The organism is uncultured Shewanella sp. (genome assembly GCF_947495455.1).
Lineage (GTDB): Bacteria > Pseudomonadota > Gammaproteobacteria > Enterobacterales > Shewanellaceae > Shewanella.
On record NZ_CANLZC010000009.1, the window covers coordinates 1 to 57671 of the forward strand.

51 protein-coding genes (1 of these 51 running past the window's edge) are annotated in these 57671 nt (G+C 39.8%); 37 read left to right on the forward strand and 14 right to left on the reverse strand.

From position 1 onward, the window contains the following. Positions 1-164: 164 nt before the first annotated feature. Positions 165-635, reverse strand: coding sequence for a hypothetical protein (locus tag Q0791_RS04220; protein ID WP_299003100.1), 471 nt, complete (start codon positions 633-635; stop codon positions 165-167). A gap of 218 nt (positions 636-853) precedes the next feature. Here Q0791_RS04220 and Q0791_RS04225 point away from each other — a divergent pair, with 218 nt between their 5' ends. Continuing rightward, entirely contained in the window at positions 854-2095 is a 1242-nt protein-coding gene (locus Q0791_RS04225; protein WP_299003103.1) for a dicarboxylate/amino acid:cation symporter, read from the forward strand. A 145-nt stretch (positions 2096-2240) separates the two neighbouring features. After that, positions 2241-2708, forward strand: a complete 468-nt coding sequence (locus Q0791_RS04230) for an S-ribosylhomocysteine lyase (protein WP_299003106.1) — start codon at positions 2241-2243, stop codon at positions 2706-2708. Positions 2709-2710: 2 nt separating this feature from the next. Here the strand turns inward: Q0791_RS04230 and Q0791_RS04235 are convergent, their stop codons facing one another. The 6 genes from Q0791_RS04235 to Q0791_RS04260 form a co-directional block, all read right to left on the reverse strand. Then, positions 2711-5173: a helicase-related protein gene (locus Q0791_RS04235; RefSeq protein ID WP_299003108.1), complete on the reverse strand. Its 2463-nt coding sequence runs from the start codon at positions 5171-5173 to the stop codon at positions 2711-2713. 179 nt (positions 5174-5352) lie between these two features. Continuing rightward, positions 5353-7182, reverse strand: a complete 1830-nt coding sequence (locus tag Q0791_RS04240) for a monovalent cation:proton antiporter-2 (CPA2) family protein (protein WP_299003111.1) — start codon at positions 7180-7182, stop codon at positions 5353-5355. A gap of 260 nt (positions 7183-7442) precedes the next feature. Further along, a complete protein-coding gene (locus Q0791_RS04245; RefSeq protein ID WP_299003114.1) occupies positions 7443-7778 on the reverse strand; it encodes a hypothetical protein in 336 nt (111 codons plus the stop codon). A gap of 96 nt (positions 7779-7874) precedes the next feature. Next, entirely contained in the window at positions 7875-8240 is a 366-nt protein-coding gene (locus tag Q0791_RS04250; RefSeq protein WP_299003116.1) for a hypothetical protein, read from the reverse strand. 239 nt (positions 8241-8479) lie between these two features. Beyond that, positions 8480-8839 carry a hypothetical protein gene (locus Q0791_RS04255; protein WP_299003119.1) on the reverse strand — a complete coding sequence of 120 codons (360 nt, stop codon included), beginning with the start codon at positions 8837-8839 and terminating at the stop codon, positions 8480-8482. A gap of 380 nt (positions 8840-9219) precedes the next feature. After that, on the reverse strand, positions 9220-9555 hold the full coding sequence (locus Q0791_RS04260; RefSeq protein WP_299003121.1) for a hypothetical protein: 336 nt from the start codon (positions 9553-9555) through the stop codon (positions 9220-9222). 242 nt (positions 9556-9797) lie between these two features. Here Q0791_RS04260 and ubiG point away from each other — a divergent pair, with 242 nt between their 5' ends. From ubiG to Q0791_RS04435, 35 genes are all read left to right on the forward strand, one after another. After that, on the forward strand, positions 9798-10574 hold the full coding sequence (gene ubiG, locus Q0791_RS04265) for a bifunctional 2-polyprenyl-6-hydroxyphenol methylase/3-demethylubiquinol 3-O-methyltransferase UbiG (RefSeq protein WP_299003124.1): 777 nt from the start codon (positions 9798-9800) through the stop codon (positions 10572-10574). A 61-nt stretch (positions 10575-10635) separates the two neighbouring features. Continuing rightward, on the forward strand, positions 10636-11076 hold the full coding sequence (gene mioC, locus Q0791_RS04270; protein ID WP_299003127.1) for an FMN-binding protein MioC: 441 nt from the start codon (positions 10636-10638) through the stop codon (positions 11074-11076). A gap of 445 nt (positions 11077-11521) precedes the next feature. Further along, positions 11522-13411, forward strand: coding sequence for a tRNA uridine-5-carboxymethylaminomethyl(34) synthesis enzyme MnmG (gene mnmG / locus Q0791_RS04275; protein ID WP_299003130.1), 1890 nt, complete (start codon positions 11522-11524; stop codon positions 13409-13411). 124 nt (positions 13412-13535) lie between these two features. Further along, complete coding sequence (gene rsmG / locus Q0791_RS04280) at positions 13536-14171, forward strand: 16S rRNA (guanine(527)-N(7))-methyltransferase RsmG (protein ID WP_299003133.1); 636 nt, start codon at positions 13536-13538, stop codon at positions 14169-14171. A gap of 140 nt (positions 14172-14311) precedes the next feature. Next, entirely contained in the window at positions 14312-15100 is a 789-nt protein-coding gene (locus Q0791_RS04285) for a ParA family protein (protein WP_299003136.1), read from the forward strand. Between the two features lie 9 nt (positions 15101-15109). Next, complete coding sequence (locus tag Q0791_RS04290; RefSeq protein WP_299003138.1) at positions 15110-16018, forward strand: ParB/RepB/Spo0J family partition protein; 909 nt, start codon at positions 15110-15112, stop codon at positions 16016-16018. Positions 16019-16242: 224 nt separating this feature from the next. Then, positions 16243-16626 carry an ATP synthase subunit I gene (locus tag Q0791_RS04295; RefSeq protein ID WP_299003140.1) on the forward strand — a complete coding sequence of 128 codons (384 nt, stop codon included), beginning with the start codon at positions 16243-16245 and terminating at the stop codon, positions 16624-16626. A gap of 12 nt (positions 16627-16638) precedes the next feature. Next, a complete protein-coding gene (atpB, locus tag Q0791_RS04300; RefSeq protein WP_299003143.1) occupies positions 16639-17436 on the forward strand; it encodes a F0F1 ATP synthase subunit A in 798 nt (265 codons plus the stop codon). 68 nt (positions 17437-17504) lie between these two features. Further along, the gene (gene atpE, locus Q0791_RS04305) at positions 17505-17756 is read left to right on the forward strand and encodes a F0F1 ATP synthase subunit C (protein ID WP_028773422.1); all 252 of its coding nucleotides are present in this window, start codon (positions 17505-17507) and stop codon (positions 17754-17756) included. Between the two features lie 37 nt (positions 17757-17793). Beyond that, entirely contained in the window at positions 17794-18264 is a 471-nt protein-coding gene (gene atpF / locus Q0791_RS04310) for a F0F1 ATP synthase subunit B (protein ID WP_299003146.1), read from the forward strand. Positions 18265-18279: 15 nt separating this feature from the next. Next, the gene (gene atpH, locus Q0791_RS04315; protein WP_299003148.1) at positions 18280-18813 is read left to right on the forward strand and encodes a F0F1 ATP synthase subunit delta; all 534 of its coding nucleotides are present in this window, start codon (positions 18280-18282) and stop codon (positions 18811-18813) included. A gap of 14 nt (positions 18814-18827) precedes the next feature. Continuing rightward, positions 18828-20369 carry a F0F1 ATP synthase subunit alpha gene (atpA, locus tag Q0791_RS04320; RefSeq protein WP_299003150.1) on the forward strand — a complete coding sequence of 514 codons (1542 nt, stop codon included), beginning with the start codon at positions 18828-18830 and terminating at the stop codon, positions 20367-20369. Between the two features lie 49 nt (positions 20370-20418). Next, the gene (gene atpG, locus Q0791_RS04325) at positions 20419-21279 is read left to right on the forward strand and encodes a F0F1 ATP synthase subunit gamma (RefSeq protein WP_299003152.1); all 861 of its coding nucleotides are present in this window, start codon (positions 20419-20421) and stop codon (positions 21277-21279) included. Between the two features lie 35 nt (positions 21280-21314). Then, positions 21315-22703: a F0F1 ATP synthase subunit beta gene (gene atpD, locus Q0791_RS04330; RefSeq protein ID WP_299003154.1), complete on the forward strand. Its 1389-nt coding sequence runs from the start codon at positions 21315-21317 to the stop codon at positions 22701-22703. A gap of 39 nt (positions 22704-22742) precedes the next feature. Beyond that, complete coding sequence (locus tag Q0791_RS04335; RefSeq protein WP_299003156.1) at positions 22743-23162, forward strand: F0F1 ATP synthase subunit epsilon; 420 nt, start codon at positions 22743-22745, stop codon at positions 23160-23162. Between the two features lie 159 nt (positions 23163-23321). Next, a complete protein-coding gene (locus Q0791_RS04340; RefSeq protein WP_299003159.1) occupies positions 23322-25535 on the forward strand; it encodes a winged helix-turn-helix domain-containing protein in 2214 nt (737 codons plus the stop codon). A 140-nt stretch (positions 25536-25675) separates the two neighbouring features. Beyond that, entirely contained in the window at positions 25676-26902 is a 1227-nt protein-coding gene (locus tag Q0791_RS04345; protein WP_299003161.1) for an efflux RND transporter periplasmic adaptor subunit, read from the forward strand. A gap of 46 nt (positions 26903-26948) precedes the next feature. Then, a complete protein-coding gene (locus Q0791_RS04350) occupies positions 26949-27692 on the forward strand; it encodes an ABC transporter ATP-binding protein (RefSeq protein WP_299003164.1) in 744 nt (247 codons plus the stop codon). Then, the gene (locus tag Q0791_RS04355) at positions 27686-30079 is read left to right on the forward strand and encodes an ABC transporter permease (protein ID WP_299003166.1); all 2394 of its coding nucleotides are present in this window, start codon (positions 27686-27688) and stop codon (positions 30077-30079) included. Before Q0791_RS04350 ends, Q0791_RS04355 begins: the two co-directional genes overlap by 7 nt. 76 nt (positions 30080-30155) lie before the next feature. Then, positions 30156-30698 (forward strand): hypothetical protein, encoded by a 543-nt coding sequence (locus Q0791_RS04360; protein ID WP_299003170.1) that lies wholly within the window; start codon positions 30156-30158, stop codon positions 30696-30698. After that, positions 30695-30868, forward strand: coding sequence for a hypothetical protein (locus Q0791_RS04365; RefSeq protein ID WP_299003172.1), 174 nt, complete (start codon positions 30695-30697; stop codon positions 30866-30868). Before Q0791_RS04360 ends, Q0791_RS04365 begins: the two co-directional genes overlap by 4 nt. An 888-nt stretch (positions 30869-31756) precedes the next feature. Next, positions 31757-32827: a DUF1611 domain-containing protein gene (locus Q0791_RS04370; protein ID WP_299003175.1), complete on the forward strand. Its 1071-nt coding sequence runs from the start codon at positions 31757-31759 to the stop codon at positions 32825-32827. 51 nt (positions 32828-32878) lie between these two features. Continuing rightward, a complete protein-coding gene (gene aroA / locus Q0791_RS04375) occupies positions 32879-34228 on the forward strand; it encodes a 3-phosphoshikimate 1-carboxyvinyltransferase (RefSeq protein WP_299003176.1) in 1350 nt (449 codons plus the stop codon). 17 nt (positions 34229-34245) lie between these two features. After that, positions 34246-35034, forward strand: a complete 789-nt coding sequence (locus tag Q0791_RS04380; RefSeq protein ID WP_299003179.1) for an SDR family oxidoreductase — start codon at positions 34246-34248, stop codon at positions 35032-35034. A 20-nt stretch (positions 35035-35054) separates the two neighbouring features. Next, entirely contained in the window at positions 35055-35915 is an 861-nt protein-coding gene (locus Q0791_RS04385; RefSeq protein ID WP_299003182.1) for a phytanoyl-CoA dioxygenase family protein, read from the forward strand. An 11-nt stretch (positions 35916-35926) separates the two neighbouring features. Continuing rightward, positions 35927-37036, forward strand: coding sequence for an aminotransferase class I/II-fold pyridoxal phosphate-dependent enzyme (locus Q0791_RS04390; protein WP_299003185.1), 1110 nt, complete (start codon positions 35927-35929; stop codon positions 37034-37036). Next, positions 37033-38295 (forward strand): ATP-grasp domain-containing protein, encoded by a 1263-nt coding sequence (locus tag Q0791_RS04395; protein WP_299003188.1) that lies wholly within the window; start codon positions 37033-37035, stop codon positions 38293-38295. Before Q0791_RS04390 ends, Q0791_RS04395 begins: the two co-directional genes overlap by 4 nt. Further along, the gene (locus tag Q0791_RS04400; protein ID WP_299003190.1) at positions 38285-39604 is read left to right on the forward strand and encodes an ATP-grasp domain-containing protein; all 1320 of its coding nucleotides are present in this window, start codon (positions 38285-38287) and stop codon (positions 39602-39604) included. The genes Q0791_RS04395 and Q0791_RS04400 overlap by 11 nt, the downstream gene beginning before the upstream one ends. Positions 39605-39636: 32 nt before the next feature. Beyond that, positions 39637-40380: an iron-containing redox enzyme family protein gene (locus Q0791_RS04405; RefSeq protein ID WP_299003192.1), complete on the forward strand. Its 744-nt coding sequence runs from the start codon at positions 39637-39639 to the stop codon at positions 40378-40380. A gap of 53 nt (positions 40381-40433) precedes the next feature. Further along, positions 40434-40715, forward strand: a complete 282-nt coding sequence (locus Q0791_RS04410) for a 2Fe-2S iron-sulfur cluster-binding protein (protein ID WP_299003194.1) — start codon at positions 40434-40436, stop codon at positions 40713-40715. Between the two features lie 11 nt (positions 40716-40726). Next, the gene (locus Q0791_RS04415) at positions 40727-43804 is read left to right on the forward strand and encodes an efflux RND transporter permease subunit (RefSeq protein ID WP_299003197.1); all 3078 of its coding nucleotides are present in this window, start codon (positions 40727-40729) and stop codon (positions 43802-43804) included. Continuing rightward, positions 43797-44819 (forward strand): efflux RND transporter periplasmic adaptor subunit, encoded by a 1023-nt coding sequence (locus Q0791_RS04420; RefSeq protein WP_299003200.1) that lies wholly within the window; start codon positions 43797-43799, stop codon positions 44817-44819. The genes Q0791_RS04415 and Q0791_RS04420 overlap by 8 nt, the downstream gene beginning before the upstream one ends. Positions 44820-44859: 40 nt before the next feature. After that, positions 44860-45951 (forward strand): LLM class flavin-dependent oxidoreductase, encoded by a 1092-nt coding sequence (locus tag Q0791_RS04425; protein WP_299003203.1) that lies wholly within the window; start codon positions 44860-44862, stop codon positions 45949-45951. A gap of 11 nt (positions 45952-45962) precedes the next feature. Continuing rightward, a complete protein-coding gene (locus Q0791_RS04430; protein ID WP_299003206.1) occupies positions 45963-47177 on the forward strand; it encodes an MFS transporter in 1215 nt (404 codons plus the stop codon). Positions 47178-47191: 14 nt separating this feature from the next. Beyond that, positions 47192-47962 (forward strand): methyltransferase, encoded by a 771-nt coding sequence (locus Q0791_RS04435; protein ID WP_299003209.1) that lies wholly within the window; start codon positions 47192-47194, stop codon positions 47960-47962. Positions 47963-48066: 104 nt separating this feature from the next. On the opposite strand, the gene Q0791_RS04440 is transcribed toward Q0791_RS04435, so the two are convergent. The 7 genes in view from Q0791_RS04440 to Q0791_RS04470 are tightly spaced (at most 10 nt apart) and all read right to left on the reverse strand, a layout consistent with a single transcriptional unit that may run on beyond the window. Further along, entirely contained in the window at positions 48067-50331 is a 2265-nt protein-coding gene (locus Q0791_RS04440) for a prolyl oligopeptidase family serine peptidase (protein WP_299003211.1), read from the reverse strand. Continuing rightward, positions 50324-52720, reverse strand: a complete 2397-nt coding sequence (locus tag Q0791_RS04445) for an ABC transporter permease (RefSeq protein ID WP_299003214.1) — start codon at positions 52718-52720, stop codon at positions 50324-50326. The genes Q0791_RS04440 and Q0791_RS04445 overlap by 8 nt, the downstream gene beginning before the upstream one ends. Next, a complete protein-coding gene (locus Q0791_RS04450; RefSeq protein WP_299003216.1) occupies positions 52717-53415 on the reverse strand; it encodes an ABC transporter ATP-binding protein in 699 nt (232 codons plus the stop codon). The genes Q0791_RS04445 and Q0791_RS04450 overlap by 4 nt, the downstream gene beginning before the upstream one ends. 10 nt (positions 53416-53425) lie before the next feature. Further along, positions 53426-54655: an HlyD family efflux transporter periplasmic adaptor subunit gene (locus Q0791_RS04455; RefSeq protein WP_299003218.1), complete on the reverse strand. Its 1230-nt coding sequence runs from the start codon at positions 54653-54655 to the stop codon at positions 53426-53428. Positions 54656-54664: 9 nt separating this feature from the next. Next, a complete protein-coding gene (locus Q0791_RS04460) occupies positions 54665-56767 on the reverse strand; it encodes a peptidase domain-containing ABC transporter (RefSeq protein WP_299003221.1) in 2103 nt (700 codons plus the stop codon). After that, a complete protein-coding gene (locus tag Q0791_RS04465) occupies positions 56754-57458 on the reverse strand; it encodes a hypothetical protein (RefSeq protein WP_299003223.1) in 705 nt (234 codons plus the stop codon). Before Q0791_RS04465 ends, Q0791_RS04460 begins: the two co-directional genes overlap by 14 nt. A 4-nt stretch (positions 57459-57462) precedes the next feature. Next, a protein-coding gene (locus Q0791_RS04470) for a radical SAM protein (RefSeq protein WP_299003226.1) crosses the window boundary here: on the reverse strand, positions 57463-57671 show its 3' end. The gene runs 838 nt beyond the window's last position; the window shows 209 of its 1047 coding nt (coding positions 839-1047); the start codon falls outside the window, past its right edge; its stop codon occupies positions 57463-57465.

The window sequence follows — 57671 nt, forward strand, 5'->3', positions numbered from 1 at the left end:
TATATCTACTAACTTATCCATATGCCCTCTGCGTGATTGATTAATCTTGGTCGAAAGATCTGATCACAAAGAGGGCTATTAGTTCAATTTCTTATCCCGAGTTCAGGTTAAATAAAAACCCCATGAAATAGGAGGGGGGATTTCCACCTCCTAATTGAATAAAATTAGAATAAACTCAAATCAAGTGTATAATTTTCGCTGTTATTATTATCCCAATACGTCTGTCCATTAACCTCGTAAAAAACAGCAAATTCAATGCTTGTATGAGTGCCACCAGAGCGATATTGTTGAGTCACATAATTATACCAACTACCAATATAATAACTCGTTAATCGCCCTAAAGGCGCAAAATCTAGACCCCAGCGCTCATAACCATTTTGATAAGCCTGCTCAAACGTCAGTAAACTATCTTGATAAGTATTCCAATTATCATCCGTCCAGCGAACCCCCACCTTTTTATCAAACGCTAAATTTTTAACAAGAACATCAATCCATATAGCCTTATCTTGCCACAAACTTGGCGTCATTCCTGTTTCATATACCCATTGGCCTGCAGCATCAAACTTCACTTCATCACTTCCATTAGCGATTCCAATGTACATCAATCCAACTAATAATATTATAATTTTATTCATTATCTCTTTCCTTTTAAATAAATCGCATCCCATCAATGCACATTAAAAATAGCAGAATTATCAATACTCAAAATAGCATTAAGGAAAAATAAAAAATCACTATAATATCCTGCAAGCAAGCCTCATAATACAACGCTATTTAAGCTTGTTATCATTGTATTGACGCCTCAAAATAGCGACCTTACGCCATAAAGAATTTAAGCATACTAGGAGTTATTATGCTGAAAAAGCTAACTTTCACACTCCCTGGCCAATTGGTCATTGCCGCTTTATTAGCCGCATTACTTGGATATTGGGTACCAATCACTTGGATCAATACACATGCTAACGTGCTTGAGTTTATTGGTTTAGGTAAGCTTATTTATATTGGGTTATTGAAAATGTTAGTGGGAATAGTAGTGTTATTCTCTCTTTTACAAGGTATCACTCATATAGGTTCAATTGTTAGTTTAAAGTCTCTTGGAGGCAAAACTATAGCAATATATGCTCTCACCACAATACTTGCCATTAGTTTAGGCTTAGGTGCCGCTCTATTGATGCCAAGTTGGCCTGCATTAATGTTCACCCCCGATGCCAGCAATGTTGAGCTCATCTCCCAGGACGCAGCAACAGGCGGTAGCATCAGTACCAAATTACTCACAATGGCTCTGACGAATCCCTTTAATGCCCTCGCCAATGGTAATCTACTCGCCATAGTATTATTCGCCATCATGTTTGGTATTGCCTTACTGGTGAGCCTTCCCGCTAAACATGCTGTATTTCAAGTCATAGAAGCCATTAATACGGGTTTAACAAAGTTAATTTCAGCCATCATCAAGTTAGCCCCAATCGCCGTCTTTAGCATTATTTTTGAATACACAAGCCAAGGAAATACGCAATTATTTGGAGAACTGGCCAGCTTTGCCTTATTAGTCTTTATACTCACTCTGATACACGGTGGAGTCACCTTACCTCTGCTTGCTAAAATCTTTACTGGCCGAAAATTACTGCCCATGTTTAAAGCCATTTCCACCCCAATGGCAATGGCCTTTGCAACATCATCAAGTGCCGCAACATTACCGCTATCCATGCGAGTCGCTGAAGAAGAATTGGGCGTATCTCAATCGACCAGTAGTATGGTATTACCCCTAGGCTCAATCATGAACATGGACGGTACAGCATTATTTGAAGGTGTTGCGGCTATTTTTCTCGCACAACTCTACGGCATAGATTTAGGCACATCTGGACTCGTTGTTATCTTTCTCATGGCAATGGTATCTTCAATAGGTGCTCCAGGAATGCCCTCAGGCTCAATGTCTGGCATGCAATTGGTCTTACTTGCAGCAGGTATACCGCTAGAGGCCATTGCAATTTTATTAATTATAGAAAGACCGCTGGATACCTTTAGAACTGCAGTCAATGTGGAAGGAGATTTAGTCGCCTCCGTTATCGTTGATAAATGGCAACAAGTAAAAAGTTAATCACATTATCTAATCGATATCGCCCTTATCTTATCTAAGGGCGCCACTCTATTTTCGCTCAAAAATATATCACCAATTTGACGATTCTACACAGGCGTTTCATACTCATATGATTCTCGAAAAGTTCATAAACAGTAAACAACCTATGCCTTTACTAGACAACGTCAAAGTTCGCCATACCAATAAAGAGCCTCCTAATGTTCGACTTGAATTTGCATTAGATACCCCTAAAGGAGATAAGATCACTGTTTTTGGTCTAAGATTTCATGTGCTTAATAAAGGTATCTTGAGTGAACAAGGCATACATACATTAGAAAGTCTACTCGTAGGGTTAATGCGTAATTACATAGACAATAGCAATATTAAAATCATTACTCTATCCCAAATGGGCAATCGAATCGGTTTTTTCCTCAACGTTATCGGTAGCCCCTCAATTAAGCATGTTGCTAATGCCTGGCTAGCCGCATTAAAAGATATCATTAACTTACCAAAAGAAGCCGATATTCCCACACTCGATGAACATCAAGGAGAACCCAAAGAGCTGCATTCACTGCCAGAGGCTCAGGAAATAGCCTATCAAATCATTAAGGCTGGCATCAATATTAAAAAATAAACTTATTTTATTTCAATAACTCGACTTGCTTTTTGATACTTTATACGCCAACCAGACCAACGAGGTAACTCCCAGCGTTTGGGTCCTTGTTTACGTGAGCCTCTAACATAACTCAATATCACCCATTTATTTTGAACGCTATATTCCACTGCTAACATCAATTCAGGTAACACTATTTCTTGTGGATACGAACGATCAAATTCCACCCGCTCCCACTCAGGAATACCATGAAAAACCAAGTCACTGGCATTAATTAGTTCAAGGTCATCAGCACTCTCAACCCCCAGCTCCCTGAGCTTATGTGTTAAATAGCTTCTTATACATATTGGCTCTTGCATTGCAGAAAAGTTATCCACAGGCGATTTATACTGACTTTTTTGCAATTGCAACCAAATATTCCATGCACAGATATCTCGTTCGATCGTCTTTGCCAAATTTGGAAAAACAGCCCCGAATATAATCGATCCCACAATAGATTCAAGCAGCTGATCCCCTCTTACCTCAGCGATCCGCGATCCAATCACTCTTCCTGCATATTGCCTAACCAATAAGGTTTGATCTGGCTGATTTGGATTTAAAACATCACTCACTGTTTCAATACCTAGCTGAGCCTCAACTAAAGTCTCAAATGAAATAGGGGCCATACAGTTAGCAAAATTAACTGTTTGCTTGACCCCTTTACCCGCAACAGAAAATTGATCAAAAACAACTGCAGCTAATGGGCTAGCTTTCCCCTCCTCAGAGATTAACTCAGCTATAAATCGACTGGATCTGCCAATTTGTATTTCACTGTAACCATTGCCTAAAGCTTGATAACGCTTTTCTCTTCGAACAAAAGCTAATTCAGGCGCAACCTTAATAACATTTAACAACCAACTCTCTCTAGTAACCTCATCAATGACTGCTTTGTCATGGGATAAATTTAAAAGCGAATGGATCTGATTGGCTAACTGTTTTGCTTCATTCAATAAAATAAGATCAACAGACAAACAGTCAGGAATAGGTTCTCTCATTATTTTTATCAATAACATGGCATCACAATTTAACGGCTCCCATTGTGCTATTGCTTTCCTGTCTTGCATCGATGAGGGCAGAGTAATCAGTTTTTGACCAACACTTAATGCCGCAACAAGATCTATCATTAACCCTTGATTGATCGCATTATCCATCCCACTGATCAAGTGCGAAAATAATGTATCTATCGGCAAAGGAAAAAGCTTTTTACCATGTAATGTTATTTTACCATTTTGTTCAATAGCCGCCATATTCATCAAAGTTTCACTGGCTTTTGACAGTGCTTTGCTGGGCAACATATCAATCAAATCTAATCTTGAAAGCTCATAACCTATTGCAGCCGCTGCAAGCATTGGTTCCACAAGGTCATTTCGCATTAATTCTGGTTGAGAATTCACATCTAAAACAGCATAACGTCCCCACAATCGAATACAGACACCAGATTGTGTTCTCCCAGCTCGCCCTTTACGTTGTTCGCAGCTTACATGAGAAATGCGAGATAATGCTAAAACAGTGCGCCCATTTCTTTGTAATGTTCTCCGCTCAAGCCCTGAATCAATAACAGCAGTAACACCAGGGATAGTTAAAGATGTCTCAGCAACATTAGTGGAGAAAATAACTCTGCGATTCGACGCTTGGACCAATACCGTTTTTTGCCTATCATGGTTAATACCACCATGTAAAACAGCCGAAGAAAAACCCGCCTCATGAAGTAAAGCTCGACACGCTTGTTCACACTTATTGATTTCACGTTTGCCAGGTAAAAAAACAAGAATATCTCCTGTCAAATATTCAATATTGATAATCTGTTCAATCGCTTTTTTAACTTTTATTTCAATATTATTAAGTTCAGGTAATGCATCATTTGTCGATGATTGGTAAAAAGTCTTAACTGGAAATTGGCGTCCACTAACCTTTAAATGTTTAACTGCAACATCTTTATCCCTTTGTAAGTACAATGTTAAGTCAGCTGTATTCATGGTAGCAGACGTCACTACCAGTTTATGTTTTCCTTGCTGTTTTAGTATTGCTAACAAAAGCTCCATATCCCAACGCCGCTCATGAAACTCATCAAAAATAACAAGATCAAAATCAGCTAAACCATTTTCATTTAACCAGCGCAGTGCGACACCTGGCGTCACAAAAGCCACTTGTGTAGCTGGTACCACAGTAGAATCAAACCGAATGGAATAACCCACATTAATGGCAGTATCAAGCTCCAAATTCGCTTGTGCATTTTCTGTACTCACAAATTCAGACAAAGCTAAGCATGCGACTCTTCGAGGTTCAATAACCAAAACCCGCGCTTCTTTGCCCGCAATCATTAATTGAGATGCCCAAAGTGGTAATCGAGTCGATTTACCTGAGCCTGTCTCAGACTCAACAACTAAGTGATGAGTGCAAAGCAAATGCATAAATTCTTCACGAAGAGCATCAATCGGTAAATACAAAAACTAACCCCTTAAAAAATCACTTATACTGATATAAAAACTGATATAAAAAATTTTTGTTTCATTACACAATAGGATTAACACACAGCAAGATGCGACCCTTCTCGATAGCAATTGAATTTAACAGTACAGAATAAACTGCACTGTTTTGTCCTCTTAAAAGAGACTAAAGTTTCATCCTATACACAATCTTCCCCCTTGCAAGCATTTAACTTATCCTGTTGTTTTTTATCTTCTTCTAAGACTTGTGCTAAATCTTCCAACCGCTGTTTAATAGCCACACCATAACTTTGATCGTCACCCCAAAGGTGGGACAAACTCTCCAAAGATGCTTCATCATGTTGCCTAAATAACTCACCAGCTCGCTGTGATGCTGTATCACTATGACCTAATAATTTTAATGCATCTATGCCCAAGCTTGTTGCTGAATCAAATGTTTCACGCCTAAAACACTTGATCCCTAAACGCATTAATTCATATGCATGACGCCTATCTATTGCTCTGGCAACTAACTTCAGGTTAGGAAAATATTTCTGACATAATTCAATGATAACCAGAGTCTTGACTGGATCATCAATGGCAATCACTAACAATTTGGCCTCAGCAGCTCCCGATGCCGCTAACAAATCGAATCGAGCCGCATCACCATAATAAACTTTAGATCCAAAACGACGAACCATTTCAATCTGTGAAGGGCTATGATCTAATATAGATAATTGATAACCTTGAGCTTTAAGTAGCCTTCCAACAACTTGTCCAAAACGTCCATAGCCAGCAATAATAACATTCCCCGTTGCCTCTATCTCATCAGGACTATCAAATTCATCTGTAACTAACTGCTTCCGCTTCTCAAAAAATTCATACCCAAGTAATAAAATCGGCGCCAACAACATAGAAATGGCAACAACAAGTGTTGTTAAATGAACTTGCATAGAAGATAAAATAGATAAACTGCCAGTTAAAGACAATAATACAAAAGCAAACTCACCTCCTTGGGCTAAAGCAAGCGTAAACAGTAACTTCTGATTACCTTGTAATTTGAAAATATTGCCTAAAACGAATAACACAGTCGCTTTAACAATAATCAATGCAATCACACACGTAAAAACCAATAAGAAATATTCAAGTAACAATGAAAAATCAATAGAAGCACCGACCGTAATAAAAAATAATCCCAACAATAAACCTTTAAAAGGCTCAATATCAGCTTCTAGTTCATGCCTAAATTCACTTTCAGCTAATACAACACCAGCAAGAAAAGTCCCCAGTGCTGGGGATAGACCGATTTTTTGCATCAACAAAGCAATGGCTATAACTAAAAACAATGCAAATACTGTAAAAATTTCTCTTAATCGTGTTTCTGCGATATAACGAAATACAGGGCCCGCAATAAATTTACCAAAAAAGACTATTGACGCTATCACCATAACAGAAAAAATAACCTGAAAAATTAATGGAAAACCATCAATAAGACTTTCAGTATTGTTTATCACATTTGAATCACCAAGAGCGAGTAAAGGTAACAGAGCAAGAATAGGGATCACAGCGATGTCTTGAAAAAGTAAAACTGAAAAGCTATTTTGACCCGCTTCTTGCTTTATCCAACCTTTTTCCGTCAATGTTTGTAAAACAATAGCTGTAGAAGATAGGGCTAACATTAATCCTAATGCTAGCGATGCTTGCCAAGATAAAAGAAAAATATAAAAACAGACAACAAAAATAACTAACGTTGTTAAACCTAACTGCAACCCGCCTAACCCTATGATTGAACGGCGCAACTTCCACAATCGGCTAGGTTGTAATTCTAATCCAACTAAAAAAAGCATCATAACAACGCCAAACTCAGCAAAATGCATGACTTCGGTTTGATCACCCACTAAACTTAAGAAAAAGGGACCAATCAAAATCCCCGCTAATAAATACCCAAGCACTGAACCTAAACCTAAACGTTTAGCTATTGGTACTGCAATAATCGCAGCAGCTAAATAAACAACTGATAATTCAAACATTTAATCCCCAAGTCATTATCATTTAATTCAAAATAAGATACCTCTTTCAGTTTACACTGAATTTGAACATGACTCGTGAATTTAATGACGATAAATAAAATCAATCCTAAAGGGGGTTCAGAAATAATAAAAAGGACATAAAACCAATGACTAGATTACATAAAAATGAAGGGCATTAGTGAACAAAACAGAGACAAAAAAGTCTCAACAAAGTCGATAATATCCATAGGTTAAACAACAAACTATTCTCATTAACAGCCTTATCCTTGAATCGATTGAGACTGCAAAAAGTGATACAACTCCTCCAGATTATCACTTTCAAAAATGATCTCACTGTCTTCAGAATGAAATACATCAGGATATTCTTCCACATACCCATCATCACTCAAAGGGAGTTCACCAAGATGACTCACACTTAATACAGTGTAATAGGGAGACCCCCACTCATCGTTAACCTCAAAATCCACTTGTAATGTCAAATAAGCATTTTCGGTACAAAAGGTATATTGAGAAAAAATGTTCTCATCTAAAATGAAAGGAAATGATAAACTAGAGCCTATTGTTTTCTGCCCATAGTCACTTTGAATCTCAAGCATAGTTATCCCTCCTAGCAATATATTAATAGAGAATTCTCAATATTTTATTTCCATATTTACATTAAAATCAATCAAATAGATTATAATGCTATATTATCAGCTATTAGGCTTCATGTTTTCCAACACCTGAAAAGGCACTAAAAAACGATATAAACCTTCAACTGATTCACTTTCAAATACAATTTTAGTTGTTTCATCATGAACTATTTCAGGTAAATTCTCTGTACCAATATTTCTAGCCGTTCTGACTAAATAACGAGGAAAATCGTTTAAACGGGCTTCCTTCTGAGCAGGATTAACCCATAGAACTAAATATTCTCCTGATTTTGTTTGGGTATCGCAATGAAATAAAAAACTAGGACTATCATCATCACTCCAACTCTTATCATGTAAGAAAGGAAAATCTGATAACTCAAATCCTAAGTCAAAATCTCTTCCGAATTCATCCTGAAATTGATACATAGAAAACCTCAACTCTGAATGTTTAGAAAACCCACTTATCCATAACATTCCTTATGGCACCAAAATAGAATAAAAGGCCTAAACATGATTCTACTCTCCATTGTCATGTATTACGCCTACTCTCTTAGATCAATTCGTTTTCCCCAAATAACCTCAGGTTATGTACCAGCTTTTACCTTCCATACTCAAATGCCGATAAAAATATAAAATAAATTTAAAAACATCACTTTGAATATAACTTAACCCACTTTTAAAGTGTCTAACATTTGAAAAGGGGCTAAAAAACGATAAAGTGCATTAACATCTTCACTAGAAAATAAAATCTTACTATTCTCATCATGAGCAATTTCAGGAACTTCTTGAGAACCAAAATTAGTCGCCGTTAAAATAGAATAACGTGGAAAATTACAATTTCTCCTTGAAACATCTTTATGCTCAACCCATAACAGAAGATATTCTTTCTCATTTGGCTCTAAAGCATGAAAAACAAAACTAGGACACTCATCTAAATGAAAGCTCAAATCCTCTAAAAAAGGAAAAGCAGCAATGTCAAAACCCAAATCAAAATCCGAGCCGAATTCTTGTTGATATATATGCATAACACCCCCACTCAAACCGCCAACCTAATCTCCTTATTTGCAATATGACGATCAGAATTAAAAACGCAATAATAAAATAATTTGTTACAAATCTATACTACTACGCATCTGATTAAAATTCGCTCTGTTTTTAGAGTTTTTAAGAATATAAATGGTTTTTATATTTTAAAGTGGAATATTAAAACAGTTCAAAAATATACTTTAATATTAAATTTCAGATAATTACATACAGATAATGAGAGCACTAATTGAAGCAGATAAAATACAATCAGCATACTTATTTTTAGACATTTTATGATTTAGAAACTATTTTTAAAGGTTTAAGAATAAATAATGAAGCGTTTTTCTATAAAAGTCGATGAGAAAAAGTCAAATACACTCTATTGAAACTCCATCAGATAACGGCATACCTCATTACTTGATTCACTTTCAAATAGTAACGGGCTTGCCTCATCAAGCTCAAAATCTGCACCGACTAAATCTGTCACTCTTGCCTTTAATACTGTATAGCGAGCATTAGATTGTGAGCGCAATTCAACATTAAAATAGTCGACCCACAATATTTGATAAGACCACTGTCCCGAAGGATCTAGATGGCCAAAGATAAAACTTGGGCATCGATCTTGTTGTCTACTTTTATCAAATAAAAAAGGAAAAATAGCCAAATCAAAACCTAAGTCAAAATCAAGCCCAAATGCTTTCTGATATCGATACATAACCTATCTCAAAATTAACATCGAATATATCACTCACATTTTACGCCGACCTAATAAAGGGAAAAAGCCATATTTCAAAAATGAATTAGACAAAATCGGAACCAATATATCATTTTTATAAAAATCAGATATAACACTTAACCAAGCCACACACTTTTCCCCTCCTATTCCTCATTAAGATGACAGCGTTAATGACGAGATAATATACTAATACCTATCTTTCTTTAATCAGTAATATAAAAATGATTGAAAAAAATAGGCTATCCCCACCCATAACCTCTGAAAGTGAAATTCAAAAATTTAATCAACTCGCAAAAGAATGGCGCGATCCAAATGGAAAATTCAAACATGTACATAAGTTCAATCAAGCAAGATTAACCAATATAAGATCGTCAATATCAACACATTTTGATCGCGATCTTAGTCGAGATCTTCCTTTTGAGGGGATCAGCATACTTGATATTGGTTGTGGTGCCGGATTACTGGCAGAACCATTAGCAACTTCAGGTGCAACAATGACAGGGATCGATGCAAGTGCAATGAATATTGCCATTGCTAAACAAGATGCAGAAATAAAAAATGTTTCAATAAACTATGTACACTGTTTAGCTGAAGACCTCATCCATTCTGATGAAAATAGCGTCATTGAGAATAGTTATGATGTCATTCTAAATACAGAAGTCATTGAACATGTAAATGATAAAAATAGGCTTATTGATACTTGCTGTCAATTACTGCGCCCAGGGGGATTATTGATCATGGCCACATTGAATCGAACAATAATCTCATATTTTATTGCCATTTTAGGGGCAGAATATATCATGCGCTATCTTCCTATCGGTACACATCAATGGAAACATTTCGTAAAACCAGCTGAAATAATACAGCGATTACAAGTTCATCAACTCACACCTCTTTATACACAAGGGATGAGTTTCAACCCACTCACTCAGCAATGGTATACCCATAAAAATACCAAAGTAAACTATCTTCTCTATGCAACTAAAGCTAAACCATAGATTGATGACTGCATATAACTTATCATCCTTATAAATTAGTCATATTAAGACAGGAAAGACAGTGTCAAAAATAGATATTCTCGTCGGTACAACATTAGGAAGTGCTGAATATGTCGCCGATGAAATAGCATCCAAACTTACCGCTTTAGGCCATGAGATCCAAGTCCATTTAACACCAAATAGAGCAGAATTAATGCCTGATTCGATCTGGTTTATCGTCTCTTCCACTCATGGCGCTGGCGATCTTCCGAATAATATCCAACCTTTTTATGATGAGATCGAGCAAAACAAACCCGATCTTAGCAATCAAATGTTCATTATTTGCGCCATTGGTGATTCGAGTTATGATACTTTCTGCCATGGGCCAATCAAGCTAAACACCTTACTAGAGCAGTACTCAGCTAAAACTTATGTGGATAAGATCAAAATAGATATTCAACAGGATCCCATCCCTGAAGAGGCTGCCTTATCTTGGTTGAACCTATGGTGCGATCAACTTTAAGATCGAAATAAGCCGATCGCTTTTTGATCAACTCACAGGTTAGATCCACCTTATCCACACTTTATATGTTTTTTGTATATATGTGTGGATAAGGTATTATTTTATTCTATTATAACTCTGTATTATTCAATACATGATCATCAATAAGATCATGGCTGTGGATAAGTAATCGATCTATCCCCAAGTTATATTCAATTTGATCCCGATCTGATCACAGGATCGCTTTGTCACTACCAATTGAATATAAAGGCAAAATAAGATTATCCACAGAATTGTGCGATCTTAATAATAAATATAATAAGAGATCTATATAAAGATCTTAAGATCTATTAAGCGATCGCATGAGATCAAAACAAGTGAAATAGATCGTTCACCTTCTGATGATCCAATGCTAAAATACCCCGCTCGAAATCAATTCAGTCTTTTACCAATTGAAGGTTATTTAATGCTTTTTCATGAACGCTTTGATGTGATCGTTATAGGTGGTGGTCATGCTGGCACAGAAGCCGCTTTAGCTTCTGCTAGAATAGGATCAAAAACCCTACTGCTCACACATAATATTGATACATTAGGACAAATGTCCTGTAATCCAGCCATTGGTGGAATTGGTAAAGGGCATTTAGTTAAAGAAATTGATGCGTTAGGCGGCGCAATGGCAACTGCTACAGACTTTGCTGGAATTCAATTTAGAACATTAAATTCAAGTAAAGGGCCTGCTGTACGAGCAACACGTGCGCAAGCCGATAGAAATCTTTACAGGCTAAAAATACAAAATATTTTACAAAATCAACCAAATTTACGTATTTTTCAACAAGCTGTAGACGACTTAGTCGTTGAAAATGAAAAAGTAATAGGTGTCATTACCCAAATGGGATTGGCTTTTGAAGCCCCTGCAGTCGTGTTAACCGCAGGCACTTTTCTTGGAGGAAAAATTCATATTGGACTTGAGAATTATAGTGGTGGCCGTGCCGGTGATCCGCCAGCTATTGCACTTGCCCATAGACTTCGTGAATTACCTATTCGAGTAGGTCGTTTAAAAACAGGTACACCACCTAGAATAGATGCTAATAGTATCAATTTTGAGCTCATGTCAGAGCAAAAAGGGGACAATCCTCTGCCTGTGATGTCCTTTTTAGGCAATGTAGATCAGCATCCTGAACAAGTTTCTTGCCATATTACTCATACAAATGAACAAACCCACGAGATCATTCGTGGAGGCTTAGATCGTAGCCCTATGTATTCAGGTGTCATCGAAGGTATTGGACCACGATATTGCCCTTCTATTGAAGATAAAGTGCATAGATTTGCTGATAAAAACTCTCACCAGATCTTTATTGAACCTGAAGGATTAAATACCAATGAGATCTATCCAAATGGGATCTCAACTAGCTTACCTTTCGATGTGCAATTAAATTTGGTGCGATCGATCAAAGGGATGGAGCAAGCTCAGATCATAAGACCTGGCTATGCGATCGAATATGATTATTTTGATCCGCGGGATCTTAAAAACTCTTTAGAAACAAAAACGATTAATGGTTTGTTTTTTGCGGGACAAATTAATGGCACGACAGGTTACGAAGAAGCGGGGGCCCAAGGTTTGTTAGCCGGAATGAATGCTTCACTGCAAGTACAAGGTAAAGCGCCATGGGCTCCACGTCGTGATGAAGCTTATTTAGGCGTCCTTGTTGATGACTTATCCACATTAGGCACCAAAGAACCTTATCGTATGTTTACCAGTCGTGCTGAATACCGTTTATTATTACGGGAAGATAATGCTGATTTACGTTTAACGGAAAAAGGCCGTGAGTTAGGTTTAGTTGATGATCAACGCTGGGCAATATTTAATGAGAAACAAGAAGCGATAGAAACTGAATTGCAGCGTCTTCGCAATCAGTGGGTTCATCCAAACTCTCCTTTAATTGATGTGTTAAATCCAGAACTGAAGACACCTATTGCTAGAGAAGCTTCCTTTGAAGAGTTATTAAGACGTCCTGAAATGGATTACCCGAAACTAATGTCACTTGAAGGTTTTGGGCCCGGTCTTGAAAACATGCAAGCGGCTGAACAAGTCCAAATTCAAGTTAAATACTCAGGTTATATTCAACGTCAGCAGGATGAAATCGATAAAGCCATTCGTCATGAAAAAACGGGATTACCCTTAGATTTGGATTACCAAGAGGTCCCTGGCTTATCCAATGAAGTCATTGCTAAGATGAATCAACATAAACCTGAAACCATAGGCCAAGCTTCGCGAATTTCAGGTATGACACCGGCTGCGATCTCAATTTTATTAGTGCATTTGAAAAAGCGAGGCTTGTTAAGAAAAAGTGCCTAATAAAAAGACTGAATAAGTAAATATATAGAAGGAGCTGAGTGCTCCTTCTTATATTTACAGAGCAATGGTAGTAAACTGAGTATCTTAAAATGAATTAATCTGTGTGTTCTTTGAGGGTGTTTCTGTGTTATCAACACAATTAGATAGTTATTTAGCAGCCATGGGCCTAGACGCAAAACCAGAGCAAAAACAACAGCTACTTGATTTTGTTGGTATGCTACACAAATGGAATAAAGCCTATAATTTAACGGCTATTCGCGATCCTGAGCAAATGTTAATTAGGCATATTATGGATAGCTTGGCAGTATCGACGCATTTGCAAGGCAAACGTTTTATCGATGTGGGGACTGGACCGGGCTTACCGGGGATCCCGCTGGCTATTCTTAATCCTGATAAAGAATTTGTTTTGTTGGATAGTTTAGGAAAACGTGTTCGTTTTCAAAAACAGGTTCAATTTGATTTAGGTATTCACAATATTAGCTCAGTTGAAAGTCGAGTCGAGGCTTATCAACCGGCAGAAAAATTTGATGGAGTCTTAAGCCGTGCTTTTGCTTCAATTCAAGATATGTTGCACTGGTGTGAACATTTACCGTCAAGTTCTGGTTGTTTTTATGCGCTAAAAGGTCAGCTATCTGATGAAGAAATGAATAATTTACCTAATGGCTTTGAAATCACCGATGTGATTGAATTATCTATTCCTAAATTGAATGAGCAAAGGCATTTACTTCGTGTTGTGAAGCAAAAAGGACCCGTGGCGTAATTGAGTAGTTGCAATCTTCGGCCGTATCAAGCAATTTGTACTTATAATTGAGTGAAAATCGGTCAGTTATAATGGTTACAAGAGTGAATTTGTACTTGAAGTCTTGTTGTAGGACGATGCAAAAAAGATAGGATGATATTTTGGGAAAAGTGATTGCCGTAGCCAACCAGAAAGGTGGTGTTGGAAAAACCACAACATGCGTTAATTTATCGGCGTCATTAGCGGCGACGAAACGGCGAGTGTTATTAATTGATCTCGATCCCCAAGGTAATGCGACTATGGGGAGCGGTATTAATAAATATGACGTTGAGCACACCGCTTATGATTTGTTGGTGGATGAAAAGCCATTTAGTGAAGTGGTTTGCCGAGAAACCAGCGGTCAATATGATTTAATCGCGGGAAATGGTGATGTCACAGCAGCAGAAGTTAAGCTGATGAACTTTTTTGCAAGAGAGATCAGGCTACGTAATGCGTTGGCGCCCATTAGAGATGACTATGACTTTATTTTTATTGATTGCCCACCGTCATTGAATATGTTGACAGTCAATGCCATGTCAGCTGCCGATGCTGTGATTGTTCCTATGCAATGTGAATATTATGCACTTGAAGGGATAACATCTTTAAAAGAAACCATTGATCAGCTTAGTAGTATGGTCAATCCTGGCTTACATATCGAGGGCATATTACGCACTATGTACGATCCGCGTAATCGTTTGTCTACTGATGTGTCTGATCAGTTAAAACAGCATTTTGGTGACAAAGTTTATCATACTGTTATTCCTCGCAATGTCCGTTTGGCTGAAGCGCCGAGTTTTGGCACACCCGCTATGTATTATGAAAAATCCAGTGCTGGAGCAAAAGCCTATCTTGCTCTTGCGGGAGAAATTATTCGTCGTGCCGATGAGCAAGCGAGCAATAAGCAAGCTTAAGGGAATACTATGACACAAAAGAAAAGAGGGTTAGGTAAAGGGCTTGATGCATTATTAAGTACCAGTAACGGTGCTGAGCAACAAGAAAATACCGAAGTCATGGTCAATGAGAAACATGATGATGGCAAGGCAGTTAATATATCACAAGATTGTTTGCTTGACTTAGATGTGGACTTATTATCACCGGGACAATATCAGCCCAGAAAAGACATGTCACCGGAAGCATTGGAAGAACTAGCAAAATCCATTGTTAAGCAAGGGATTATTCAGCCAGTTGTGGTTAGAAAAGTGTCTTCAACAGGTTATGAGATTATTGCAGGTGAACGACGTTGGCGTGCCGCTCAATTAGCTGAGTTATCCACGATTCCTTGTCTTGTTAAACAAGTCCCTGATGAAGCGGCAATGTCAATTGCATTAATTGAAAATATTCAGCGTGAAGATTTAAATGCTATGGAAGAAGCCATGGCATTGCATCGCTTGTTACATGAGTTTGAATTAACCCATCAACAAATTGCCGATGCTGTCGGAAAATCTCGAGCCACAGTATCAAATTTATTGAGATTAAATAGTTTAAACGATGCGGTTAAGAAAATGTTGGAGTATGGTGATATTGATATGGGCCACGCTCGCGCTTTGTTAGCCATTGAGGGGGATGAGCAAACAATTTTAGCAAGATTAGTCGTTTCTAAAGAATTGACCGTGCGGGAAACGGAACGATTAGTGAACAAAACTCTGACTCCAACTGAAAAAGCAGAAAAACCGAGTAAAGATCACGATGTTTGTCGCTTAGAAAATCAATTAATCGAGCGCTTAGGTGCGAAAGTATCAATCTCGCATAATAAAAAAGGTAAAGGTAAATTGATAATTAATTACCAAGATTTAGCCGAACTTGATGGAATTATCGAGAAAATTGGTTAAAAATGCCAAGTTAAGGCAATATTATGTAACTTTGTAACAATTGTTAATCTTATCATTTCGGACTTTTGACATGGATCACGTTAAAAGTCTCCAATTTTATTCAGTTAAACTTGCTTTGAAGTGCCGAAACGGTATACTTTCGCAAGCTTTTTGTCCATCACGTTTATACGAATGACTATCATTCGGTTTTCGATAACAAAAAGTTCTAATGCGGAGGAGGTAAGTTGAGTAAGATTTTAGCGCGTCGTGGCCGGCGATCAGCCTACAAGTTGGTGATGATGCAGGCGGCGGTAGCTGTCACTGCTTCAATTTTCTTTTTCGCTATGTGGGGAGCCCAGTTTGGTTATTCTGCGTTAGCAGGTGCTGCCATTGCTGTGCTTCCTAATTTTGTATTCGCAACCCTCGCTTTTTCCCATACGGGAGCGAGTGCGTCAGCAAAGGTCATTAAGACTTTTTACTGGGGGGAAGCGGTAAAGATGTTGTTAACAATTGTCATGTTTTCGTTGGTGTTTGTTTATATCAAGGTGGTTTTTACGCCCCTTTTTGTTTGTTATACATTAGCGTTAATTGTACATTGGGCAGCTCCTTTATATTTCAAGCAAAGTTAAGTGGGATGAATCATGTCTGCATCTGCAACCGGTGATGTAACACCGCAGGGCTATATCCAGCATCATTTGGCTAACCTAACGGTTGGTGAAGGGTTTTGGACATGGCATATTGATTCGTTGCTCTTTTCGGTGGGTCTTGGCGTTTTGTTTTTATGGATATTTCGTAGCGTTGGAAAAAAAGCGACAACAGGCGTTCCCGGTAAACTTCAATGTTTTATTGAGATGATTGTTGAATTCGTTGACAGCAGCGTGAAAGAAACTTTCCATGGTCGCAATCCTGTCATCGCACCGCTAGCGTTAACAATTTTCGTGTGGATTTTCTTAATGAATCTCATGGATATGGTACCTGTGGATTGGATACCATCTTTGGCCGCAGCTGCGGGCATTCCATACATGAAGATTGTGCCTAGCACTGACGTAAACATTACTTTCAGCTTAGGCTTAGGTGTGTTTGTGCTGGTTGTGTATTACAGCATTAAAGTCAAAGGTGTGACAGGTTTTGTAAAAGAGCTGACGTTACAGCCCTTTAACCACTGGGCAATGATACCCGTCAACTTGTTACTTGAGTCGGTTACTCTGATTGCGAAGCCAATTTCATTGGCATTGCGTTTGTTTGGTAACTTGTACGCAGGTGAGTTGATTTTCATCCTTATTGCGCTTATGTATAGCGCCAATTGGGCGATAGCTTCATTAGGTGTAGGTTTACAACTAGCGTGGTTAATCTTCCATATTTTGGTGATTACATTGCAAGCGTTTATCTTCATGATGTTGACCATAGTTTATTTAAGCATGGCGCATGAAGATCACTAAGGGTAGTTGAAGATTTTTTTAAACTAAATCAATTAACTAAATAACGATTTAGAATACTGGAGATAGAGATGGAAACTGTATTAGGCATGACAGCTATTGCTGTTGCTCTGTTGATTGGTATGGGTGCTTTAGGTACTGCTATCGGTTTCGGCCTTTTAGGTGGCAAGTTCTTAGAAGGCGCTGCGCGTCAACCAGAAATGGCGCCTATGTTACAAGTTAAAATGTTCATTGTTGCAGGTCTATTGGATGCTGTAACTATGATCGGTGTGGGTATTGCACTATACATGTTATTTACTAACCCATTGGGTGCAATGCTGTAATAAACGCTTCTGTCTTTAATCTAAATAGGAGGCTGTTGTGAATTTCAACGCTACCCTAATCGGTCAGACGGTCGCCTTTATTATCTTCGTGTGGTTCTGCATGAAGTTTGTTTGGCCACCTTTGATGAATGCCATCGAAGAGCGCCAAAAAAGGATTGCCGGCGGTTTAGCAGATGCTGAACATGCAGCAAAAGACCTAGAGTTGGCACGGGCGAAAGCCACTGCGCAACTAAAAGAAGCTAAAGTGAAAGCTAACGAAATAATTGAGCAAGCGAACAAACGTAAAGCTCAAATTGTTGACGAAGCTAAAGCTGAGGCAGACGCTGAGCGCGCTAATATTATCGCTCAGGGTAAAGCAGAAATTGAAGCTGAACGTAATCGCGTAAAAGAGGATCTGCGTAAGCAGGTTGCTTCTCTGGTTATCACAGGTACCGAGAAAATCCTTGAACGTTCGATTGATGAAGCCGCCCATAGCGACATAGTTAATAAACTTGTCGCCGAAATTTGATAAGGGAGTTGAGTTATGGCTGAATTAACCACCATTGCTCGTCCTTACGCAAAGGCTGCTTTTGATTTTGCTGTTGAGAAAAATGCGGTGGAAAGTTGGGCAGAAATGCTGAACTTTATGGCTTTGGTGAGTGAAAACGAATCAATGCATCCATTGTTGACTGGCGGTTTGTCCAGTCAAAAGCTTGCCGAACTCTTTATTGGAGTGTGTGGTGAGCAACTCAATGAGCAAAGTCAAAACCTAGTCAGGGTAATGGCTGAAAACGGTCGTTTAGAAGCGCTACCTGCTGTATATCAACAATATGTTGAATTGCGTAATGAATGGGCAAAGGAAATAGAAGCGAATATCGTTTCTGCAACTGAGCTGAGTTCGACGCAACTACAGGAGATAAGTGTTTCTTTAGAGAAACGTCTCGCACGCAAAGTTAAGCTGAATTGCAGCATAGACACCACGCTTATTGCGGGTGTGATCATTCATGCAGGAGACCTTGTCATTGATGGCTCGGTCCGCGGTAAAATATCGCGTCTGTCTGATAAGCTGCAGTCGTAATTGGGAGTTTGAGCATGCAACTGAATTCCACTGAAATCAGCGATCTGATTAAACAGCGGATCGAGCAGTTTGAAGTCGTTAGTGAAGCTCGCAACGAAGGTACTATCGTTGCAGTAAGTGACGGCATCATCCGCATCAACGGTTTAGCCGATGTGATGCAGGGTGAGATGATTGAACTGCCAGGTAACCGTTTTGCTATCGCGTTGAACCTTGAACGCGACAGTGTCGGTGCCGTCGTAATGGGCCCTTATGCATCATTGGCAGAGGGTGACAAAGTTAAAACTACTGGTCGTATTCTTGAAGTACCAGTAGGTCGTGGTCTACTGGGCCGTGTCGTTAATACTTTAGGTGAGCCTATCGATGGAAAAGGAGCGGTTGAACATGACGGCTTCTCACCTGTTGAAGTGATTGCCCCAGGTGTTATTGAGCGTAAATCAGTATCACAACCTGTTCAAACAGGATATAAAACCGTTGATTCAATGATCCCAATTGGTCGTGGACAACGTGAATTGGTCATTGGTGACCGTCAAACAGGTAAAACTGCGTTGGCCATCGATGCCATTATCAACCAGAAAGATTCTGGTATTAAATGTGTTTACGTTGCTGTTGGGCAAAAAGCCTCAACCATTGCTAACGTAGTACGTAAGTTAGAAGAGCATGGTGCACTTAACAACACTATCGTTGTTGTTGCGACTGCATCAGAAGCTGCTGCCTTGCAGTTCTTGGCACCTTATTCTGGGTGTTCAATGGGTGAATACTTCCGCGACCGCGGTGAAGATGCGTTAATCGTATATGATGATTTGTCTAAGCAAGCTGTTGCTTATCGCCAAATTTCATTGCTATTGAAGCGTCCACCTGGACGTGAAGCTTATCCTGGTGATGTTTTCTATCTCCACTCTCGTTTACTTGAGCGTGCATCACGTGTAAACGAAGATTATGTAGAGAAATTCACGGGTGGTGAAGTAAAAGGCCAAACCGGTTCACTTACCGCGCTGCCGATTATTGAAACCCAAGCAGGTGACGTTTCAGCATTCGTACCGACTAACGTAATTTCGATTACAGATGGTCAAATCTTCCTTGAAACAGATTTGTTTAACTCAGGCTTACGTCCTGCGGTTAACCCAGGTATTTCTGTTTCACGTGTGGGTGGTGCGGCGCAGAGTAAGATCATTAAGAAACTGTCTGGTGGTATTCGTACCGCACTTGCACAGTATCGAGAGCTTGCGGCCTTCTCACAATTTGCATCGGATCTTGATGATGCAACACGTGCTCAATTAGAGCATGGTGAGCGTGTTACCGAATTAATGAAGCAAAAGCAATATGCGCCTATGAGTATCGCTTGCCAGGCTGTGTCTATTTTCGCAGCTGAGAAAGGTTACCTGAAAAGCGTTGAGCTGAACAAAATCATTGATTTTGAAGCCTCTTTGCTCTCGTTCATGAACAGCGAGTATGCTGACCTTATGAAAAACATCAACGAAACTGGCAACTATAATGCCGACATCGAAGGTGAAATTAAGGCTGGCCTCGATAAGTTCGTCGAAACCCAAACCTGGTAATGACAAATGAGGTGTCTGTGGCACCTCTGGTCCAGATTGGAGAGTAAAGATGGCCGGCGCTAAAGAGATTAAAAGTAAGATCGCGAGTGTACAAAACACTCAGAAGATCACTTCCGCCATGGAAATGGTGGCAGCCAGCAAGATGCGCAAAGCGCAAGATCGAATGGCTGCGAGTCGTCCATATGCGGAAACCATGCGTAAGGTGATTGGTCACGTGGCGCAAGGCTCTCTCGAGTATAAACACCCCTATTTAGAGGTGAGAGAAGCTAAGCGGGTTGGTTACATTGTTGTATCAACTGACCGTGGTCTTTGTGGTGGTCTGAACGTTAACCTTTTCAAAAAGGTAATGGCAGACATGAAAAACTGGAAAGAGCAAGGTGTAGAATTTGATTTCTGCCCTATCGGTGCTCGTAGTGTTCAGTTTTTCAAAAGCTTTGGTGGTAATGTATTGGCCCAAGCATCGGCATTAGGTGATTCACCTAAATTGGATGACTTGATTGGTACAGTACGTGTCATGTTAGAAGCTTACAACGAAGGCAAACTGGATCGTTTGTACATAGTATTCAACAAATTTGTGAATACCATGTCGCAAACGCCTGTGATCGAACAGCTACTGCCTTTGCCTAAGTCTGAAGAAGATGAGCATGCTCATCATTGGGATTACATTTACGAGCCAGATCCAAAAGCACTTTTGGAAACATTATTGGTTCGTTATGTGGAGTCTCAAGTCTATCAAGGTGTTGTTGAAAATGTTGCGTCTGAGCAAGCTGCCCGTATGGTAGCAATGAAGGCAGCAACCGATAATGCTGGCGATATGATCAGTGATTTGCAACTGGTGTATAACAAGGCTCGACAAGCTGCGATTACGCAAGAATTGTCGGAAATTGTTTCAGGTGCAGCTGCGGTTTAGGCTAGGTAACGAATACAAGTTTTAGAGGATTAATCATGAGCACAGGTACTGTTGTCCAAGTGATTGGCGCGGTTGTGGACGTTGAGTTTCCACAAGATACCGTACCTCAAGTATACGACGCTCTAAAAATTATTGGTGAAAGCCCATGTAAAGGCTTGGTGCTGGAAGTTCAGCAGCAACTTGGTGGCGGTGTCGTCCGCGCCATTGCCATGGGTACATCCGATGGTTTGAGTCGTGGTATCGAGGTAGAAAACTCAGGTTCACCAATTTCAGTTCCGGTTGGGGATGCGACCCTAGGCCGTATCATGAACGTATTGGGTGAGCCTATCGATGAAGCGGGTCCAATTGGTGAAAAAGATCGTTATGTTATTCACCGTGATGCGCCTTCATATGAAGATCAATCAAACACCACTGAACTTTTAGAAACAGGTATCAAGGTTATTGACCTTGTTTGTCCGTTTGCTAAAGGGGGTAAAGTCGGTCTGTTTGGTGGTGCGGGTGTTGGTAAGACCGTTAACATGATGGAGCTTATTAACAACATCGCTAAAGCGCACTCAGGTTTATCCGTTTTCGCTGGTGTAGGTGAGCGTACTCGTGAGGGTAACGATTTCTACTACGAGATGGAAGATTCAGGCGTACTCGACAAAGTGGCCATGGTTTATGGTCAAATGAATGAGCCGCCAGGAAACCGTCTACGTGTTGCACTGTCTGGTTTGACCATGGCTGAGAAGTTCCGTGACGAAGGTCGTGACGTATTATTATTCGTAGATAATATTTACCGTTACACCCTTGCCGGTACAGAAGTATCAGCATTGCTAGGGCGTATGCCTTCAGCGGTAGGTTATCAGCCAACATTGGCTGAAGAGATGGGTGTGCTTCAAGAGCGTATTACTTCGACTAAAACAGGGTCAATTACCTCTGTTCAAGCCGTTTACGTTCCTGCGGATGATTTAACCGATCCATCACCTGCAACCACATTTGCTCACTTAGATGCGACTGTCGTATTGTCACGTCAAATTGCATCACTGGGTATTTACCCAGCGGTTGACCCATTGGATTCGACGTCACGTCAATTAGATCCTTTGGTTGTTGGTCAAGAGCATTATGACATTGCAAACGGTGTTCAAACCGTATTACAACGTTATAAAGAACTAAAAGACATCATCGCTATTTTGGGTATGGATGAATTATCTGATGAAGATAAGACAACCGTAGCACGTGCCCGTAAGATTGAGCGTTTCTTGTCTCAGCCATTCTTTGTTGCTGAAATCTTTACTGGTTCTCCAGGTAAGTACGTTTCACTTAAAGACACGATCCGTGGCTTTAAAGGGCTATTGGAAGGTGAATTTGATCACATTCCAGAGCAAGCGTTCTACATGGTTGGCTCTATCGACGAAGCTGTCGAAAAAGCGAATAAAAAGTAACTCGCCTTGGGCCAGTTTAACAGCAAACAGGGTGATGGCATGACAATACGACTTGATGTTGTAAGTGCAGAAAGCAGCATCTTTGGTGATCAGGTACTGAGTTTACAAGTCACTGGTGCCGAAGGTGAACTAGGTATTAAGTTAGGTCATGCTCCTTTGCTGACAAGCATTAGACCTGGCATGGTACGTATCGCTAGGCTAGATAGTAAAGAAGACGTGTTTTATCTTTCAGGCGGTTTGCTTGAAGTTCAACCGAATTCTGTTGCTATCATGGCAGATGTGGTCATGCGTGCTGATGAAATTGACGAAAAAGCCGCTGAAGAAGCCAAGCGTCATGCAGAGGCCAGTATGGCCAAAGCGGGTGCGGACTTCGATTACGCTGCGGCGGCAAAAGAGTTGGCGCAAGCCGTTGCTCAATTGCGTGTCGTTGAGACCATCAAGAAAAACCTAGCTAAATAAGGTTATTCTTCACTGACGATGTTTGAAATAGCAGTGTGATTGACCTGCTTATATAGAAAAAAGGCGCCTCACGGCGCCTTTTTTGTTTTATAACCATTGGCTTAAGTGCTGATTATTCTGTAGTATTTGTGACTGCCAGTTATCTTTGGAGGGAGCCTTGTGCAAGAGGAATGCAGTTGGGTACAGTTAGGTGATTTCAAGCTCGATATACAGCAGCAGATTTTATATTATCAAGATAGTGAGCTATCTGTTGAGCCCAAAGTGCTTCAGCTATTAATGTATCTTTATCAACAACACCAGCGATATGTCACACTTCAAGAGCTTCATGATAATGTATGGTCCGATAGAGTTGTCTCAGATACGGCGGTGCGTAGCGCAATCAAAAAGCTGCGCACATTGTTTAATGATACGGATTTAAATGCGCCTCAATATATAAAATCGGTTCCAAAGCGCGGTTATAAGCTTATTTGTTCTATTGAACTGTCTTCAGATATTCTGCAAACATCTGTGTCGGCAATTAAAAGTGAGCCTGAAATTGAATCAAAAGTTATTCACCCTATTGTGGTTAATCGAGCAGGCTTCAGACAATGGACGCCTTGGTATACTATTGCTTTAGCGGTAGTGATATTGATGATCACCTTGTCAGTTTTAAGTGCTAAGCAACTTATTTCAAAGGCAATACCGCCTGATAATATTATTGCGCTAACATCAGTATCATCTTTTCTCGGACAGAAGCTTACCCTTGAAGTCAGTAGTGATAATAGCTTAGTTGCTTTTACCGGAAAGGTGACAAGTGAGCAAGATAATCAAGTTTATTTACTTAATAAACAAAGTGGACATGTGGATCAGCTCACTTATGACGCGAAAAATGCCACTTATCTAAGTTTTGTAAAAGATAACACTCAGATTGTTTATACCGATCTTGTTGCGGGGGCGAGTTCACTTGGTAAGGTGTCAGTGAATGAGGTAAACACTGTGCCTACCTTGTTACTCAGTGATTATCATTTCATCGGCGATGTGCATATTGGGCAAACTGAAAATGAAGTCATTGTACTATTGGCACGAGAAGCCAGTGATACACCTATGTATTACCGCTTAAATATTGATTCTTTAGCATTAAATCTGCTGTTATCCACGAGTAATACTGGGGAGCATTTTTCTATGGCCAAGTTGTCTCCAGATAAACAGAAAATAGCGGCAATAAAAGCATTAAATCATAAGCAAGTTGAATTAAGTGTGGTTGATTTAGCCTCTAAAAAACAGGTTTTTAATAAGATACTTTCTCATAGTAAGCTGCCATTTGATTGGAAGAGCGATACGGAATTACTGCTTTTGTATTCTAATAAGTTGGTGTTGTTGGAGCTGGAGACGCAATCAGAAAACACACTGCTAGTGGATGTTGGTAGTCGGTTTTCTTGGCTAAGTGCGAGTAAAAATACCTTGACCTTATTACAGCAAGATTTGTCACGTAGAACACAATTTTATGTAGAAGAAAGCCTAACGGCATCAAAAAAATGTGCTTTAAATCAGTGTTATCAGCATCACTTCTTAAATATGGATAAGGAGGTGAGTTCGGTTTTCTATGCCGATGCAGAGCATAAATGGATCACCAGTACAATAGGTGAAGTCAATGAGTTGGCTTTATATAATGAGGTTACACGGACTAAGCAAGTCTTCTTTACTGGGAATGAGGCGATAGAAATCCAGCAATATTCTGCTAAGCAATCTGCTTTACTTGTTAAAATCGCCGATCGGTTAGCGCTTTTGAAATTAGAAACTCACTTGAATAATCAAGTTAATTTGGATTCAAAGAGGGCGCAGACTCGATGGACTGCAAATTTGCACTATCTAACGGCTAAGCATCAGGTCGTGAGTGATGCCGTGTTTGCAAATGCCCAGAATTTAAGATTACCACCTAAAACCCTAGGTGAAGATGAATATGTGTTTTATGGGGAGCGGATAGGTGGGCGTTGGCAAATACAACAGCTTAATTTAACCAATATGCAAGCTAAGGTACTGATACAAGATTTTCGCTCTATTCGTCTATCGGATCACGGTTATGTGTTAGCGAATGAGTCGGGTTGGCTATTTACTATGAAGGCTAATCAAAAAACCATAATGCCACTGAATAAACAAATAAACCTTACTGAGATTTCTAGATGGTATGTCAAAGGATCTATTGTGTACTGGAGTGATTTTGATTACCGTTTTAGCTATATTCATGAACTTGATTTATTGAGTAATAAATTTAAAACTCGCAAGTCTCGTCTTTATCACCTCTTTCCTCGTATCGCGTTATCCCCTATAGGTAACAGGTTTATTTATCGCTCAAATCCTATTGAACACAATGAAATTAAACAATTTATTTTTTAGTTTCTCATTCTCAATATTAAAGAATCTCTTTAGTTATAGTTTAGTTATAGCCTAAAAAATGCAATATCCTCATAGTGCAATGGCGCCGAAAGCTAACGCTTGATGCACTTTATTATTTTAAGCACTGTTAGGAATAATCGATGAGATGGATAACGCAAAAAACCGTTTTTAGTGGCTTAATATTGACGTCTGCACTGTTAATGATGAGTGGTTGGCAATTGGGCTTTTCCGGCAATAAGGATTATGTGGCTGCCAATAGTATTAATATTAGTCAGGTTCAGAGTGGTGATTTTGCTCAAGAAGTCACGGGATATGGCTCATTGCAATCCTTATATCAACGATCCATTACCGCAACGACGACAGCCGTTGTTGATAAGATACATTTAAAGCCTGGTGCCATTGTTGAGGCTGATACCTTAATTATCACTCTTAAAAACCCACAATTAGAAGTTGCGCTGCAACAAGCGTTAGGGGAACTGAAAAATAGTAAGACTCAGAAGCGTAAGCTGATTTTAGAACAGCAACGTGAAGTGCTTGCTCAGCAATCTGAATTATCTCAATACCAAGCCGATGCCGAGATGGCAAGTTTACAAGCTGAGGCAGAAGCCCCCTTAGCTGAAATTGGGATTATCTCTGTTGTGGAGGCGAAAAAAGGCCGTTTAAATGCTAAACAATTACAAGAAAAGCTTGCCTTTGAATTACAGAAGTTTGAAAAATTAAAGCAAGCACACCAAGAGTATTTATCCATTCAAGATGAAATCATTTTACAGGCCCAAGCCGATTTTAATAATGCCAAGTATCAACTGGATCAATTGGTGGTGAAAGCGGGGATCACAGGGGTATTACAGAGTTTACCAGTCACATTAGGTCAAAGTGTTAACTTGGGTGACAAGTTGGCCCATGTGGGGAGCTTATCACCACTCATTGCCGAGATAAGTGTGCCGCAGATGTTGGCTAATTTAGTGCAGTTAAATGCTGTGGCCGAAATTGATACCCGTCATGGACTTGTTGAGGGTAAAGTGGTGAGAATTGCACCTGTGGTCGAAAAGGGGGCAGTGCGAGTCGATATTGAATTACCTGAAGACTTAAGTCCTAATATTCGCCCGCTACAAATGGTGGATGCGGTGATTTTGGGTCAGTCCCGCAGTCAGGTGAATTTTATTGATACGCCTCAAGGTGTGAGCGAAAACAGTGTTAGCTCTGTTTTTAAGCTAGTGAATGAGAATACCGGAATCTTGACTCAGGTTAAATTTGGACAAATTTCAGGTAAACGTATCGAAGTTATTTCAGGGCTTAGTGCGGGAGATAAGGTCGTGGTTGCTGGGATTGAAGCATCGAATGCTACTCAAATTCAATTAACTTATTAATGCATTAATTAAACCTGAGCCTAAACAGATTAGCAGGAGTATAAAGATGAAAAAGGAAGTTTTACGCATTCAAGCTATTCAAAAAAGCTTTGACTCACAAGCGGAAACGGCACAAGTTTTAAAAGGAATAGATTTCAGTATCAGTGAAGGGGAGTATGTCGCGATTTCGGGCCCATCGGGTTGTGGTAAATCCACTTTATTAAATATTCTTGGCTTATTAGATACCCCTGATGCTGGGGAATATCATATCGATGGGTTATTAGTGTCGAGTATGAATGGCGATCAGCGCGCCGAGATCCGCAGCCGCCGCATAGGTTTCGTGTTTCAAGCCTTTAACTTACTCGATGATGAAACGGTACTGGATAATGTGGCATTGCCATTGAAATACCGTGGCGACAGTAAGATGCAAAGACAAACACGAGCAAACGAATGTCTGAAGATGGTGGGATTAGCGGATAAAGCGGGCTTGTTCCCCAATCAGCTCTCTGGCGGGCAGCAGCAAAGAGTATCGATTGCACGGGCGCTGGCGGCAGATTCAGGCATTATGTTGGTGGATGAACCCACAGGCAACTTAGACTCTAAAAATGGTGATGCCGTGATGGCGTTACTGGATAGGCTAAATAAACAAGGCACCACTATTGTTCTTGTTACCCACGATCCTCGCTATGCACAAATGGCCCACAGGCAAATTCAGCTACTTGATGGCAGAGTACAGGCCGATGTGAGAAAGAATGCGCAGAAGGCGATACAAAAGGGAGAGCAAATTGAGAAGGAGAGTTTCGCATGTTAAACACGGCATGGCGTCATCTTTTCAGAGCGAAACAATATTATGCGACTGTGGTGTTGAGCCTGACACTGACATTAACTATGGTGTTTGTCATTTTCAGTATTGTTGATACTGTATTACTTAAGCCACTTCCCTATGGGGATAGTGATAACCTATATGTATTTGAAGGGACGATGCTTTATCAGGGGCGGCATGAGTCTGCGACTAACAGTAAGGTCTTGTTAGATACAAAAGAAGTGAGTCAAGAATTTGCTGATATTGCCGTGTATTTTTCATGGTCGGACTATAAGCTATTTGAGTTACCATCTCGCCCCGATGTGCCTGTGTTTTTTGGCAGCAGTAACTTATTTGAGGTACTTAAGGTTAAACCTGTTTTGGGGCGCTTTTTTGATGAGCGTGAAAAGCTGGGTAACAAACAACCTTCGGCCATTTTGAGCTTTAATGCGTGGCAGCAGCATTTTGCGGGTGATGAGAATATTATCGGCAAGTCAGTGCAACTGAATGAGCGCCGCTTTACCGTGATTGGTGTCACGAGTGATGATTGGGTATTACCCAATAAAGATGATGTCGCAAACGCGATCTGGTTACCATTAGATATGGATGAGCAATTTAACCCTATTACATTTGGAGGTATTACTGATGGTGTAAAAGGTTTGGTTCGTCTGACAAGTGAGCAAAATGTGGAGCGAATTAAACAGCAGCTAAATGATCATATGATGGCTGCTGCCATGATTACGTTTCCTGATGTTGTGAAAGATTATGATATTGGTACTCAATTACAATCTTTTAATCAAGCCTTACGCGGTGATAGTGTTCGCTTGGTGTGGATGTTAATCGCCGGTGCCGCTTTATTAACCTTAATGGCGCTGATTAATTTGGGGAATGTGCAAGTTGCTCGCGGTATGAGCCGAGTGAAATCTTTGGCCGTCAGTTATGCCTTTGGGGCTAAGCGTAAACAGCTGTTTAAAGAAAGCCTAAAGCATAACCTTATCCTGCTCAGTATTCCCATGTTATTCGCTTTACTCCTGACTAGCTTGAGTTTTGAATTAGTGCAAAGTATCGCTAGTAATGTATTACCTAGGCTCGGCAGTTTAAGCATTAGTTTCAATATCGTGTTATTCGCCGTTCTCATGTGTGCTTGTATCGCCTTATTGTTTAGTTGGATCGAATTGAGTCTAGTGAATGAGGCCAGTTTATTATTCAGCTTGCAAAGTAGCGGTAAAGGCACAGGTAAGCAACTGAGCCGTGGTGTCAGCCATAGCTTAATTGGGCTGCAATTGCTTTTTTCTGTCATTACGTTGGTGGCGACCAGTCAAGTGTTGATGGCAACGCTTACCGAAACGCTCAGAAAGACACAGATAACGACTGAAAACTTGTGGTCACTGGAAGTGAATTATGCCCTCGTTGACAGTAAAGAAGAGCGTAAAAATCTACAGCGCAGTATTGCACAACATTTTTTTGATCACGCCGATGTGATTAAGGTGAGTCGAGCCAACCAGACTCGTGTGCCTTTTACTATGAACCAGTTAGCCTTATTTAACGAGAAAAATGTCAAAATCAGTAATGTAAGAAATAGTGATATTGATGATAAGCAATTGACGTTATTTGATATGGCTATTCAAGGTCGTGGCTTTACTCATGATGATCTCGAACTTGAGCATAGGCCAGCCATAATCAATCAAAGGCTGGCCGATAAATTTAACGAAAATCCAATAGGACAAAAAGTAAAGCTCTATAGTGAAGATACGTTTTTAACCATTGTCGGCGTTGTTAGCAATACGGATTATCCGGGCAGGTCGAGATATGAAGTGGATGAAATTTTTGTTCCAAGTCATTACACTGGTAATCGCACCGATGTCTTGTTGATGAAGTTGAGCGACGAACATGCTGGTTTTACCTTGAGTGAAGTGTATCGTCAATTGACCCAAATTGATCCAAGACTTGATGTTGTTCGTTTATCCAGTATTGAAGATGACTTTGCTAAGATCAGTCGAGATCAACGTTTTGGTGCAATACTCGCAGGTGGATTGTCTTTTATTTCCTTACTCATGGTGATCGCGGGCATTGCTGGCATGGTCAGTTATATGGTCAATATGCGCCGTTATGATTTAGGCGTGCGTTTGGCCATGGGTGCCAATAATAAACGTTTGCTTCGTAGTCAGTTATGGCTGCTAGCTCAGCCGTTAGCGGTGAGTTTTCTATTTGCCTTTTCGTTGGCGTATTTTGCTTTGGGTTATAGCCGTACCATCCCCGAGTGGCACTTTGCCATTTATTGGACTGAGATGTTTTATGCCTTAGGGCTTTTAAGCCTTTTTGTTGTACTGGCTTGCGTTATGCCTATCGCCAAAGTCTTGCGCACAGATCCGATTAAAGCCTTGCGAAATGAGTAAGGACGGTAATGGATAAAAAGTAGAATTAATAAGCTAATGAGTGATTGCGCAATGAAAAAAAGGATTGAATAGGATCATGGATGAATTAATGAAACACAGTGTAGCGAATAAGATACTGACATTATATTGGAATTACGACTCCCCTTATTCAAGGTGTATTAAATGGCTATTGCTCAATCAAGAGGTTGAGCATATGGATAAGATATTAAACTGGGAACAAATGACACAAGATGCACTTTTATATCAGGCTAATCCAAAAAGGCAAGTGCCAACCTTAGCTGAGTATGATTCTGGTGTATTGGTCGCAAGTCAGACTGACTCTTTATTGATAGGGTTAGCGCATGTTGGGCCGAATTGGTATCAATCACTCGATGCAAAGTTATACCGCTTGGCAGATAGTGAGGTGGAAACCAGTATTATTTTTCTGTTTCGGGCTAATTTATTAAAAGAAAAATTTGGTCAATCACATAATAGTGAACTCATGCTTAAGGCGGGTATTGATACTTATAAAACATCGATTGATTTGTTAATAGATCATCTTTTGGCTGATGGGCATGTAGGAGTTGATGGAGATAAGGAAGAGATGAATATAGGTGCTGTACTGCAGCCCGCTCCATGATGCCAGTCGCTGAGCGGAGTTATCGGCAAGCAGAATTAATGCACTTTATCCAGCAAGTTGAATCTGACGTCGATTATCAAACGATGCTAGGTGAAGTCGCCGCCAACCTGAGCAAACAGCATGTCAATGTGCTAAATCAGGTGTCATTTTTTTGGGCTGGTGGGATCTAAGTGAGATTTTTATAAAACCTTTTAACTTAGTCATACAATACCAATCATACAAAGCTAATCATATAAAACAACTTATATAAATAAAGGAATATATCATGCTACGTAGTCTTAATCTTTCAAAAAAGATGGTGATATTATTCTCAAGCAAGGTGCGCATATACAGGGGGATATTATTTTAGATATCGCTAAAGGTGCCAATATCGGAAAGATAGTGTACTTATACTAAATCTATTATTAACGACTTTTTGGTGGTTAAGAACAATTCCTTGAATGCTTTATATGCTCAATAGCTTAAAATTATTGAGTATATGAATCCGTATAAAAATATATATTAAAAGTTAAAGGGTTAATTTTTATAGATGCCTTTTGATTTTAACTTTCAATATAATTGTTTTTTATTGATTGTCATGAAGGAAGAGTAAGGTTGTAGTTACCAATAATGCAATATTAAGTTTTGTTGTTTTCTCTTTAAATAGTATGAATATTGGTTTTGTTTACTATTTATAGTTATGCTTAGTAATGTTTTATGCTGAATAGTTTTTTTGTAAATGATCCATTTTGCATATTTATGGTCGTTTTTTATCGTTATCAAGTTGAAATTTTTAATTCTCTAATTTATACATCTATAAATGATTTGGTATTATATTTGTAGTATATTTGGGTTAGTTAAAAAGGGGGATACTTAATAATAATATCAAATAAACACTTACATTTATCATGGTTTATATTTTTGCATATATCTGTTTTAAATTGTTTTTTGCCTTTTGTGTGTCTGATTGTATTAATTTCTAAAATAAACTTTTTTACTGTGGGTATATTGAAAGCCTATTTTCACTATGATAGTTTTTTGAGCATTATAATAATGTTGATATTGAGTTGGAATAGTCATTGAATATATTAAAAGGCCGACGAGCCGTTATTTATTGTGAGGGTTGTTTTGGTTCAAAAACCAGTAAGGTAGCCGCTTCTTATTTGCGATATTGTGGTTCTGATTGTGTTGCGGTTATTGATAGCGACAAGGCTGGTCAGCGTGTTGTAGATATATTAGGTTATGGTAAGGGTATACCTATAATATCAGGTCTGGAACAATTAGGAAAAATAAAACCTGATGTATTTATGATTGGATTTGGATTATTTTCTAATGTGCTGCCTAGTGCGGTAAGAGAAAGTATAAAACAAGCATTATTATTAAAAATGGATGTTGTTTCAGGTTTGCATTTTAAATTAGCAGATGATCCAGAGTTGTCAGCATTAGCTCATCAATATGATTGTCAAATTTGGGATACGAAAGAGCCATCACGTCATTTACGAACCAGTAATAATCGCCTTGTTAATAAGGATAATTTTATTATTCATACTGTTGGTAGCGATTGCCGTGTAGGAAAAAAAACCACAGCGTTAGAGATAGCGGCTGAATGTCGGCGCCAAGGCATCTCTGCAGTGATGGCTGCTACAGGCCAAAGTGGTATGTATATTACGGGAAATGGCATAGCCGTTGATGCGGTACCTGCTGACTTTATTGCTGGTGCCAGTGAAGACTTAGTACTTGATTTATGCGATGAAAATAAATGGATTCTTGTTGAAGGGCAAGGGGCTATTTCTCATCCTGCATACAGTGGCGTCACCCTTGGATTATTGCATGGTGTTATGCCTCAAGCATTAGTCTTATGTCATCAAGCTAACCTCACTCACCATAAAGGTTGGCCTGACTCACCGTTACGTTCGCTTTCAGAGCTTATTAGCATGTATGAGCAGTTAGGCAGTTATATGCGCAAGAGTAAAGTAGTGGCAATTAGTGTTAATTGTGAGGGAATGGGTACTGATGAGGCTGAAAAATACCTCATTAAAGTAGAGCAAGAAACAGGTTTACCCGCAACGGACGTGATTTTGTTTGGAGCGAGTAAGTTAGTTAAATGTTTACATCAGTTTATTGGTGAAGAGACGCAAGTTGCTTGTTAAATAAATTCAAATAAAAAATAAGATAATAGCTAGTCATATTAAGGATAATGTATGTTGCTTCAAGTTAATTCGGTCGAATCTTTGGGTAGTTCAGCATTTATACCTTCTTCAAAACCAGAAACTCAGCGTGCGATTATTGCGGCTACTTTAGCTAAAGGTACATCATTAATACACAATGATTTACGGTGTTTTGAAACGGATACAATGAAACAAGCCTGTAGAAATATAGGGGCTATCATTGAAGAAAAAGAAGGTTTCCTTAAAGTTCAAGGTGTGGGTCGAAGATTTACTGCTGATAAACGCGTTATTGATGCAGTAGGATCAGGCTTAGTATTTCGTGTTTTTACTGCGATCACTTCTTTTGGTGAGTCGGCAGAAATTGTCACCGGGGATACTGTATTAAGAACGCGAGTGATGGCCCCATTATTTGATGCATTAGAAACACTTGGAGCAAGTATTCATTGTATATCTGAGCCAGGGAAAGCACCCATTGTGAATTGGGGAGGGGGTTTTAAAGGAGGACATTGTATTATTCCTGGTAATGTCAGTTCACAATTTATTACTGCTATTATGTTTGCTGCACCTATGGCGGATGAACCGACTCGTATTTCAATATCAGGTGAAATATTATCGAGTTCTTATATAAGGCAAACAATTGATACTTTAGAGAAAGCAGGAATAAAAGTAGAGGCTAAATCTGATTTAGCAGAGATAATTGTTTATCCTGGTGAATATCAAACTGCCGAATACCTGATTAGTGGTGACTATACCTCTTCTTCTTATCTTATTGGTGCTGCTGCGATTATTCCGGGAACAACCGTACTTTCAAATATATCCAGTAAGAGTCTACAAGGTGAACGAGCCATTATTGATGTAATCAAAGCGTTAGGAGTAAAGGTTAGCTTTGATGATCAACGCAATGAACTCACGTTATTTAATGAGCAAGATGAGCTGTCAGGAGAGTTTGAATTTGATGCAAGTGACTATCCTAATATTGTGCCTACCTTGGCTGCCATAGGAGCGTATGTTCAGGGAACTTTTCGTGTTATTGGAGGCTCAATTACACGTTTACATAAGTCACCACGAATAGAAGCTATTATTTCTGAACTTAAAACCTTGGGGGTTGATATTACTCCGTTATTAAAAGATGGAGTCTATGATGGCTTTGTTATTCATGGTAAATCACATTATGAGGGAGGGAAAACCTTATCTAGCTGGGGAGATCATCGAATTTTTATGTCCTTATTTGTTGCTTCATTAAGGTGTAAAAATGCCAATTTATTGGAAGGTTATTCTGATGTTATTTGTTCTTTTCCTAGTTTTTTCAATGAATTTAAGCAACTTGGTGTTAAATTTAAAGAAGTGGAACAAGATATAAAAGACGGATTTAAACGGGCTTAAATTCAGAGGCGTGCTGTATGGATTTAGGTATTTCAGGCAAAACGGCTTTAGTGTTTGGCGCCAGTCGAGGATTAGGTCGAGGAATTAGTCAAGCACTCTTGCAAGAGGCGGTGAATTTAGTATTAGTTTCACGCTCCCCTGCTGAATCGGCTGCTGTATTAAGACAATCAAATATCAATAAGAATATTAAAATATATCATTTAAGCTTAGACACAAGTGATAGGCATGCTGTTGATTCTTTGTTGAGTTTTTTAGCTGAAAAGAAAATTGAAATTGATATTTTGATTAATATTTCTAAAGGGCCAAATGTAGGAATGGCACTGACAATGTCTTCGTCACAATACGAAAATGATTTTCAAGCTATGGTGGGTTTTTATATCGAAGCGAGTCGATTGTTGGCCCAAGGTATGAAACAGAGAAATTGGGGGCGTATTATTACAATCGCCTCTTCAGGAGTATGCCAACCTATTGCTGACTTAGCAATTTCAAATACTCTTAGAGCAGCATTGGTAAGTTGGAATAAAACTTTAGCCAATGAAGTGGCGGCAGATGGTATTACGGTAAACACGATTATTCCCGGGCGGATCCATACAGAAAGAGTGGATGAGATTGATCGTGCTCGAGCGCAGCGGCAACAGAAAGATATTAGCGATGTGATTAAAGCCAGTCAGGCTACCATCCCCATGCAACGATATGGCACAGTTGCAGAATTTAGTACCTGTGTTCTTTATTTATGCAGCCAAGGTGCTGGTTATATTACAGGAAGCAGTATTCGAGTCGATGGTGGGCTTGTGTTGTCTATTTAGTGACTTACAAGGATATTCAAATGTTAACTTTAGACCAAATAAATTTTTATCATGATAATGGATATTTAGTTGTTGAAGATGTGATTTCACCAGCGATATTGCAACATGCCCTACAAGCGATTGACGAAGTGGTTAGTGGTGAAAATAGTCAAGGTAGTTTTGAGCTCGAGCCTAAGGATAAGCAAACAATACGCCGTATTTGGTCTCCAACAAAAAAACACCCAGCATTTTGGCAGATAGCAACGGATAAAGACCTATTAGAGAAGATCGCGGATCTGATAGGGAAGAATATCACCTTTCATTATAGTAAGTTGAATATGAAGGGGCCTAAGGTGGGAAGTGTTGTTGAATGGCATCAAGATTTTTCTTATTACCCTCATACCAATAGTGATTTATTAACGGTATTAATTGCACTTGATCCTATGGATGCTGAAAATGGAGGACTCAAAGTTATTCCAAAATCACATAAATTAGGATTGAGTGAGCATTATATTGATGGGTATTTTCGTGGCAAACTGGACGATATAGAAGAAGATGAGGTTGTACATTTACAAGTTCCTGCCGGAGGAGCTATTTTTCTTCATTGTCTGACAAAGCATGCATCCGATAGAAATACTTCTAATCGATCTCGGCGCACATTCTTACCCGCCTATAGAGCTGCGGATGCTTTTCCTATCTATTTTGGTCCTCATGCATCCCATAATGAACCTGGAGCGAAAACTGTACTTGGTCAGGCCTCTAAATTTGCTCGCGTAGAGAAGGGGATATATTCATTGCCTTTTGCCGAGAGAGAGTTTGGCTCTATTTATGATATCCAAGAAGGTTCACACCTTAATAAGCGGTTGGATGAAATGAAGTTAAGTGGATATGCCGTAGATTAAGGACATGAGTGATGGAATTGGAACAAAGTCTAGCTCTAAATATTCGTGATTTAATGCCTTATAAAGCTGGAATGACCAAAAGGGAGTTACAGCGTGAGAAGGGATTAAATCGAGTTGATAAGTTTGCGAGTAATGAGAGCCCTAAAGGTCTATCTGCTTATATTAAAGACGAAATATACAGTAGTTTAGAAGAGGCGCACTGTTATCCTGATTATCAACAATTGCGTGAAGCCATAGCGAATAATGCCAATGTAATGGAAAGTCAGGTTATTTTAGGCAATGGTTCTATTGATGTCATCGAATTAGCTTTTCGTTTAATGGCTAAAAAGGGAGGGCACTTACTGTGTTCTGAATTTGGTTATTTTTCTTATCCCTTATTAGCTCAAGCTGTGGGGTTAGGCATTAAAACCGTACCCTCTGGACAGCAATTTTGCCATGAAATTCAGCATTTACTGGCTCAGTGTAATAGTCAAACCGCCATTATAGCGTTAGATAGTCCGAGTAATATGTCGGGGCAAATGCTGTCTATTAAGCAGTTAACAGATTTATTAACAGTCGTACCTAAACACGTATTGGTATTATTAGATCAGGCTTATATAGAATTTGCCCATGAGGCGATATCACAAGCCAGTGTAAGGTTATTAAAAACCTTTGATAATTTATTAATTACTAGAACTTTTTCAAAGGCTTATGGTTTAGCTGGTTTACGGGTAGGCTATGGACTGGCAAATGTGAAATTGATCGATTGGCTATCTCGTTTACAAAGGCCTTTTCCGATTGCCGGTATGGCCGCTACAGCAGCAGTTGCCAGTTTACAAGATCCTGAACATCTGCAACAAATCTTAATGCAAGTCAATGAAGGTAAGCATTTTTTAATCGATAAACTCACTGAATTAGGCTTTAAAATTATTAATGGAGAAGGTAATTTCATTCTTATTTTACTGAATGAAGATGATTTTGAATTATCAGAGTTTCTGCTTACTCAGGGCATTATTGTGCGTGCTATGGGGAGTTACAAACGTCCTGATTTAGTCAGAGTGTCTGTTTCTACTCCTGAAAGTCATTATCGTTTAGTTGATGCGATTAAGCGTTTTCAATCAAGGAAGAGGCTAGCAGGATGAATATTGTTATTTTAAATAATTTTTGGCGTTATCCAAGTACCGAACGTTGGGATTTTGAATTAGTCGAATATGAAAAATGGATTTGCCATGATATACATCAAGTCAGCTATATCTGCAATGCTAGAGGGAAAACGGCTGTAACGGCTGAAAAGGGAACTTATACTCTCTATGAAGTTGACCATTTTAATGATTTACAGCAGCTAGAAGATATCGTTAGGACTATTATCGAGGTTAAGGGGCCGATTGATAGATTAATCGCCTTTTCTGAAAACTTATTATCTCCCGCTGCGAGTTTAAGAGAGCAATTTTCTATTTCTGGCCCTAATGTTGCGCAAACTTTATTGGCAAGAGATAAAGTTAAAATGAAAGAGCGCTTAATAGAGTCAGGTCTTAGAGCACCGCGCTATTGTGCCTTATCAGAGACATTATCAAATGAAGATTATCAGCATTTTGCTAATGAAGTGGGTTTCCCTCTGATATTAAAACCTGTAGATGGTGCATCAAGTATTGATGTGTTAAAGATAGATAATCTTGAGCAGTTACAAGAGGCACTGATAGTTAACAGAACTGGTAAGTGGGAGCTTGAAGAGTTTATTGCTGGGAATATTTATCATGTCGATGGCTTAGTTGATGATCAAGGGAAAGTGATTTTTTGTGTAGCCAGTCAATATATTAATACTTGTTTAGATTTTAGTTTTACAAGCCCACTTGGGGCGATAATGCTAGAGTTTTCTTCTCCTTTAAATCAGCGTATTGCTCACTTCAGTGCTGATTGTTTATCTGCTTTGTCATTTAAAAATTGTGCTTTTCATCTTGAGTTGTTTCTCACTTTCGATAATGAATTAGTTTTCCTTGAAGTTGGAGCACGAGTTGCGGGAGCCGATGTCCCTTATATGATAGAGCATAATACTGGGGTCAATTTATTTAAGCATTGGATCGACTTAATTCTTTATGGGCAAACAGAAGTTAAGCCTGTTTATAATAAATTAGGTGCATGGTTGATGTTTGGCCTTCCAGAGCATTTACCACAGCGTGTGGTCTCAGTGACTGATTTTATTGGTACTGTTCCTTCCATATATCGCCAGCTTTTACCTAAATTAAATAGTAAGTTAATAAAAGAAGGTGGCTATTGTTCTTTACAGTCTGGGCGCTTTTTATTTTCAAATGAGTCCAAACCTCGATTAACGCAAGATGTGCAAAAAGTTGTTGATGGATTTCAAATGGAGTTACAAGTTTCAGGAGATCAAGATGAAGAATAAAGCGCTATTGATTTTGGCCCACCAAGGGCGATCTTATATAAAAGACATACGTCGTTATTTAGATTTATTAAATGTAAAGTGCATTATCCTTAGTTCAAAACCGAGAGATGAGCGTGATTTAGCGCTGCTGAAAGAACATAGTGAGAAAGTTTGGGTATTGGAAACGGATTGCATTACCGAAGATGGGCTATTTGAGACGTTAAAACAGGCTCAGAATGATTTTGAGGTAGTGAATACATTAGCCACATTTGAAGCTTATAGAGTATTGATGGCAAAGGCGAATCAAACTTTAAGTGGTTCGGATGTTGATACGCATTCTCTGATGCAATGCATGGATAAACATAGTTGTCGTCAGACATTATTCAATCACGGTCTTTCTCACGTGCGCAGTGAGTTATTAGAAGATGAATCGCAATTGCTTAGGCTAAAACAAGATGAGAATGCTTATTTTATAAAACCCCGTCGAGGAGCAGGCTCTTTTGCTTGTTTTCGTTTAACTGATGATATTACTCTGACTAAGTTAGCTCAACTCAAGGAGCAAATGCGCTCAGATAAACAGTTCGCCGCTATTTTTAATGGTCAGTTTGATTTTATTGCTGAGGGTTATATTCGCGGAGATGAATTTAGCTTTGAAACCTTTGTGATTGATGAAGAGGTTTATGTTGTTGGTGTACATGCTAAATATGTTGAGGAGCAGCAAGGAACAACATTAGAAGTCAGTAACTCTTTACCTGCACTGAATTTAACCAATAGCGAGCAGCTGCAAGGCGAAGCATTTATTACTCGTTGTTTAGCGGCATTAAATTTAAAGCAAGGAGCTTATCATATTGAAACTCGATATGATCGCGATAATAAGCGGTGGGAAGTTATCGAAGTGAATACTCGTATGGGAGGGGCGCTAATCAATCAATCGGTAGAAGTCTTTACCGGTGGAGAGTCTTTTTTGAAATTATGGATAGAGCTTTTATGCGGAACCAATGCGGTAATGCGTACAGGGTTAAAAGAAAAAATGACAAAGTTAAGAGAGAGTCGGCGCCGCGCTGCCGATCAAATTAACGCCGCCAGTGTCTTCATTAGCCGTTATGGCCTTCCTGGTAAAACATTGTCCCATTTAAGCATAGATAAGGTCATGATTAAGCCTGATATTATTGATATGCCTGTTCGAGTTGGTACCACAATGGCTAAATCTGAACGAGGCCTTTTTCTTTGTAACGCGTTATGGAAAGTGGACATCGATTCCTTATCTGATTCACTGGATAACTTACCTCTTCAGTTTGATGCTGGAATGGAAGTTGCCTACGACAATTAATTTACCCATTAAAATAATGAAAGGAATTTATTATGAATAGAGTTACTAATTGTGGGATCCTTCGTCCTAAGCCATTTTATTCACTTGCTGAAGGTCAGCAAGTTAGGGCTCGTTTAGACAGTTATTTAGATCAAAAAATGAAAGAATGGTCGGATACAGTTCCATATGCGAATCACCTAGAAAGTAAAGATATTAACAGTGAGTGGTACCGTCGGCATACTCTAGAGCATGTATGGCGTATTAGACTCAGTCGTTCGGCACATTGTAAGGCCTTACATGCCATCACGAAAGTATCTCCAGAAGCGGCACAACTTTATGCCGAGTATCAAGCTGATGAAATGAATCACGATACTTTATTTTGGGAAGACTGCGAAGCGCTTGGGATCACTAAGGAAGAATTGTTATCTACTGAGCCTTTTTTGGCGACTCGATTGTTACAAGGTTTCTTTTATTTTATTAGTGAGCATGAAAATCCTATTGGTGTGGTTGCTTCTAGTTATCTTGTTGAATATACGACGGCTAAGTTGACCCCAAAACAAATGGAGTCGATGAAAACATCTGTTGGTGAAGAAAAAATACAAGGGCAATTGGCGCATATTAATACAGATTTAGGTGATGATCATGCCGGAGAAATGTGGCGCATTTTACGCCTTCTTATTCAAAGTGAGGATGATGTTGAATTAGTGCTGCGTTATTTTGACGATATTCAAACGATTCTAGCGATGTATTTTCGAGAGCTTTATGAGGCAACGATAACAACAAGTCACGCCGCTTAATCTCGTTATGGGAACAGTTTCACTGTTCCCTTTTGTTTGTTAAGGATAACAAAATGCATAAAGTTTCAATTCCTACAACAGGAGAAGATTTTCTTCTTCCTGATCGTGCCTATTTAACTGATGCCGAGGAGCTGCAGTTAACAGGTTTAAAGTTTGGATGTCGTAAAGGTGCTTGTGGAATTTGTGCAATCAAAGTGATAGCGGGAAATAATAAGTTGTCTGTGGCCAAACAACGTGAGACTAAGTTGTTGGCTCGTATGGGGCATAGTCCAGACTCCGTAAGACTTGCATGCCAATGTCAGCTCTATGGTGATATAACGATTGTGGCGATATAAGGGCTAGATTGATGCTATTGATTAATAGAAATATAGAAAGGCCTTCCTTTAGTTTAATTGTCTGTGTGATTTTCATGTTACTTGGCATCGCTGCCATCTTTCAATTGCCAGTAAAATTATTACCTGATACCACCAACCCAGAACTCAAAATTGAAACCCTATGGAGAGGGGCTTCGCCTTACGAAATAGAAGCTAATATTCTAGAAAAACAAGAAAATGTATTAAGAGATATCGCTAATATTGAAGAAATAAGAAGTATGGCTTATCAAGGTCGAGGCGTGATCACTTTATCTGTTGCAAATGGTGTGAATCGAACAGAACTTTTAATCAATATCTTGAGTAAGTTAAATAATGTAAAAGCGTTTCCCATTGATGCTGAACCTCCAAAAGTCAAAAGCCTTTCTTCAGCGGGATCGCTGGTTTTTTTATTTTTACGAAAAAAGGCCGCAAATGACACACCCATTGATGATTATGATGCGTTAATTGAGACAAGTGTTCGTAGTCGTTTAGAGTCCATCGAGGGGGTGGCTGGCGTCGAGACTTTCATTGGGGCCAAAGAAGAATATCAAATTATTATCGATCCATTAAAAGCGGCTTACCTTGGGGTTTCATTAATTGATGTGGCTAAATCGCTAAAAGATATTAGCGATATAAGCAGTGGGACTATGGCGGTTGGGCGTAAACAATATTTATTGCGGCTTGCTGCTCAAGAGTCACCTCAACAAATAGAAGACCTCATATTGCAATGGCGCCAGGGAAATCCCGTGAGGCTTAAAGATATTGCTGATGTTCAGATCCGCCGAGGTAAACGGGAGAGCTTTGCTGTGTATAATGGAGAGCCTGCCATTGGCTTAAGGCTAACTCGTGCAGTGGGGGCAAATGTATTAGCAACCTTAGATCGTGTTTTTTATGAAATAGAAGATATGAATCAAGGCCTTTTAGTTCCACATCAATTACAAATTGAAAAGTCCTTTGATCCTTCTATTTTCATTAACCGTTCTTTGATGATGGTATCGTCTAATATTATTATCGGGATCTTGATGGCGATGTCGATATTATTCCTTTTCTTTAAACGTTGGCAACCCACTTTAATCGTGGGGATCAGTGTGCCTTTATCGCTTTTAGTCAGTTTTGTCTTTCTGTTTATATTTGATCGTACCATTAATGTGATTACCTTAGCTGGGTTGGCATTTGCCAGTGGTATGGTGATGGATGCAACCATAGTAGTGTTAGAAAGTATCACTCAACAGCGAGAGCAAGGTAAGTCTATTGTGACAGCTTGTATACAAGGGACTAGCCAAGTATGGAAGGCCTTATTGACCTCAACGTTAACGACTGTTGCCATATTTTTACCTATCGCTTTCACTGATAATAGTGATGCAGAATTATTTTCTGATCTGGCATTGGCTATTACAGCGTCAGTGGTCATGTCGTTATTTGTTGCCTTGTTTATTATTCCCATTATTTATAAAAAATTGTTTTCATTGACTAATAAAGAGATACCAATAAACATTAAGTCGTCAAAAACGCTATCTATTGGTTGGCTACGACGGCTAACGGAGACTAAGCGTCGACAAATATCTTGGATTGTATTGCTTATTTTAGGGCCATTGGTGATTGCCGCTTCTTTACTACCAGAATTGGATTATTTGCCCCCGTTACGCAAAGATTCTGTCGATACTTTTATGCGTTTTCCTGCGAGTGCACATTTAGATTTAATTGAGCAAGAAATTGTTTTACCTATGGTGGATAGATTACAGCCATATCTGGATGGGACTCAATCCCCCAGTTTGAAAAACTATTTTATTGCTGTGTCACCCGGTGTCATGTCTATGGCTGTTAGGGCGAAGGATCAAGCAGAAGTGAATGATCTTAAAGCCCTCATTATTAATGAAGTCACTGCTGATTTTCCCGATACTCAAACTTATAGCTCGCAAGGTTCTATTACAGGGAAATTCGGTGGCAATAGGAGTTTTACTTTTCACATACAAAGTGATGATTTAATGGCTTTGAAACAGAGTGTTGAAACCATTATTCCCAAAATAAAGGATAAGATCCCAAATGCAGTAGTGAAAGCTTCGCCATCACTTTCGGGAGGTCAACCAGAATTAAGAGTCACTGCTGATAATGAAGGCTTAAGTGAGGCGGGCTGGGATTATACTGACTTTAAAGATGTGATTAAAATTATGGGAGATGGCTTATATATTGGCGAATATTTTAATGGAAAAGACCGAATTAATAAGATTGTAAAAACGACGCCGAATGAGACGCCAGAGCAATGGCTTCAAACACCACTGAGCAATCACAATGGAAGGCTTATTTACTTAAATAATATTGCCGAAGTTAAAGAAACTCAAACACCGTTAAAATTAAGTCGAGTGAACCGTCGACGGGCTATCTCTTTAACCATTATTCCCCCCCCTGAGATGACATTGGGCGTGGCAGTGGCCACTATTGAGCAACTCTTATTAACTGTGCGATCAGATTTGCCTGCTGACGCCAGTATTTTAATGGGGAAAACGGCAAACAAGTTGAACCAATCAGTGACAAATTTAATGTTACTTTTGTTTGTTGCAATACTCTTACTTTTCATCATCATTGCAATGTTATTTAACTCTATACGACATGGTTTATTAGTGACTATGACCTTGCCTTTGGCCGCTGTCGGAGGGGTATTAATGCTCATGGTGTTAAATATTTTTACAGTGCAAACACTGGATTTATTAACCTTAATTGGTTTTATTATTTTGTCTGGTTTAGTGGTGAATAATGCCATTCTATTGGTTTGTGCTTTTTTGGATAATCAAAAAGCGGGAAGTCTTTACTCTGACGCCGTTTATCAAGCAGTACAACAAAGAATGAGACCGATACTCATTAGTACCTTAACCAGTATTTTTGGCATGCTTCCTTTATTACTCAATCCTGGAACGGGATCTGAAATCTATCGGGGTTTAGCTGCGGTGGTCGTTGGTGGTATGACTGTGAGCCTCATCTTTACGCTTATTTTAATTCCTTGTTTGCTTCTTGTGTTTCGCCCGAAAACATTAGCATCACCCGTTATCACATCAGAGATCAATGCACATGCTTAATTATTTATTTGGATTGTTAGTTATTTTGATGAGTTCGCCTTTATTGGCATCATCTGTGGTGGTGACAGCACCCATAAATAAAACGGAACTCACTAAGACATTTACAGCGGCTGGTGAAGTTGTTTCTGTGCGTGAAGTGGATATTGCCATGGAAGTGGTAGGGAAATTAGATTGGGTTGCTCAAGTGGGGACTTTTGTTCAAGAAGGACAGTCATTAGCGACACTTGACACTGAAAAGTATGAACTCCAGCTTGCCAGTCACCTTGCTTATATTGCACAGCTAAAATCAGAGATTGAATATGCTCAGCGGGCTGTAAAACGCAGTGAGGCATTATCCTCCAAGAAAAGCATTTCAGAACAAGCGCTGGATGATATTCGTCAACCTTTGATCTTAGCGACGTTAACCTTAGAAAAGGCGGAGATTGATCGCCAGTTGTTGATGTTAAAACTCAAACAGAGTCACATTAAGGCGCCTTTTGATGGTCAAGTTGTGACTCGTAATAAGGTGGAAGGGGCTTTTGTCGAGCAAGGAGATGTCATTTTAACCTTTGTCGATATTCACAACAAAGAAGTGAGTGCTAAATTACCTGTTTTACAGCTGGCTCATTTACAACAAGGTAAAACAAAGGTGACGATTCACCTTACTGATCACGATATTTCTGGCAGTATAAAGTCTGTGGTGCAAGCAGGTGACGAGCATTCCAGATTGGCGGAAGTTCGAATCATTAGTGATGCACTTTCATCGCCTATTTCTACTCCCTTACAATTGACCATTAATAGCCTATATTCTCGTCAAATATGGGCTGTACCTCGTGATGCCTTGGTTGTAAAAGCTGGAAAGTCTTTTGTTTATCAGATCTCTCATCAAGGTAAGGCTAAGCGTGTTGAGGTAAACATTTTAAATGAAAAAGATAAAGATACTGTGATGTTAGAAGGAGATTTGATTGCGGATGAAAAGGTGGTTGTTCGTGGCATGGAGTCATTATCAGCAGGCATGGACGTAGTCACGTTATAACAGTATAAAAATTAAATTATTGATCATTTAAGGGACGAATATGATATTTCACAATGAAGAAGTGCGTTTTTTATGGAGTATACCTGTAGGAGGAGAGCAAAAAGAGGCCTCATCTTCTAGAAAGATAGGATTCAATTTAGAAGGGATGATTGATTATGCTCAGCGGGCAGAAGCTATGGGCATTGAACAATTATTATTGGGAGTGGGGTTTCATTGTCCCGACCCTATAGCCTATGTCGGTAGTTTAATTCGTGCCACATCGAAAATAAAATTTTTACTCGCCTATCGAGCGGGTACTGTAGCACCAACCACTTTTGTACAGATTATCAATACGTTATCTTCTCTTGGTGAGGATCGACTTTCGTTAAATATGTTGGCAGGCATTTCTCCAACAGAACAGCGCTATTATGGCGATCATCTACAAAAAGAACACCGTCAACAAAGGCTTGATGAGTTTGTGGGAGTGTGTTGTCGTTTTTGGCAAAACAATGGGCTTCCCGTCGATCATAAAGGTGAGTTTTATCATATCGAGCAAGGGCAATTACACACACCTTATTGTAATCAAAAACGTTCTATGCCGGAGCTATTTGTGAGTGGAAATTCGGCTAAATCAATGAAAATTGCTGCAGATCATAATGCGACTTGGCTTCGTTATAGTGATACTGTGGATAACATTGCAGTGGATATTAAATCTGCGGTGAAAGCAGGCGTTAAAGTGGGGCTGAGAATGTCTGTGATTGTACGCCCAACAAGAGAGGAAGCGCAGCAGAAAATCGCAGAAATGATGAGTGGAGCCGATGAGCAGTGGGCTGAAGTCATCAAAAACTTTGCTTCGACATGTGACTCAACTGCGGTTAAATCTGTTTTTGATATTGCCAATGAAGCAAGCAATGACTGGGCTGATCCCTATATTTGGACGGGAGCCGTGCCTTTTAGAGGGGGGCCATCCCTTGCGTTAGTGGGCACCCCTGATGAAGTGGCTGATTATATCATGCGTTACAAATCCGCTGGAGTGTCGGTATTTTTGTTTTCCGGTTGGCCTCAATTAGAAGAAATGGATTTGTTTACTTCCTTAGTGATCCCTAAAGTGCGTGAGCGTGAACGAAATCATATGTTAGCAGCGACAGTGTAAAAGGAAATTCTATGACTCAGTTATCGGCTAGGGTGTTTATTTTTAGTATCTTCTTATCTTTTTTTGCGACCCAATTTTTGCTTTTTGCGATTCCGTTGGCAGTATTAGGGAATGGCGGAACTGTGTCTTCTTTGGGGGCATTATTGAGTATTGAATGGCTTCCAGTACTATTTGCTTTTCCGTTATCTGGTTTTTTACTTGCTCGAATGAACGGCGTGTATATTGCTAGAATTGCACATGTTATTCGAGCCGGATTGTGTTTGCTTTGTTATCAATTGTTGATTGTTTTTCCTGATTTCTCGTTCTTTCATTTGAGTATGCTAGCTGGCTCATGTGCTTTTTTAATGGGTTTTGTACGTATGTCATCTGACTCTGTAATATCACAAGCCTTTAAGGGGGATGAGGAAAATATGGCCAAGCACCATTCTGGATTACAAAAAGCAGAATTAGCCAGCTTACTTTTAGGGGCGAGTTTGGCGGGTACTATCAGCATATGGATAAGTAAAGAAACCTTACTTTTGGTGGCTGGGGGGATTTTTATATTGGCGTTATTTGTCACCCTTTTGGTGCCAGCAAGCCGATCAGTTAAGAAAAATCCTAAACCGTTTTGGCAAGGTATTCGTTTTGGTGTCGGTTATATTTATCACAATAAAACCTTAAAAGGGATAGTGGCTATTAATTTTTCCCTTAATTTAATGATAGGAGTCATCATAGGGTTAAACCCTATAGTGGTCACGCAAGTATTTAATCAAACTGATGCTTATTTAGGTTATTTAAGCTTCGCTGGCGGAATTGCTAGCCTTATTGCTCTTACTTGTATTCCCCTCTTTCTTAAAAGAGTGAGCATGCAAATGTTAGGTGGTATTGGGGCTTCTCTATGTATTATTGCAGGCTTAAATATGGTAATGGCTTTTAATTACTACAGTTACCTTCTTTTATTTGTTCTCTATTTGATGGGGCTTGCGCTTTATAATATTTATAATCGAACAGAAAGAGCAAAAGTTATTCCAACAGAAGATTTCGGTACGGTAATGGGCGTTTTTTACGTATTAAATTTAGTTTCCTTGCCGCTTTCTGGTGGAGTGATTTATTTAGCTGCGGAAAAGTTAATGCCCCTAAACATCATCTTGTTTGTTGGAATGCTGACGTTAGTATTATCACTGTCTGTTTATATGGCATATTTACGCCCAAGAAAAGCAACACCTGTGTCAACAGCAAGCTTATAAAAAGGAACTTTAATATGAAAAAAATATCAGGATTATTAGCCTGTATAATATTCGCCACAACAACCGGGCCAGCTTTTGCCAATTTAGAGCCATCGACGGCATTGGCATTAGATGCAATATTAGAATCACCAAAAAGATCTAAAGAAGATAGTGTTAGAGATCATAATCGTCTTCCAAAAGAAACCTTGGCCTTTTTGGGGTTTAATGAGCATATGAAGGTATTAGAGTTAATGCCTGGAAAAGGTTGGTATAGCCAAATATTGGCTGGTGTGTTGAAAGATAAAGGCACTTTATATACGGCCATTCGAACGGGAGGAATAGAAAAAAGGCAAGCAAATATTGAGCAAGATTTTGGGCCTTTTCAAATATTGAATGTGGAAGCTCAGCGTCGTGTTGTGGATTTCACTCCTATTTATGAAGTGCCAAAGTTTTCTTTGCAAGTTGAGCCTTTGGATATGATTTTGACATTTAGAAATTATCATAATTTATCTTTAACAAGCCGAGAACATGTCAATAAAGCCGCATTTTCAGCGTTAAAGCCAGGTGGTGTCTATGCCATTGTTGATCATACCCGTAGGCACATGGAGGCTGATAATAGCGAAAATCGTCGTCGAGTCGACCCGATACAAGTGATTAAGGATGTACAAGCGAGCGGATTTGTATTCTCGGATTATAGTAAAGTGCACTTTAGAGCTGAAGACGAATTAAAATATGAGGTTGGAGATAAAAATGTGACAGGAAAGAGTGATAGATTCACGCTTAAATTTGTCAAACCTGTTTATTAAAGGATTGCTCACCTCGCTTTTTACTGCTTGATATATTTACCATAAAAGTGCTTGTATTGAATATAATATAATACAAGCACTTTTATTTGGCTGCTATTTTTGATTTATAATGCTTTATTGCACTCTGAGAGTAAATGTTCTTTGAGCCAATCGGATTGAACCTTTAATAATGTTTTTAAGTTTTGTCGCTGTTTATAGTGATGCCCTTCATTAGGTAACATTAGTAATTGAGCTGGGCTATTGTGATATTCTAAGGCGTTAAATAACTGTTCCGATTGTAATGGCATGGTACCGGGGTTTTGATCTGCATCACCATGTATCAACAATAAGGGTTGAGTTATTTTATCGGCTAGCAAAAAAGGCGATTGTGCCAAGTAGTTATCGCTTGCTTCCCACAAGGTGCGCTTTTCTGATTGAAACCCGAGTGGGGTCAATATACGGTTATAGGCCCCACTGCGAGCAATTCCCCCTATATAATGGTTTGACTTTGCTAAGGTTGATACCACTGCATTCGCGCCAAATGAGTGGCCCATTAATGCAATGCGCTCAGCATCAAGCATGGGCGATTGCTTAATTAAATCATAAAGCCTATCTGAATTGTGGGTATTAGTATTTAAATCAAATAGATTATTAGCTACTCGATTAGGCGTTGTTTCTTGTCCTGTCATATCGAGAACGGCGACACAATCTTGTAATGCCACAAAAGGACTTTGTGCTGACAACATGGCGGGTAGCGCTTGATATTTAGGGTCTGGATAGAGCCAGACTAAAACTGGCCAAGGTGCCTTCCCTTTATTGGGGAGGTAAACTTGCCCTGTTAGCCCATCATTACCCTTTAACTGTATATTTTTATAAGCACTCATATTAAATTCATTGATTTCGCCCCAATGAGATAGCTGTGTTTCATTTTCATGGGTCACCCACCAATAGCGATTAGATTGCATTTTATTCGTTGAGACAGCCAAAAAAGAGGTTGAGTCATCTAGGTTAGGGCGATATAACACATTCCAATCGATATTGCGGTCAAGCTCCGTCAATTTTGTTGTCATGGAGGCATATCGCCACAAGGTGTCAGCGGGGTTGAAAAACCAAACTTGGTGTTTACTATCCATTTTCAACAACCGACGTCCATCGGGTAAATGATCGACCTTAGGATTGCCAGGATCTTGACTTGGTACCTTATAATCGTAAAGACTCAAGGGGATATTTTTGGAAAAATCAGCGTTAAATAGTGTCCATTTGAGTTGATGACTCTTTGCTATCCAAGTCGCCACTAGCATTTGGCTATTTTGAGTTTGATCCCATTGGTAAACTCGCCAGTTAAATTGTGCCTTAGTTTTTGCCTCTGTATTAAAAGGAGCGGTTAATTGCAGGTATTCATCCACGGGACTATCATTTGTCGGTGATTTCTCTTCTAATGCGCTGATCCAACCTAAAGTCGCTTTTTTTTGAGGTAACCATTGCACCAGTCTTGAGCCTAAAGCAGCCTTATCACCGCTGTTGGTTCTGGGTGTTAAGTTTGGAATAGGGGTTAAAGTCTGCTGGTTTTTCATGTCGATGACATAATAGTGCCTTGCTTGTCTAGCGAGGGTGAGTGAAGCAGATAAGTTGTCATCTAGCGCTGTGATTAATAGATAATCTCCCTGAGGAGATAGGCTAAAATTTTCAACAAGACCCGACCATAGTGGAGTTTGCACGCCACTTAGACTGAGCTTGATTAATGTCTGCTGCCAATGGTGGGTGAACAGGGCTTTTTTATCGGGTGTATTAAGTAAGTCGCGATAAAGCCGACCTTGTTGTACATTTTGGGCGCTTCTTAGCTGAGCCGCCTTTTGTTTTAATGTGTTTTTTTTACTGCTGCTGAGACTTCTCACGATAACACTTTGGCTATCGGCTGACCATATCAGGCTGGCCTGTTTAGTGACCCCATTAATGGTTAAATCTGACCAAGGGTGCCAAGATGCCGTTGCAATATCGTATCGCCATAATGTTAGTTGCTTGCCTGTTAATATTACGGCGGCTAAATAGCTGGCATCAGGTGAAAATTTAATTTCAAGTGCTAGCCCTGGTAGTGCTATCTCTTGTTGTTGAATGGGGGCCGATAAATCAATCAGGGCAGCGGATCGATAAAAACTATCATTAAAATCTAAATACCAATCATTATGATAACTCCCCCCTAATAAATAGTGTGTTGCCTCGGGTAAATTCGGATATTTTTCAGGCGCTAATAACAATATCTTGTTCTTAGTTGGTGCGACTAATATTGTTTGTTGTTGTGGTATATCAAGTAGGGCCTCCTGCCAAGCCTCTGCTTGACTATAGTAAGAAGCCAGTATTAGGCCGAAAAATAAGATCAGTTGTTTAGTCATTGTGAAGTGCCTTAATGGGGTTAGCTTGGATGACTTTTCGTAATGGAATAAAACAAGCGAGGGAAGCCAGCATTAAAATAATGCCAATGACTAAGGCAGATAATGACCAATTCAGGCTAAAGATAAGTTCTGGCTGAGTGCGAACATAGCCTGTGATGAAAAAGATGATTGATGTCGATAAGATCAGGCTGGCTAAAATGGGTTGGGTGAGTTGTAGCAGCTGTGATTTCAACAAACCTTTGAGGCTAGCACCGAAGGCTAAATGTACACCGAGATCATATTGCTTCATTTTCACTAAATAGCTCACAATACCGAAGATACCAGCTGTTATCATTACCAAAGAGCAAGCTGCCAATATCGAAGCGATAATTGCGGCGAATCGGGATTGACTACTTATTTCGTGAAAGTCATCTGTCACTTGGCTATAAGTAATAATGTCTAACTTGGGGTGAACATTGGATATTAAAGCGTAGACTTGTGCTAAAGACGGAGGCAATAAATTCGGATCAAGTTGCAGTAATAATACCGCATCCCTAGTGCCTTTATAGGGTCTAGGTAAATAAACCTCTGCTATTTCTTGCTGTGAATCACCAGGGAAATAGGTATTCGCCACTACACCTTTGACTTGATAAAGTGTGCTACCAAATTCAAAGCTAATTTTTTGTGCCGTGATGGGTTTGGGTAGCCGTGAGGCCAAACGTTCGTTGATTAAGGCAACGGGGGCTAAACTATCGATATCAGCCTCAGTAAAAGGTTCACCTTCAACACTTAATCCATAAAAATCTAGTTGTTTAAGATCTTGTTGGATAATACGTGCTGAGGCCACTACCTCACCTTTAGCATTTTTAATGCCACTATAGTTAAGTTCGGCGGGTAATCTGGCTTCTGAACTATAACTGATATCGATGATTTCATCTAATGCGGTGAGTTCGCTAATGACGCTGCGATATAAATTATTACGCTCTTCTTTTGAGGCTATTTCAGCTAAATTTAATGTCAGTGTGGCGAGTGACTCTGTGTTGATTCCTGTGGGGCGCCAAGCCTCGGAGAGGGTTTGATGCATGACTTGGCTACAGGCAACCAAAGTAAATAGCGATAACCCAAGTTGTAAGCCAATTAAGCTATGGCTGATACCTGTGCTAATTTGTTTGCCTGTGCCTTTACCGCTGCATTGTAAGTTTTTTTGTAGGTGATCGTAATTGATACTGCCTAATTCTGCCCAACTAAAGACTAAAACTAGCAGTGCGGCGGTTAATATGACAAGCATTAACACTGGTAGGTTGAGGCTCAATTCATTTAGACGGGGTATACTACCTGCTGCCAATTCACTGATCAAGCCAAAGGCGGAAAAGGTCAGTATTAAGGCAATGCCAGTTGCGACAGATACTGTGGCGAGATTATGCTTAACTATATCTAAAAATAATTGACGACGACTGGCACCAAAGGCGGCCGCTATGGCCTTTTGCTGTGTGCGGCCAACGGCTCTGGCCAACTGCAAGCTACTCAAGTTGATAATACCAATCAAGGTCAGCAGTAGCGCGCCACCCAATAACATGAAGACCAGCTTACCACTGTCTCCCTGTACCGCTTTTATATAGGAGGTCACCTTGGCACTGACGGGGGCTCTTTTCACGATTGTAGGAGTATGGATCTCTGCGGCTTGTGCCATTAAACGGGTAAGCTCCTGCGTCGCAGTATTAACATCTTGACCTTCTTGCAAACGTATCACTGCTTTGAGATCGCCCGCATAGCCACCGAATGTCTTAGGGTTGAGTTGTTCATCCATATCGAAGGGAAGCCAAATAGCTTTGGCTGCTTCGGTTGATTGCGGTAAGACTAAGTCGGGTTGAGTCACACCTATAATGGTAAAGCTACGTTGATTGAGCATAGTCTTTTTGCCAATGATCTCAGGATCGGCATTAAATTGTGTCTGCCAAACCTCATAACTTAATATGGCCGAAGGCTGACGATTCCCCGCAGCTTCTGTAGTACTAAATAATCGGCCCATAAAGGCACGAGTGCCCAAAATATCAAATAACTCATGGCTCGCCATAATCACGGGCACATCAGGGCGAGAAAGGAGTCCTGTTAACTTATACTTAGACCAGGAATAGTAGGCGCCTAAGCCCGAAATGCTATTCGAATTGGTGCGAACAAAATCTAAGTTATTGTGATTGGTCATAGGGGCTTGGGCACCTTGGTATTCCATGGTGCCTTCGAGCCAATAGAGTTTGTCACTCTCATCGTAAGGGAGAGGCTGCCAATAGACTAATGACATCAAGCTGAAGACGCTGAACACCATAGCCAGCATTAAACTTAAACTACCAATCACAGTAAGGTAATAATGCTTACCTTTTGCAATGAGCTGCAGTACTTCTTTTAAACTCATGCTGCCGCCTCCACTACTTTTTCTTGCACTACCTTACCATCGAGCAAGTGGATTTTACGCTGCGCCTGATCCGCATAACGGGGATCATGGGTTACTAGACAAATGGTGGTACCTTGGCGGTTTAGTTCACTAAGTAAAGCCATTACCGCATCACCATTGGTTGAGTCTAGGTTACCTGTAGGTTCATCAACCAATAAAATTCCAGAATCAGCGGCTAAGGCGCGGGCGATAGAGACCCTTTGCTGCTGTCCACCCGAGAGTTGATTCGGATAAAGCTCAGCCTTATCATTGAGGCCGACTTTATCTAAGCACTCTCGTGCTCTTGAGATGCGCCTATTTCTCTTTATTCCTTGATAGCGTAAAGGTAGGGCAACATTCTCGGCTATGCTTAATTCGTCAATCAGGTTAAATGATTGAAAAACAATGCCAATACGCCGACTACGCATTTGTGCTCTCTGTTCACTGTTTAGATCTGAAATGTTTTGGCCATCGATGCGGTATTCACCTGCATCGGCGGTATCGAGTATGGATAGAATGTTTAATAAGGTAGATTTACCACAACCTGAGGGACCACAGATGGCGATATACTCGCCCTCATACACTGAAAAAGACACCCCATTAAGCACCTGATGACGTTGTTCACCGGAACCGAAAGATTTTTGTAAGTTTTCAATTTGTAATACTTGAGTCTGCATTTTTCTTTCCTTAGTGTATGAGCTGTAAGCTTTCAGTGTCTGGATAAAGATCAAGTGCGGAAATAATGACCTTATCGCCTGCAGTTAATCCTTTTTTAATCTCAATTAAACCGTCGGCACTCTTGCCAAACGTTACATTAGTTTTTTGTGCAGATACATTATCCCGCATCAAGAAAATACTGTCCTGACTATCAGCAAAGATCCCCTTGGGTTGCTCTAAATACAGTACATTCTGTCGACCTTGCCCATAAATCACGACATCAACGGTTTGCATGGGTTTTATGTTACTGTTGATATTATCGGGTAATTCTATATCTATCATCACGGCACCATCTTCTACCACGGGATCGATACGACTTACTTGACCAGTAACAATGCCGTATCGACTGTCTATATCCGCTTTAGCGCCCATGTTGATCAAACCGACTTGTAGCTGTGGTACCTTGATTTGCGCTATCAAAGGATTGAGGCTACCGACTAATGCCAGTTCCGTACCGGCTTGGACTGATTGTCCTAAGCGCACGGGAAGTCGCTGCAATACACCATTGAGGCCAGCTTTGACCTCTAAGTTATCAAATTGTAACTGTATTGATTCAAAGTCAGAGCGCGCCTGATTGATGGCATCGTCAAGGAGTTTGAGTTGTTGTTCATGCACATGGGTAAGTTTAGTGATTTGTTGTTGCAGGAGATTTTCACGGTTTTTTAGTTGGCGTGATTTCACTTGGCTGCGTTTAAATTCCATTGCCGACACGATACCTGCTTTTGCTAGGGTGGTCTCAGCTTCAACTTGAAGAGTAGCAAGTTCAGCCTCGGCGTTGACATCGGACAATAATACTTCTTGTGCCAATTTTTCTCGCTGCTGTATTAAGTCCTGTTTATTTCTATCGGTAATGGCGTTTTGCAGCTTTGTCTTAGTGGTTTGTAATTTCTGTTTTAAATCTGGATCTTTGAGCTTTAATATTACTGTGTCGGTTGTAACAATGGCCCCAGGCTTAAGTAGGATGGCATCCACTATGGCTGAGTCACTGGCGCTGATAAGCCTTTGATTCACTGATTCTAAACGACCATAGCCGTCGACTTTTTGGGTAAAAGTACCGCTACGTACTTCGGCAATTTGTATCTCCTCGGCATTAATAAATTGTCTCGGTTGAGAATAGCCTATCGCCCAACCCGCAATACATAAGCTGACAGAGGTAAGGCCAAGACTGGTATAAATCCATTTTGCTTTTTTTATCATCATCTCTAATCCTTATGCGGCTATTTCTTGTCTATTTAATTGATGTAAGTCAATGATCCTATCTGCACTGGCAATGGTTTCTTGTCTATGTGCCACTGTGATACGGGTGATTTGTTTTCGTTTTAAATATTGATTCACTTTCGATTCTGTAACGTTGTCGAGGTGACTGGTCGCTTCATCTAAAAATAGAATTTTAGGTTGGGCATAGAGGGCTCTGGCCAATAAAATACGTTGTTTTTGCCCGCCAGAAAGTGCACTGCCTAAATCACCGACTTGGCTGTGTAACCCCATCGGCATGGCCTGAATATCATCCCAGATAGCGGCGCCTATGGCGGCTTCCTTGACTCTTTCAATATCGACGTTAGCTTCAAAAAAGCTGATGTTTTCAATGAGTGATCCATTTAAAAGCTGATCGTCCTGCATCACTGTGGCGCATAATTGTCGAAAGGACTTAACCCCGAGTTGCTCGATGGAGGCGCCATCGATGAACAACTCACCCTCTTCGGGTTTTATCAGTCCCATCATGAGTTTTAATAAGGTAGTTTTACCTAGGCCTGATCGACCTGTGATCACCACAAATTCTCCTGCGGCAACAGAGAAATTTAACCCTCGATAAAGCCAAGGGGTGTTCCTGCTGTATCTAAAATGGATATTACGTGCCTCCAATGCCCCTTTTGGTTGCTGAAGTAATACTGCGCTGGATGTCGAACTCTCGGTTTCTTGCATCAAAATATCTGACATGCGTCTAAGATAGGTACCGGCTAATCTAAATTGGAATAGGTGATTAACTAAAGATTGGGTACTATCGGCAAACTGCTGCCTGTAAGCTAAGAAGGCCATAAACATGCCGAGAGAGATATGGTTATCAAGGATTAATGTGGCACCGAACAAGACGATAACTAAGTATTCGGCTTTATTAATAAATTGAGAAAAAAGATCCGATAAAATGACAATCTTTTCTCGTTGAATACTGGCATTAGTGGAATCGGCGAATAGATTCATCCAATTCGCAAGGCGAGCATTTTCTTTTGCAAAACACTTTATGGGCATCATGGCACGCACGGTTTCAATAAAATGACTGTTCTCCTTGGCATAGGTAGATAAGTTTTGTTCTAAAATGTCATTTTCTTTATTGGTTAATTTAAATCGCCCTAAATATAATATGCCTAAAAAAAGGAGAGAGACCCAGGCTAGCTGAGGGTGGTAGCTAAACATTATGACTAAGGTGGTGATGCTGAGTAAACCATCGACAATGGCGGTAATAAATCCGCGACTAATGAGCCTTTGCACCTCGTTAAAGGCTTCGAAGCGAGATTTAATATCGCCTACATGCCGAGCTTCAAAGAAGCTTAGCGGTAAGTGTAATAAGTGGCGTTGAATATTTGCCTTTATTTGAAAACCTAAGGTCTTATCTAGGAATAAAATCGCGGCGGAGCGTATTGCTTGAGCTGCAATGGTAAAAATAAGTAATAGACTAAAACCCAAGAAAATAGACCAGAGTAACTCTGATTGTTCTTGTTGTACGCCGCGATCTATGATCAGTCGAATATAGTAAGGGGAGACTAAAAAAAGGGCCTGTAATATCAGAGCAACGGCAAAAATTTTACCCAACATCAACTTTAAGCCGTTGATACGGCCCACAAGCTTCAGTATAGGAATTTTTACTCGTTCATCTTGCTGTTCAAAATCTGAGGTGGGTGTAAGCTCTACGGCTATGCCAGTAAAAGATTGTGACACTTGTTCCCAATCTAGCTTTATTTTGCCTCTGGCAGGATCATGAACTACAGCGCCTCTGCTGTTGCAAGAAACGAGTGTGACAAAATGATTAAAATTCCAGTGAATAATGGCAGGCTTCTTAATACGCTCTAGTTGGCCTAAGTCTAGTTTTAATACCCTAGCGTTTAAGCCAATATCTGCCGCTATATCGATGATCTGTTTCACCGTCATGCCTTGCAGGCCAGCAGGGTATTTTTTTCTCATTGCTAACATATTGGTTTGATAACCATGATAACAAGCCACCATAGCGACGCACGCCATGCCACATTCGGCAACCTCACTCTGTAAAAATATTGGTAATCTTTGTTGAGAGAAGTGCAAATAATCAGTGATCGACATTGTTGCCCCTTACTAAAGCAAAAATATTACGCTGTTTCTCCCCTACGAGTAATTTAAAGTTCATCATGGGGCTAAAGAGCTGGGTATCGGGCGGACTGTCAAATTGAATACCAATATGTGGATATTTACCTGTGCTAAGGCTAATGACCTTAGCGGTGAAAATGGCATTATTCATTTGTATCTTGATGAGCTGCCCCAAGTGGATACTCGGCAATGAATTGGAGCTGGTAAAGGCATAGCGATAATTTTTCGATGGTTTTAATATACGGCCTATAGGTTGCAAGGGGGGATGTGTGGTACCAATAAGCGCCTCCGCAAAGTACTTCCCTTTTGTTGGCGCGTACAAGGTTTCAATTTGCCCTTGGGGGAATTGATCGTTAAATTGTCTAACTTGAGCGAGAGCTTGCCCTTTGTTGACTAATGTTCCCGAAGTGATTAATTGTTGTTCGATTAAACTGGGGGTGGCCGACATCAAAGGTTGAAAGTTACTATTTTGCAGTCTGATATCCACCCATTTTTCTGCCGATATGGGAATAAACCAAGTAATAATCAGCGCACAAACTATCGCCAGAATTAACAGGTAAAATGATTTCACTATGCTCTTAGGTGGCTCTATTACCACCTCACTGAATTCAGCCGATTTATATTGATTTTTTAGCGCTTCTTGACGAAAGAGTTTAAGTTGAGACATGTACTTAGGCCACTTCGATAATGGGAATGTTTAAGTCACCGACATGTTTTTTTAGCTTGGCTTTTTGGGATTTGGCTTGCTGGGATTTAAAAAAGCTGTGTGGGCAGCCTAGCTTCCAAGCATCTAAACCTTCAAAACCACTGAGCCAAGTTGAAAATTTCTCGTTAGCGACTTCTAATTTGCCATCGGGTAAGATTTTACCTATGTGGTTAT

Coding starts and splice junctions, on each gene's coding strand:
- Q0791_RS04220 (WP_299003100.1), bottom strand. CDS start 635: ATGAATAAAATTATAATATTATTAGTTGGATTGATGTACATTGGAATC.
- Q0791_RS04225 (WP_299003103.1), top strand. CDS start 854: ATGCTGAAAAAGCTAACTTTCACACTCCCTGGCCAATTGGTCATTGCC.
- Q0791_RS04230 (WP_299003106.1), top strand. CDS start 2,241: ATGCCTTTACTAGACAACGTCAAAGTTCGCCATACCAATAAAGAGCCT.
- Q0791_RS04240 (WP_299003111.1), bottom strand. CDS start 7,182: ATGTTTGAATTATCAGTTGTTTATTTAGCTGCTGCGATTATTGCAGTA.
- Q0791_RS04245 (WP_299003114.1), bottom strand. CDS start 7,778: ATGCTTGAGATTCAAAGTGACTATGGGCAGAAAACAATAGGCTCTAGT.
- Q0791_RS04250 (WP_299003116.1), bottom strand. CDS start 8,240: ATGTATCAATTTCAGGATGAATTCGGAAGAGATTTTGACTTAGGATTT.
- Q0791_RS04255 (WP_299003119.1), bottom strand. CDS start 8,839: ATGCATATATATCAACAAGAATTCGGCTCGGATTTTGATTTGGGTTTT.
- Q0791_RS04260 (WP_299003121.1), bottom strand. CDS start 9,555: ATGTATCGATATCAGAAAGCATTTGGGCTTGATTTTGACTTAGGTTTT.
- ubiG (WP_299003124.1), top strand. CDS start 9,798: ATGATTGAAAAAAATAGGCTATCCCCACCCATAACCTCTGAAAGTGAA.
- mnmG (WP_299003130.1), top strand. CDS start 11,522: ATGCTTTTTCATGAACGCTTTGATGTGATCGTTATAGGTGGTGGTCAT.
- Q0791_RS04290 (WP_299003138.1), top strand. CDS start 15,110: ATGACACAAAAGAAAAGAGGGTTAGGTAAAGGGCTTGATGCATTATTA.
- atpB (WP_299003143.1), top strand. CDS start 16,639: ATGTCTGCATCTGCAACCGGTGATGTAACACCGCAGGGCTATATCCAG.
- atpE (WP_028773422.1), top strand. CDS start 17,505: ATGGAAACTGTATTAGGCATGACAGCTATTGCTGTTGCTCTGTTGATT.
- atpH (WP_299003148.1), top strand. CDS start 18,280: ATGGCTGAATTAACCACCATTGCTCGTCCTTACGCAAAGGCTGCTTTT.
- atpA (WP_299003150.1), top strand. CDS start 18,828: ATGCAACTGAATTCCACTGAAATCAGCGATCTGATTAAACAGCGGATC.
- atpG (WP_299003152.1), top strand. CDS start 20,419: ATGGCCGGCGCTAAAGAGATTAAAAGTAAGATCGCGAGTGTACAAAAC.
- atpD (WP_299003154.1), top strand. CDS start 21,315: ATGAGCACAGGTACTGTTGTCCAAGTGATTGGCGCGGTTGTGGACGTT.
- Q0791_RS04335 (WP_299003156.1), top strand. CDS start 22,743: ATGACAATACGACTTGATGTTGTAAGTGCAGAAAGCAGCATCTTTGGT.
- Q0791_RS04345 (WP_299003161.1), top strand. CDS start 25,676: ATGAGATGGATAACGCAAAAAACCGTTTTTAGTGGCTTAATATTGACG.
- Q0791_RS04350 (WP_299003164.1), top strand. CDS start 26,949: ATGAAAAAGGAAGTTTTACGCATTCAAGCTATTCAAAAAAGCTTTGAC.
- Q0791_RS04355 (WP_299003166.1), top strand. CDS start 27,686: ATGTTAAACACGGCATGGCGTCATCTTTTCAGAGCGAAACAATATTAT.
- Q0791_RS04360 (WP_299003170.1), top strand. CDS start 30,156: ATGGATGAATTAATGAAACACAGTGTAGCGAATAAGATACTGACATTA.
- Q0791_RS04365 (WP_299003172.1), top strand. CDS start 30,695: ATGATGCCAGTCGCTGAGCGGAGTTATCGGCAAGCAGAATTAATGCAC.
- aroA (WP_299003176.1), top strand. CDS start 32,879: ATGTTGCTTCAAGTTAATTCGGTCGAATCTTTGGGTAGTTCAGCATTT.
- Q0791_RS04380 (WP_299003179.1), top strand. CDS start 34,246: ATGGATTTAGGTATTTCAGGCAAAACGGCTTTAGTGTTTGGCGCCAGT.
- Q0791_RS04385 (WP_299003182.1), top strand. CDS start 35,055: ATGTTAACTTTAGACCAAATAAATTTTTATCATGATAATGGATATTTA.
- Q0791_RS04390 (WP_299003185.1), top strand. CDS start 35,927: ATGGAATTGGAACAAAGTCTAGCTCTAAATATTCGTGATTTAATGCCT.
- Q0791_RS04395 (WP_299003188.1), top strand. CDS start 37,033: ATGAATATTGTTATTTTAAATAATTTTTGGCGTTATCCAAGTACCGAA.
- Q0791_RS04400 (WP_299003190.1), top strand. CDS start 38,285: ATGAAGAATAAAGCGCTATTGATTTTGGCCCACCAAGGGCGATCTTAT.
- Q0791_RS04405 (WP_299003192.1), top strand. CDS start 39,637: ATGAATAGAGTTACTAATTGTGGGATCCTTCGTCCTAAGCCATTTTAT.
- Q0791_RS04410 (WP_299003194.1), top strand. CDS start 40,434: ATGCATAAAGTTTCAATTCCTACAACAGGAGAAGATTTTCTTCTTCCT.
- Q0791_RS04415 (WP_299003197.1), top strand. CDS start 40,727: ATGCTATTGATTAATAGAAATATAGAAAGGCCTTCCTTTAGTTTAATT.
- Q0791_RS04420 (WP_299003200.1), top strand. CDS start 43,797: ATGCTTAATTATTTATTTGGATTGTTAGTTATTTTGATGAGTTCGCCT.
- Q0791_RS04425 (WP_299003203.1), top strand. CDS start 44,860: ATGATATTTCACAATGAAGAAGTGCGTTTTTTATGGAGTATACCTGTA.
- Q0791_RS04430 (WP_299003206.1), top strand. CDS start 45,963: ATGACTCAGTTATCGGCTAGGGTGTTTATTTTTAGTATCTTCTTATCT.
- Q0791_RS04435 (WP_299003209.1), top strand. CDS start 47,192: ATGAAAAAAATATCAGGATTATTAGCCTGTATAATATTCGCCACAACA.
- Q0791_RS04440 (WP_299003211.1), bottom strand. CDS start 50,331: ATGACTAAACAACTGATCTTATTTTTCGGCCTAATACTGGCTTCTTAC.
- Q0791_RS04445 (WP_299003214.1), bottom strand. CDS start 52,720: ATGAGTTTAAAAGAAGTACTGCAGCTCATTGCAAAAGGTAAGCATTAT.
- Q0791_RS04450 (WP_299003216.1), bottom strand. CDS start 53,415: ATGCAGACTCAAGTATTACAAATTGAAAACTTACAAAAATCTTTCGGT.
- Q0791_RS04455 (WP_299003218.1), bottom strand. CDS start 54,655: ATGATGATAAAAAAAGCAAAATGGATTTATACCAGTCTTGGCCTTACC.
- Q0791_RS04460 (WP_299003221.1), bottom strand. CDS start 56,767: ATGTCGATCACTGATTATTTGCACTTCTCTCAACAAAGATTACCAATA.
- Q0791_RS04465 (WP_299003223.1), bottom strand. CDS start 57,458: ATGTCTCAACTTAAACTCTTTCGTCAAGAAGCGCTAAAAAATCAATAT.